General features: G+C 62.2%; 51 protein-coding genes and 2 pseudogenes (1 of these 53 running past the window's edge). 30 read left to right on the forward strand and 23 right to left on the reverse strand.

What is annotated here, in order from left to right:
- From P0D89_RS25210 to P0D89_RS25230, 5 genes are all read left to right on the forward strand, one after another.
- Positions 1–217 (forward strand): ExbD/TolR family protein (locus tag P0D89_RS25210; protein ID WP_408377411.1); only part of this gene is annotated, 217 nt, incomplete at its 5' end.
- Position 218: 1 nt separating this feature from the next.
- A complete protein-coding gene (locus P0D89_RS25215) occupies positions 219–971 on the forward strand; it encodes a TonB family protein (RefSeq protein ID WP_408361996.1) in 753 nt (250 codons plus the stop codon).
- A gap of 96 nt (positions 972–1,067) precedes the next feature.
- Entirely contained in the window at positions 1,068–1,355 is a 288-nt protein-coding gene (locus P0D89_RS25220) for a molybdopterin-dependent oxidoreductase (RefSeq protein WP_408361997.1), read from the forward strand.
- Positions 1,356–1,776: 421 nt separating this feature from the next.
- On the forward strand, positions 1,777–3,042 hold the full coding sequence (locus P0D89_RS25225) for an MFS transporter (protein ID WP_408361998.1): 1,266 nt from the start codon (positions 1,777–1,779) through the stop codon (positions 3,040–3,042).
- Positions 3,039–4,082 carry a YncE family protein gene (locus P0D89_RS25230; RefSeq protein ID WP_408361999.1) on the forward strand — a complete coding sequence of 348 codons (1,044 nt, stop codon included), beginning with the start codon at positions 3,039–3,041 and terminating at the stop codon, positions 4,080–4,082. Before P0D89_RS25225 ends, P0D89_RS25230 begins: the two co-directional genes overlap by 4 nt.
- 945 nt (positions 4,083–5,027) lie before the next feature.
- Here P0D89_RS25230 and P0D89_RS25235 read toward each other — a convergent pair.
- On the reverse strand, positions 5,028–5,285 hold the full coding sequence (locus P0D89_RS25235) for a hypothetical protein (protein ID WP_408362001.1): 258 nt from the start codon (positions 5,283–5,285) through the stop codon (positions 5,028–5,030).
- Between the two features lie 968 nt (positions 5,286–6,253).
- Here P0D89_RS25235 and P0D89_RS25240 point away from each other — a divergent pair.
- From P0D89_RS25240 to P0D89_RS25250, 3 genes are all read left to right on the forward strand, one after another.
- Positions 6,254–6,805, forward strand: coding sequence for a hypothetical protein (locus tag P0D89_RS25240; protein WP_408362055.1), 552 nt, complete (start codon positions 6,254–6,256; stop codon positions 6,803–6,805).
- A 546-nt stretch (positions 6,806–7,351) separates the two neighbouring features.
- Positions 7,352–9,082, forward strand: a complete 1,731-nt coding sequence (locus P0D89_RS25245; RefSeq protein ID WP_408362002.1) for a methyl-accepting chemotaxis protein — start codon at positions 7,352–7,354, stop codon at positions 9,080–9,082.
- A gap of 13 nt (positions 9,083–9,095) precedes the next feature.
- Positions 9,096–9,395 (forward strand): hypothetical protein, encoded by a 300-nt coding sequence (locus tag P0D89_RS25250; protein WP_408362003.1) that lies wholly within the window; start codon positions 9,096–9,098, stop codon positions 9,393–9,395.
- A 599-nt stretch (positions 9,396–9,994) separates the two neighbouring features.
- Here P0D89_RS25250 and P0D89_RS25255 read toward each other — a convergent pair.
- The 7 genes from P0D89_RS25255 to P0D89_RS25285 all read right to left on the reverse strand — a co-directional run bounded on the left by P0D89_RS25255 (position 9,995) and on the right by P0D89_RS25285 (position 17,808).
- Positions 9,995–10,522: a chromate transporter gene (locus P0D89_RS25255; protein WP_408362004.1), complete on the reverse strand. Its 528-nt coding sequence runs from the start codon at positions 10,520–10,522 to the stop codon at positions 9,995–9,997.
- Positions 10,523–10,527: 5 nt separating this feature from the next.
- Complete coding sequence (locus P0D89_RS25260; RefSeq protein ID WP_408362005.1) at positions 10,528–11,139, reverse strand: chromate transporter; 612 nt, start codon at positions 11,137–11,139, stop codon at positions 10,528–10,530.
- A gap of 104 nt (positions 11,140–11,243) precedes the next feature.
- Positions 11,244–12,233 carry an ABC transporter substrate-binding protein gene (locus P0D89_RS25265; RefSeq protein WP_408362006.1) on the reverse strand — a complete coding sequence of 330 codons (990 nt, stop codon included), beginning with the start codon at positions 12,231–12,233 and terminating at the stop codon, positions 11,244–11,246.
- Between the two features lie 77 nt (positions 12,234–12,310).
- On the reverse strand, positions 12,311–13,015 hold the full coding sequence (locus tag P0D89_RS25270; protein WP_408362007.1) for a class II aldolase/adducin family protein: 705 nt from the start codon (positions 13,013–13,015) through the stop codon (positions 12,311–12,313).
- A 60-nt stretch (positions 13,016–13,075) separates the two neighbouring features.
- Positions 13,076–14,179, reverse strand: a complete 1,104-nt coding sequence (locus P0D89_RS25275; RefSeq protein WP_408362008.1) for a Bug family tripartite tricarboxylate transporter substrate binding protein — start codon at positions 14,177–14,179, stop codon at positions 13,076–13,078.
- A 94-nt stretch (positions 14,180–14,273) separates the two neighbouring features.
- On the reverse strand, positions 14,274–16,451 hold the full coding sequence (locus tag P0D89_RS25280; RefSeq protein ID WP_408362009.1) for a tripartite tricarboxylate transporter permease: 2,178 nt from the start codon (positions 16,449–16,451) through the stop codon (positions 14,274–14,276).
- 172 nt (positions 16,452–16,623) lie between these two features.
- Positions 16,624–17,808: a Rieske 2Fe-2S domain-containing protein gene (locus P0D89_RS25285; protein ID WP_408362010.1), complete on the reverse strand. Its 1,185-nt coding sequence runs from the start codon at positions 17,806–17,808 to the stop codon at positions 16,624–16,626.
- A 405-nt stretch (positions 17,809–18,213) separates the two neighbouring features.
- Between P0D89_RS25285 and P0D89_RS25290 the strand changes: the two genes are divergently transcribed.
- From P0D89_RS25290 to P0D89_RS25300, 3 genes are read left to right on the forward strand one after another with little or no spacing between them, the layout of a single operon-like run.
- Positions 18,214–18,789, forward strand: a complete 576-nt coding sequence (locus P0D89_RS25290; RefSeq protein ID WP_408362011.1) for a MarR family winged helix-turn-helix transcriptional regulator — start codon at positions 18,214–18,216, stop codon at positions 18,787–18,789.
- Positions 18,786–19,997, forward strand: coding sequence for a Gfo/Idh/MocA family oxidoreductase (locus tag P0D89_RS25295; protein WP_408362012.1), 1,212 nt, complete (start codon positions 18,786–18,788; stop codon positions 19,995–19,997). Before P0D89_RS25290 ends, P0D89_RS25295 begins: the two co-directional genes overlap by 4 nt.
- 54 nt (positions 19,998–20,051) lie before the next feature.
- Complete coding sequence (locus tag P0D89_RS25300; protein WP_408362013.1) at positions 20,052–21,107, forward strand: PDR/VanB family oxidoreductase; 1,056 nt, start codon at positions 20,052–20,054, stop codon at positions 21,105–21,107.
- A 172-nt stretch (positions 21,108–21,279) separates the two neighbouring features.
- On the opposite strand, the gene P0D89_RS25305 is transcribed toward P0D89_RS25300, so the two are convergent.
- Positions 21,280–22,308, reverse strand: coding sequence for a 2Fe-2S iron-sulfur cluster-binding protein (locus P0D89_RS25305; protein WP_408362014.1), 1,029 nt, complete (start codon positions 22,306–22,308; stop codon positions 21,280–21,282).
- Positions 22,309–22,332: 24 nt separating this feature from the next.
- Entirely contained in the window at positions 22,333–23,145 is an 813-nt protein-coding gene (locus tag P0D89_RS25310) for an IclR family transcriptional regulator (RefSeq protein ID WP_408362016.1), read from the reverse strand.
- 627 nt (positions 23,146–23,772) lie between these two features.
- On the opposite strand from P0D89_RS25310, the gene P0D89_RS25315 reads away from it, so the two are divergent.
- Genes P0D89_RS25315 through P0D89_RS25340 form a run of 6 tightly spaced genes read left to right on the forward strand, consistent with a single transcriptional unit; the run spans position 23,773 to position 29,422 of the window.
- Positions 23,773–24,903, forward strand: a complete 1,131-nt coding sequence (locus tag P0D89_RS25315; protein WP_408362017.1) for a porin — start codon at positions 23,773–23,775, stop codon at positions 24,901–24,903.
- An 11-nt stretch (positions 24,904–24,914) separates the two neighbouring features.
- On the forward strand, positions 24,915–25,970 hold the full coding sequence (locus P0D89_RS25320; protein ID WP_408362018.1) for an ABC transporter substrate-binding protein: 1,056 nt from the start codon (positions 24,915–24,917) through the stop codon (positions 25,968–25,970).
- Positions 25,971–25,985: 15 nt separating this feature from the next.
- Positions 25,986–26,864, forward strand: a complete 879-nt coding sequence (locus tag P0D89_RS25325; protein WP_408362019.1) for an ABC transporter ATP-binding protein — start codon at positions 25,986–25,988, stop codon at positions 26,862–26,864.
- Entirely contained in the window at positions 26,861–27,703 is an 843-nt protein-coding gene (locus tag P0D89_RS25330) for an ABC transporter permease (RefSeq protein ID WP_408362020.1), read from the forward strand. Before P0D89_RS25325 ends, P0D89_RS25330 begins: the two co-directional genes overlap by 4 nt.
- Positions 27,704–27,731: 28 nt before the next feature.
- Entirely contained in the window at positions 27,732–28,430 is a 699-nt protein-coding gene (locus P0D89_RS25335; RefSeq protein WP_408362021.1) for a class II aldolase/adducin family protein, read from the forward strand.
- Positions 28,427–29,422, forward strand: coding sequence for a CobW family GTP-binding protein (locus P0D89_RS25340; protein WP_408362022.1), 996 nt, complete (start codon positions 28,427–28,429; stop codon positions 29,420–29,422). The genes P0D89_RS25335 and P0D89_RS25340 overlap by 4 nt, the downstream gene beginning before the upstream one ends.
- A gap of 64 nt (positions 29,423–29,486) precedes the next feature.
- On the opposite strand, the gene P0D89_RS25345 is transcribed toward P0D89_RS25340, so the two are convergent.
- On the reverse strand, positions 29,487–29,810 hold the full coding sequence (locus P0D89_RS25345) for a non-heme iron oxygenase ferredoxin subunit (protein ID WP_408362023.1): 324 nt from the start codon (positions 29,808–29,810) through the stop codon (positions 29,487–29,489).
- 128 nt (positions 29,811–29,938) lie between these two features.
- Between P0D89_RS25345 and P0D89_RS25350 the strand changes: the two genes are divergently transcribed.
- From P0D89_RS25350 to P0D89_RS25365, 4 genes are all read left to right on the forward strand, one after another.
- On the forward strand, positions 29,939–31,225 hold the full coding sequence (locus tag P0D89_RS25350) for an aromatic ring-hydroxylating dioxygenase subunit alpha (RefSeq protein ID WP_408362024.1): 1,287 nt from the start codon (positions 29,939–29,941) through the stop codon (positions 31,223–31,225).
- 60 nt (positions 31,226–31,285) lie between these two features.
- Positions 31,286–32,434: a zinc-dependent alcohol dehydrogenase gene (locus tag P0D89_RS25355; protein WP_408362025.1), complete on the forward strand. Its 1,149-nt coding sequence runs from the start codon at positions 31,286–31,288 to the stop codon at positions 32,432–32,434.
- The gene (locus P0D89_RS25360) at positions 32,434–32,973 is read left to right on the forward strand and encodes a hypothetical protein (protein ID WP_408377413.1); all 540 of its coding nucleotides are present in this window, start codon (positions 32,434–32,436) and stop codon (positions 32,971–32,973) included. Before P0D89_RS25355 ends, P0D89_RS25360 begins: the two co-directional genes overlap by 1 nt.
- A 127-nt stretch (positions 32,974–33,100) precedes the next feature.
- The gene (locus P0D89_RS25365) at positions 33,101–34,357 is read left to right on the forward strand and encodes an MFS transporter (RefSeq protein ID WP_408362027.1); all 1,257 of its coding nucleotides are present in this window, start codon (positions 33,101–33,103) and stop codon (positions 34,355–34,357) included.
- Positions 34,358–34,478: 121 nt separating this feature from the next.
- Here P0D89_RS25365 and P0D89_RS25370 read toward each other — a convergent pair whose 3' ends face one another.
- Positions 34,479–35,468, reverse strand: a complete 990-nt coding sequence (locus tag P0D89_RS25370; RefSeq protein WP_408362056.1) for a PDR/VanB family oxidoreductase — start codon at positions 35,466–35,468, stop codon at positions 34,479–34,481.
- Between the two features lie 49 nt (positions 35,469–35,517).
- Positions 35,518–36,273 carry an IclR family transcriptional regulator gene (locus tag P0D89_RS25375; RefSeq protein ID WP_408362028.1) on the reverse strand — a complete coding sequence of 252 codons (756 nt, stop codon included), beginning with the start codon at positions 36,271–36,273 and terminating at the stop codon, positions 35,518–35,520.
- 173 nt (positions 36,274–36,446) lie between these two features.
- On the opposite strand from P0D89_RS25375, the gene P0D89_RS25380 reads away from it, so the two are divergent.
- The 3 genes from P0D89_RS25380 to P0D89_RS25390 all read left to right on the forward strand — a co-directional run bounded on the left by P0D89_RS25380 (position 36,447) and on the right by P0D89_RS25390 (position 40,028).
- Complete coding sequence (locus P0D89_RS25380; protein ID WP_408362029.1) at positions 36,447–37,793, forward strand: Rieske 2Fe-2S domain-containing protein; 1,347 nt, start codon at positions 36,447–36,449, stop codon at positions 37,791–37,793.
- An 89-nt stretch (positions 37,794–37,882) separates the two neighbouring features.
- On the forward strand, positions 37,883–38,908 hold the full coding sequence (locus tag P0D89_RS25385; RefSeq protein ID WP_408362030.1) for an aldo/keto reductase: 1,026 nt from the start codon (positions 37,883–37,885) through the stop codon (positions 38,906–38,908).
- Positions 38,909–38,966: 58 nt separating this feature from the next.
- Positions 38,967–40,028 carry an ABC transporter substrate-binding protein gene (locus tag P0D89_RS25390; RefSeq protein WP_408377415.1) on the forward strand — a complete coding sequence of 354 codons (1,062 nt, stop codon included), beginning with the start codon at positions 38,967–38,969 and terminating at the stop codon, positions 40,026–40,028.
- Positions 40,029–40,108: 80 nt separating this feature from the next.
- Here P0D89_RS25390 and P0D89_RS25395 read toward each other — a convergent pair whose 3' ends face one another.
- Positions 40,109–41,224 (reverse strand): ABC transporter ATP-binding protein, encoded by a 1,116-nt coding sequence (locus P0D89_RS25395; RefSeq protein ID WP_408362032.1) that lies wholly within the window; start codon positions 41,222–41,224, stop codon positions 40,109–40,111.
- A 50-nt stretch (positions 41,225–41,274) separates the two neighbouring features.
- The gene (locus P0D89_RS25400; RefSeq protein ID WP_408362033.1) at positions 41,275–43,014 is read right to left on the reverse strand and encodes an ABC transporter permease; all 1,740 of its coding nucleotides are present in this window, start codon (positions 43,012–43,014) and stop codon (positions 41,275–41,277) included.
- A gap of 303 nt (positions 43,015–43,317) precedes the next feature.
- Here P0D89_RS25400 and P0D89_RS25405 point away from each other — a divergent pair, with 303 nt between their 5' ends.
- A complete protein-coding gene (locus P0D89_RS25405; RefSeq protein WP_408362034.1) occupies positions 43,318–44,070 on the forward strand; it encodes an IS6 family transposase in 753 nt (250 codons plus the stop codon).
- Between the two features lie 122 nt (positions 44,071–44,192).
- Here P0D89_RS25405 and P0D89_RS25410 read toward each other — a convergent pair whose 3' ends face one another.
- From P0D89_RS25410 to P0D89_RS25420, 3 genes are all read right to left on the reverse strand, one after another.
- A complete protein-coding gene (locus P0D89_RS25410) occupies positions 44,193–45,704 on the reverse strand; it encodes an aldehyde dehydrogenase (protein WP_408362035.1) in 1,512 nt (503 codons plus the stop codon).
- 20 nt (positions 45,705–45,724) lie between these two features.
- Positions 45,725–47,125 carry an MFS transporter gene (locus tag P0D89_RS25415; protein WP_408362036.1) on the reverse strand — a complete coding sequence of 467 codons (1,401 nt, stop codon included), beginning with the start codon at positions 47,123–47,125 and terminating at the stop codon, positions 45,725–45,727.
- A gap of 146 nt (positions 47,126–47,271) precedes the next feature.
- On the reverse strand, positions 47,272–48,003 hold the full coding sequence (locus P0D89_RS25420) for an enoyl-CoA hydratase/isomerase family protein (protein WP_408362037.1): 732 nt from the start codon (positions 48,001–48,003) through the stop codon (positions 47,272–47,274).
- Positions 48,004–48,059: 56 nt separating this feature from the next.
- Between P0D89_RS25420 and P0D89_RS25425 the strand changes: the two genes are divergently transcribed.
- Together P0D89_RS25425 and P0D89_RS25430 are read left to right on the forward strand one after the other, a co-directional pair.
- Complete coding sequence (locus P0D89_RS25425; protein WP_408362038.1) at positions 48,060–48,842, forward strand: GntR family transcriptional regulator; 783 nt, start codon at positions 48,060–48,062, stop codon at positions 48,840–48,842.
- A gap of 15 nt (positions 48,843–48,857) precedes the next feature.
- Positions 48,858–49,409, forward strand: coding sequence for a DinB family protein (locus P0D89_RS25430; protein WP_408362039.1), 552 nt, complete (start codon positions 48,858–48,860; stop codon positions 49,407–49,409).
- A gap of 51 nt (positions 49,410–49,460) precedes the next feature.
- Here the strand turns inward: P0D89_RS25430 and actP are convergent.
- The 3 genes and pseudogenes from actP to P0D89_RS25445 form a co-directional block, all read right to left on the reverse strand.
- Positions 49,461–49,793, reverse strand: a pseudogene (actP, locus tag P0D89_RS25435) (cation acetate symporter); the annotation flags it as partial.
- A gap of 180 nt (positions 49,794–49,973) precedes the next feature.
- Entirely contained in the window at positions 49,974–50,270 is a 297-nt protein-coding gene (locus P0D89_RS25440) for a hypothetical protein (RefSeq protein WP_408362040.1), read from the reverse strand.
- A 181-nt stretch (positions 50,271–50,451) separates the two neighbouring features.
- Positions 50,452–51,855: an FAD-dependent oxidoreductase gene (locus tag P0D89_RS25445; RefSeq protein WP_408377417.1), complete on the reverse strand. Its 1,404-nt coding sequence runs from the start codon at positions 51,853–51,855 to the stop codon at positions 50,452–50,454.
- A gap of 96 nt (positions 51,856–51,951) precedes the next feature.
- On the opposite strand from P0D89_RS25445, the gene P0D89_RS25450 reads away from it, so the two are divergent.
- Entirely contained in the window at positions 51,952–53,502 is a 1,551-nt protein-coding gene (locus P0D89_RS25450; RefSeq protein ID WP_408362042.1) for a bifunctional AfsR/SARP family transcriptional regulator/alpha/beta hydrolase, read from the forward strand.
- Between the two features lie 201 nt (positions 53,503–53,703).
- Here P0D89_RS25450 and P0D89_RS25455 read toward each other — a convergent pair whose 3' ends face one another.
- A complete protein-coding gene (locus P0D89_RS25455) occupies positions 53,704–55,533 on the reverse strand; it encodes an ABC transporter transmembrane domain-containing protein (RefSeq protein WP_408362043.1) in 1,830 nt (609 codons plus the stop codon).
- 248 nt (positions 55,534–55,781) lie between these two features.
- Here P0D89_RS25455 and P0D89_RS25460 point away from each other — a divergent pair, with 248 nt between their 5' ends.
- A complete protein-coding gene (locus P0D89_RS25460) occupies positions 55,782–55,973 on the forward strand; it encodes a hypothetical protein (RefSeq protein WP_408362044.1) in 192 nt (63 codons plus the stop codon).
- A 215-nt stretch (positions 55,974–56,188) separates the two neighbouring features.
- Positions 56,189–56,510, forward strand: a pseudogene (locus tag P0D89_RS25465) (transposase); the annotation flags it as partial.
- Between the two features lie 398 nt (positions 56,511–56,908).
- Here the strand turns inward: P0D89_RS25465 and P0D89_RS25475 are convergent.
- On the reverse strand, positions 56,909–57,671 hold the 3' portion of the coding sequence (locus tag P0D89_RS25475) for a glycosyltransferase (RefSeq protein WP_408362045.1). It continues 449 nt past the right edge of the window; 763 of the gene's 1,212 nt are visible here — the last part of the coding sequence; the start codon falls outside the window, past its right edge; its stop codon occupies positions 56,909–56,911.

A 57,671-nucleotide genomic window follows, 5' to 3' on the forward strand; every position in this document is an offset into this window, starting at 1 on the left:
CGCGCCCCACGGCAGCGTGTCGGTCGACGGCCGCACGCTCAGCACGGCAGATCTGACCGCGCTGCTCGCGAAGCGCCCCGATCCGGCGCATACGGTGGTGACCATCGCGGGCGCGAAGGACGCGCAGTTGCAGAAGCTCATGAACGTGATGGATGCGTGCCGCGCGGCCGGCGTTACGCAGGTGTCGCTGGCCGCGCAACCGGAAAAGGTGGACTGACATGTCGTCGATGCCGACCGTCGCGCAGCATGCGCCGCATCCCGGCACGCGCAAGCCGCTCTATATGTCAGCCACGCTCGCGCTGGCCGTCGAGGCGCTCCTGCTCGCGGGCGTCGGCGCGTGGCTGATTCATCCGCGCATCTCTGCGCCGAGGCGGCCCGAGCCGATGACGATCACGCTGGCGCCGCCGGCCGCCCAGGCGCCGAAGCCCGCACCCGTCCCCGCGCGCGAAGTGTCGAAGCCGGTGCCGAAACCGGCCGTGCAGCTGCGTCGCGCTCCAGCGGTGCATCAGGCGCGCGTCGCGCACGCGGCGCCGCCGAAGCCGCAGCCGGTCACGCCACCGCCCACGTCGATTCCGGCGCCGAATACCGCGCCCGCACAGAGCGCCGCGGCGGCCGAACCCGCCCCCGCCCCGGCTCCCGCACCGCGTCCCGCGTCAGCGCCCGTCCCCGCTCCGGCCCTCCCCGACGCGAGTTTTGAGGCCGCGCTGCGCGCCGCGATCGAAGCGGCGCTGCGCTATCCAGAATCGGCCCGCATGGAAGGGATAACCGGACGGACTCTCGTCGGGTTCGTCTATCGCGACGGCGTAGTGTCCGACATACACGTCGTGACGTCCGGCGGCATGGGCCTGCTCGACCATGCCGCGCTCGCGGCCGTGCGCGACGCCGTGTGCCCGCCTCCGCCGCATGGGCTCGAGGGCAAGAACCTGCCCGAGCAGCTATGGGTCGATTTCACGCTCGACAGTAAGGGATGAAGACCATTGTTAGTCCATTGAACCAATGAGATTGCGTCGTTCGTCCACTGTGCATGACCGTCGGAGGATCACAACGTCCGCTTCGAAATCACATCCATGAGAAGAAATCGTAGGGCATTGCGCTTAGAGCGCAGTCTCCAGCGTGACCATGCTCGCGGTCCTGATGTCCTGCTGGCGTACGCGATGAACGCCGAGCCGCTGCCCATTCAGCTCGGCTACCCCGTGCGCATCGTCGTCCCGGGCTGGTGTGCCGTGGCATCGGTCATATGGCTGACTGCAATCGAACACATCGACCGGCCATTTGCCGGGCGTTACGAGGCCAACAAGTATTGGTATGAACGGGAACGCGCTGGCCAGACCGTCGGCGAGCCGGTCACCCTGTAGCGGTGCGGGCTTCGATCACCGAGCCTGCGCGAGATCAGGAGGTCCGGCGTGGTGAACTGCATCTGCAATCGTCTCATGGCCGACGCAAGGCGGACGGTCGCAATTCGTGTTCGAGCGGCTCTCTTGGGTCGGGAGTGCGAGTTCGCCGATAAATGCTAGTGCCAGAGTTCTCACAGGAGACAAAAAGCAACCCGCGGCCGCAGCTGAGCCATAGGGGATCGAAGATGTCTTTGCAAGTACGTGTGTCGCTGCATCGACCACGACCTTTGAAAGTAATGCGTTCGATATCCAAGAACTTGGTGCTGGAAACAACTGGCCTTCGCGATGTCCATTGGGTTGTCACGTTCCTTTGCGAACGGTCACGAACCATTGCGTTATGGCATGCTCCTCTGTAACGCACTCTTTACATGGTGCAAGTACGATGCCCATACCGAGATGCACGGCCTGGCGAGCAGTCAGGGCACGGTTGTCTACATTGCTCCTCCCCGAAGGCGTCGACCAGGGCGCCTCGATCCTGCTTGTTGCACGTGGTCTGCGCGGCATCTGCGATGGTTTTATCGCGGTGCTGTTACCCGGCTATCTGCTGGCGCTCGGCTTTGGGCAACTGGCTGTCGGGCTCATCAGCACGACCACGTTGTTCGGGTCGGCCATCGCGACGGTCCTGGTGGGTCTCGCAGGCAATTGCATTGCACAACGGGGCCTGTTGCTCTTCGCGGGGGCGCTGATGACGGCCACAGGCCTTGCTTTCGCAGGCCTGTCTTCGCTGTGGCCGCTACTCGTCGTCGCGTTCATCGGCACGCTGAACCCGAGTTCCGGCGATGTCAGCCTGTTTCTTCCGCTCGAGCATGCAAGGCTCGCCGAATCCGCAACGGGTGACGCACGAACCGCCCTGTTTGCACGATATAGCCTTGTCGGCGGGTTGTCTGCCGCAGTCGGCGCCCTCGCGGCCGGCCTGCCCGACTCGATCAGCGCCCACTCGGGTGCTTCGCCAACCACCGCGATACGCCTGATGTTCATCGTCTACGCGACGGTAGGATTCGTTATCTTGCTTCTTTACCGGCGTCTGCCGGCACGCGAGCTCAGCACCGACACGCCGCGTGTACCGCTTGGACCCTCACGCGGAATCATCATCCGCCTTGCGCTGCTCTTTAGCGTTGACGCCTTCGCGGGTGGGCTTCTCGTCAACTCGCTGCTAACCCTGTGGTTGATCCAGCGGTTCGGACTTTCGCTTGGTGCAGCCGGCCAGTTCTTTTTCTGGGCGGGGCTGCTCAGCGCCGGCTCTCAACTGGCTGCGGCTCCGTTGTCGCGCCGGATCGGCCTCCTCAACACGATGGTGTTCACGCATATCCCCTCGAGCGTATGCCTGATTGCCGCAGCGTTTTCGCCTTCCCTTATGCTGAGCCTCGCGCTGCTCCTCGCACGCAGTGCTCTTTCCCAGATGGACGTGCCCACGCGCAGCGCCTACGTGATGTCCGTCGTCACGCCCGGGGAGCGTCCCGCGGCGGCGAGCTTTACCGCGGTTCCGCGAAGCCTGGCAGCAGCGCTCGCACCCACCCTTTCAGGAGTATTGCTGGGCCTTGGGTGGCTCAGTGCTCCGCTAGTCGCGTGCGGTGCGCTGAAGATTGCCTACGATCTTTCGCTGCTCGCCGCATTTCGTCACATCAGGCCCGACGGAGATTCATCATGAAAGAGCGTATCGACACGAACCGTCGCTGGGCTGCGATGTTGCTCGTCATTCTTTTGATGGTCGAAATTGCGGCACTGGTCGTCCATCACAGCGCGACCGCTGCTGGCGCTCCACTCACGGTCGAACTACCGTTGACGCACGTCGCCGACATCCCGTTGCCGGGTCGCACCACCCGGCTCGATTACGAAAGCTACGACCCTGACCGGCATCTGCTGTTCATCGCACACCTCGGCGACAGCGAAGTAATCGTCTTCGACACGCAAAACTCACGTGTTGTCGCCCGCATTGGAAATATCGCCGCCGTTCATGGCGTCCTGGTGGTACCGGCACAGTCCCGCGTGTACGCGTCGGCGACCGGCACGAACGAAGTTGTTGCCATCGACGAGGCCACCCTGAAAATCACCGCACGTATGCAGGGTGGCGTTTATCCCGACGGAATGGCATATGCACCGGACACCCGTAAACTCTATGTATCGGACGAGACAGGTGGGACTGAAACTGTGATCGATACCCGGTCCAATCGCCGCACCAACTCGATCCCGTTGGGCGGCGAAGTCGGCAACACCCAGTACGACCCAGTGTCCCGTCATATCTTCGTCAATGTCCAGTCACGACGACAACTCGTCGAAATCGATCCATCAACCGACGCAATCGTCGCCCGGATCGATCTGCCGGGCGCACAAGGCAACCACGGCCTCTATATCGTTCCGCAACTACACCTCGCGTTTGTCGCGTGCGAAGGCAACGACAGACTGCTGACGCTGAACCTGCTCACCAGGCAGGTCGTCCAGTCATTCGACGTTGGCGGTGACCCCGATGTGCTCGCATTCGATCCCGGTGCGGGCACGCTTTATATCGCTGGCGAAGCAGGCATCGTGTCGATGTTTGCCGTGGGATCCTCAACCGTGACGAAAATCGGCGAAAGTCGCATCGGGCCCAACGCGCATGTGGTTGGTGTCGATCCATCAACGCATCGCACCTATTTCCCGCTGAAGAACGTCGACGGACGTCCGGTGCTGCGCGTCATGGCGCCCCGGTAGGTTTTGCTGTCGCTGCGAAACGATGACGGACATAGGAGGTTGGACACGAAAGCGCTCTCAACGCTGGCGGGACTGCTGGCTGCGACCTCAGCCCTCGCTGCTGCCCCGACGTAATCGATCGAATGCTGATCGACAGCACAGGATCACGTTATATGTGTCCGACCGATAGGGGATGCCCGACGCGAAATCTTGCGAAGGCGACTGCGAGAGCAACGTAGCATCGTCGCTCGCGACACCTGATGACAAGCCTTCTGTTGCTCCGACCATGCTGCCGGCGCCGCATGGTGGATCGCAATAGGACTTCAAGGGAAATCCCCTGTATCTCAGGTCGGATTTCGACGGGCCGTTTCCTCGCACACTTCGGCCACTGGGTGCGACGAGGCGACCGTCCCTTCGTGGCCGTTAGCACCAGTTCGACGCGCGTCCCGTGGACTGAACGTTGGAATCAGATCGACATCACAGTTGCCGAGAGCCGCATTGACAGTTGTCAGCGAGATGCCGGCTATCGGCCGTGAGGCGTATCGGCCATGAGGCGGGATGCTCCCGCCGCCCGGATCTGCACGACAGCTACAAAGCCCTGCGGAGCCGTCGATGTGACGCCCCCAGAGGCTTTCCACACTGGTTCGAGGTCCACGGAGACCTCGAACCATTCGCAGGCGTAGAGTTTTTCATCGCGGCGCTCGATTGCCCGCATCCTGGCGGCGCCATTCGGACCCGGGCAGTCGCCTGGCATCTATCTGGGACACTCCAAAAGCAATAGCGACTCTGCGCGCCTCCGCGGCGCAAGGGAAGCGCCCCAGCACTTCCGTTGCGCGCTCGGTGCCGTCAGGTTTTCGCACTATCAGCATGGCTGCGTACATGCCCTCGTCGTATGCAGCAAGCGGGGTAAGCACCAAGCCCATATAGGCTACTTCGGCGATTTCCATCGACGCCTCTCTTCCCGCCTCAGTTTCCCTTGTACACCGTGGCATTGAGGCGTGCGAGCGAACCGTCCTTTTCTGCCTGAACCAGTTGGCCATAGACCTGCTCGCGTGTCAGCCCGTGCGCTTGCTGAATCGCCGGGTCGGAGGACAGGTTCTGCGTTTCCGACACTTGCGGCTGCGATGCATTGGGGTCCTGTTGAGCAGCATGTGCTGCCGAACAGAACAGCGATGCTGCGAGTGTCAATGCGACAGGGGCGGCAGAAAAGAAGAGCTTGCTCATGGTGAAACCTCCAGTTGATGTAGGCCCCGAAAACGGGGCGTTGAGCGCCGAGCTGAAGTGCTGCGACGTCGATGGAGGTAAGCGTAAACCCGTACTATTAAAAAATAGTTTCAATAATTATGAACAATTATTTACTGTCGCGATGGCAATCGGGCGTCAATGGCCGGATAAGGAGGCTATCCAAGGGCCGGCCGCGATTCCTGTGTCAACCCGCAGTCGTGCTCGAGCCTGAAGTGCAGGGACGGAATGTTCGACCGGAAGGCACCGTCGGTCAGAATGTCCATTGAAATCCGAGCCGCCATGCACCGCGCGGGAAAACAAGGGTGGCTCGCCCGATGAATCGAAGGCCGCAGTCGCTTTGCCAAATGGCGACTCGTCGCTCATCAGGAGACGTTCGCCATGCAACTGCTAAGGACAGTTTGTGGCCCCTCAACTGCCCTTCGACGTGGCGCGAGCGCTACGGCAGCTTCCGAACGATGCTGTTGAAAAAGTCGCTGCGCGGCGTTTCCAATCCGCTGGCGAAAAAATCGACCTCTCCGATCGGCCTACAAACCGCTCACGAACATCGGTTAAGGATAAGAAGACCCCTGAAAACCTCGCGAGAAAGTCGGTCAGCGACTTTTTCAACAGCATCGAACTGGAAGGGCCATTAGAGGAGCCGTCTCGGGCGGCAGGTTCTCTTGGTTTGTTCGACGCCTGCCCATGTCCGCGGACTTGGGGGCGCGCGACGGCGCGTGCGGGCAGGCGTTGGATAAACCTCAAGAACTGCAGTCTGTGAGGCCCCTTGCACGCGCGTTTCAACCGACAGTTGCTATCTAATTGGCTCGATCAGTCGGAGGCTTGTGGCAAAGGCACACGTTTGCCGGACCTGGATGCGGCAGAAAACGGGCGAGGTCAATTGTCAACAATGGCGCGCCTGGAAGTTATATGGTTAACAGGCATCAGACATGGAAAGTACGGAGTCTGACATGACATCGCGTCGAGCGATTAGGAACAGCTTCACGCTGCAGCGTGCGCGTAGCAAAACCTCCGCCGCGCTCAGCTGTGCGGCGGTCCTGGTGTTGGGCGCCTGTGCGCAGCCGTGGCAGGGCTTCGAGGCCGGCGAACCGGAAAGCGATGTTATCGCCAGACTCGGCCAGCCGCGCGAGGTCTACGACCTGCCTGGCGGCGGGAAGCGTCTGATGTGGCCGACGCAGCCGATGGGTGAAGTCACCACGGCTGCGGACATCGATGCGATGGGCAAGGTGATCAGCGTCCGGCAAGTACTTCAGCCGAGCGAGTTCTATCGGGCGGAGGTCGACAAGTGGACGAAGAACGACGTGCTCGTCAATTTCGGCCGCCCGGAGGAAACCTCTTATTTTCCCTTGATGAAGCGTGAAGTATGGAGCTATCGCTATCTGGAAGACCATGTGTGGTATCAGTTGTTCAATTTCTATTTCGATGACACTGGCGTCCTCCGCTCGACCCAGAAGAGCCCCGACCCGCTCCATGAGCAAAACGGCAATGATCACCTGCCCTGACGGTGTTGAAAAGTAAAGAGGAGGAACGTGTCTGCGAACGGGGACGCCGACTTCGCGCTGCACGCTTGTTTGTATGATGACGCTGCATAACGATTCACAATTCAACTGGCCGCCCTCTCCCCGACCCTGATGACCGGACACGACCCGTTCCGGCCCCTCAGTTAGTTTCTGCGAATGTCACCACCGCAGTTGCAAAGCGGCCGTTCTTGCGCATTCCCCCAGCCGTCCACCCTCGCGGGGGAGCCCCTTTTTGAACGTTGGCGATACCGACTGATGCTCTTGCGTTAGTCGCCACGCTGGCACGGCAGCGTCAACGGGGGTGAAGCCGAAAATGTCAGGCCGCCTTCGTCGGACCTGCGCAGCATTTAGTTCAGAACAAACCTTACATTGCTGCCGTTGCCATGCCTACGGAAATAGGTGGCAACGGAAGTGAATCTATGTCGCTAAAGAACGGCAAGCACGGGTCGTTATACGCGTTAGGAATTTGCATTCATAACGCAATATCCAAGTTGTCCGTGGTATCTCTAATATCGAGGGAAATTTGCCGTGCCGTTTCTGAAAAATCTTAGGGTGTTGGCTCAACTGATGCTCGGTTTCTCTGTCGTGACCGTCCTTATGATCGGGCTGGGAGGGTTCAGCCTTTTCGAGATCAGTGCTGAAAACGATCACGTCTCACAACTGCGCGACAACTGGTTACCTTCCGTACGCAGCAGCCTGCAGATGCAGGCCGGCCTGCGCGACATCCGCCTTGCCGAATACCGCCTTGCCACTGCACAGACCCCCGCTGAAATCCAGGACGCCGAGTCGCAAAGCCAGGCCCGCATTGCGACCTATGATCACGCGGTCGCCGAATACGAGAAACTCATCTCGGAGCCGGAGGAAAAGGTGGCGTTCGCGGACATCCAGACGCTGATGCCGCAATACATGCAGATCGATCAACAGATCCATGCCCTGGCGAAAGAGAGCAAGGGGGCGGACGCCATGTCGCTGTTGAAAGGTCGGGCGACCACGCTTCGCTCCGCAATTGAAAAGGACATCACCACCATCGTTGACGTAAATGTGGCGGGATCGGTCCGCGAAGGCACGGCGGCAGGCCAGGCGTATTCGCATGCTGTTGCCCTTGTGATCGGACTGATCGTCGCTGCATCGTTAATTGCGCTGTCGTTGGCGTTGCTCATCGCGCGCGGCCTCGCAAGGCAGCTTGGCGGTGAGCCACGCGACGCTGCGACACTCGCCAGCGACATCGCAGCCGGGAACCTGCGCACGGCGGTCCAGTTGAAGGCGGGCGATCGCAGCAGCCTGCTGTTCTCGCTGGGCGTCATGAAGGACCAGTTGACGACGATCGTACGGGGTATTCAGACCTCAAGCGAGTCGATCTCGGTCGCTGCCGGCGAAATTGCCCAAGGCAACACCGATCTGTCCCAGCGCACCGAAGAGCAGGCGGCGTCGCTGGAGGAAACCGCCTCTAGCATGGAAGAGCTGACCAGCACCGTCCGTCATAACGCGGACAACGCACGGCAGGCAACCGCGCTGGCCAGCACGGCGTCGGAAATCGCACAGCGTGGCGGCGACGTGGTCCGACGTGTGGTGGAGACAATGCACGGGATCTCCGGCAGCTCGGCCAAAATGTCAGAGATCATCGCCGTTATCGAGGGCATCGCATTCCAGACGAATATTCTTGCGCTTAACGCAGCGGTCGAGGCGGCTCGCGCCGGTGAACAGGGGCGGGGGTTTGCCGTCGTGGCCGGCGAGGTCCGCACGCTCGCCCAACGCAGTGCAAGCGCAGCCAAGGAAATCAAGGACTTGATCGGCGAGTCGGGGAATCGGGTGGACGAAGGATCAAAGCTCGTTGAGGAAGCAGGCAGCACGATCAGCGAGGTCGTCCAGTCAGTGAAGCGTGTTGCCGACATTGTGGGCGAGATCTCCTCGGCCTCGGAAGAGCAGCGCACCGGCATCGAGCAGGTCAATCAGGCCGTCACCCAGATGGACCAGGTGACCCAGCAGAACGCCGCCCTCGTGGAAGAAGCCGCGGCAGCGGCGCAGTCGATGGCCCAGCAGGCGCAGGGGTTGCTTGAGGCCGTGGCTGTCTTCACGATTGCCGATAGGGGGCCATCGGGGTCACAGACAGTTGCGTCGCGGAGCGAACCGCGTCGGCCGGCACCGACAGTTCGCACGCCCCCTCGTGCAACGTCGGCGGAGAGGGCGCCAGTCACTACCGCAAACAGGGAAACCGTCATCGCGGCCGATACCGGCGCTTCGGACTGGCAGACATTCTGAGCGGGTCTGACAATTGAACAATACTGACGATGTGCTGGGCCAGGTAGTCGAACTCATGGCGGCCAACACGAACAAAGTGGGTGTTCCTGGCGAGCAGGCGATGGTGTTGGGCAAGTTTCTGGAGGCCGTCCTGCCTCACCTCACGACGTTGCAGCGCATCGAGGGGGTGACCCGGTCATTCCGACGGGGCATTGAAGAGGCCCTGTCGTGGATGCACGATGTGGCCTTGCCCGTGGAATATCACTCGGCACTACTTGAACTCGCCAATACCGTCGCCCCCCAACACGCTGATCGGCGTTACCCCTCCTTCTGACGCGACCGCACGATGACCCGTTCTTAAGTGCGAGCGCCGCAAGGCTGAGACCACGACTATTTATGGCTCATGTCGGCCTGTGAGCTGACGCTCACGAATCCGATTCGAGTGACTCTAACTGGCCGAACTCAGCTCGATGTCGCTTTACCTCTTCATGGGTTGCACAAGTGATTTGATTCAATGGCAAACAGGTCGGACCGTCGGTGACAAAACCTGCGCAGCTCTAGGGCTCTCGAAGCCGTGGATATAGGAAGGAGTCACCGGGCGAGATCCATTGGGGCCACGCACATGGGTGCCACAGAAAGGCCGAATGTATATATGCAATCCAGCACCTGTAAGCTGTAGATCGGATCATTTGGCAAACGGGACGAGGCCATCTATAAAGCTGCAACCCATCCTGTCGCAGTCATAGCACGCGAAAAAACCGTCGCAAACGGGAGGCGTTCATATAAGGACAGGTGAAATGTGCCCGCTGAACCCATCCATCCGGCGCCAATCAATTCTGCGACCTGGCAACATAAGCAGTGCTTTGCATAGCGATCGCAGTTCCTCCGCACTCCTTACCGCGACAAAACCAGATAGAGTCTGCTGATTCAAGCTCAATTGACCACTTCAGCCAATCCTAGCGCCGCACCCACTACCACGAGCCAAATCGGATTGAAGCGGGTTCGATAAGCGATTGCCGCCGTGGCGATTGTGAGTACGATTCGGCCAGCTTCGATGTCGATTTCCCGGGCGAACACGTACGCGGCGCAAGCGAGCAGTCCGACCGTGACCGGTGCCAGCCCCCGGCGGATCGCAGTGATGAGCGCAGAATCGTTGCGCCGCTCGACCCAGTGGCTGACGTGGTACGCAACGAGCGCGGATGGAACAATTTTGGCAAGCGTCGTCACCAGCGCGCCGGCAAGCCCGGCCGCCTGAAAGCCGATCAACGCGACTGCCATGCCATTCGGCCCGGGCGCTGCCTGCGTGATCGAAAAAAACGTCACGAACTGTTCGTCGGTCACCCAGTGCCGGGTATCGACTGCATAGCGCTGGATATCAGCTAGCGTCGCATTCATCCCGCCGACTGCGAGCAGCGACCATAGCGCACTGTGAACCAGAAGATCTGCGAGCGTCGACCACATGGCGCTTACTCCTTGCGGGCAGCGGACCGGCCCTGATCCGCCGCGCGCCACATCAGCCACGTGCCGAGAGGACCAAGAACGGCAAGCACCAGCAATAGCGGCAGCTTCAGCACGCCGATTGCGATGAACGTCGCTGCCACCAGCGCGGCATTTCGCAAGTCGCGCGGCAAACTCGTGATCAGCTTGAGCACGGTAGAGATCACGAGTCCGGTGGCAACAGGCATCAAGCCCGCGAGAAGATGCGCGGTCACCGGCGCGTGTCCCCAGCGCGCGTAAGCGTAGCCGAGGCCGATGGTGATGATCGTCGGTGCGAGATACAGTCCGCCGACCGCCACCACCGCCCCTATCGCGCCGCAATTCTGCCGCCCGAGTATCGTTGCAATGTTCGACACATTCGGTCCAGGAAGCAGTTGCGCGAGCGGCAGCAACTCGGCGAACTCGCGGTCCGTGAGCCACCGGTGCCTTTCAACCAGCATGCGCCGCGCCCACGGCAACACGCCACCAAAACCAGTCAGCCCGATCAGGAAAAATGCACTGAACAGGTCGTTAAGGTTCGGCCGGCTGACGCATGGAGCAGCCGCCGGGCTATCGACATGGTCAAGAACAGGTAATGTCATCAGCGCGTCCGCTCGCGGTTATTGATTGGCTCGTCGCTGAAATGATAGCAACGACGCGGCTCGGAACAAAAGATGTGATAGGTCCGAGCAGCGTGTCCCGACCGTCAGATCTTCGCTGTTTCGTAGCTTGCCGGATGGAAGATTTCGTCGACCGACAATAGTCGCTTCGACAGTCCCTGCGAATGGTGATGACGCAGGAACGTCTCGAGCGTGCTGCGGTTTGCAGCCACACCGTAAGGCCAATGGTCGTTGCCGAGCAGTTCGCGGGCAGCCTTCAGCTGCTCTTCGACGAACGGCAGCGTGACTTTCGTAGCCGACGTATCGGACAGCTTGTCGAGTGCAATCTGCTTCGACTGCTCGAACGCTTTCAGCACGGCGGCAGGCAGCCACGGGTGTTCCTGCGCGAGCGTCTTGCGAATGCCGACCACGTGCATGATCGGAAACACCTGCGTGCGGCGGTAGTAATCTTTTGCCGCCTCGGTCGGGTCGCGAAACAACCAGCCGACGTTCGGATTCTTGCCCGCGCACGACGGTGGGCGCGGTGCCATGAAGGCGTCGATGTCACCGCGATCGAGCATCGCCGAAATCGTGTCGTCTTCGGGAGCCGCTTCGAGCCGGACGTCGGACGGCAGTTGCAGTTTGATTTTCTCGGGCCGGCCTGGTTCGTCGATGCCGCCGCGCACCCAGGTCACGTCTTCCGGTTTCACGCCGAAATCGTCTTCGAGAATCGCGCGCGCCCATACGTTCGCAGTCAGCTGGTATTCAGGCAAGCCGATACGCTTGCCCTTCAGATCTTCCGGCCGTTTGATGCGATCGGTGCGCACATAGATCGACGTATGCCGGAACGCGCGCGACAGAAACACCGGCACGGCGATATAAGGACACGTCCCTTCGGAGTACTTCACGGTATAGCTGGAGAACGACAACTCACTGATGTCGAACTCTTCGTTGCGAAACGCGCGAAAGAACATTTCTTCCGGCGACAACGTCATGAACACGGGATCGACGCCGTCCATCTGGACTTGCCCAGAGATCAGCGGTCGCGTGCGGTCGTAGTCGCCGGTGGCAATGGAGAGATTGAGTTTTCCGTTCATGATTGATTTGCTAACGAGTAAATAGTGCGGTTCGGCACAGCAGGTAACGGTGCCGCGCCGGAAGTCAGAAGCGCCGTTCAGTGCGCCGGCGCGCGGTGCACCTTGCGGCGCAGGAATTCGAAATTGACGGCGAATTGTTCGGGGCGCGTCACGGTCTCATGCAGGCGCTTGACGTCTTCGTCCGAAAAGCCCTCGCCCATGCCGCCGGCGGCTTGCGTCAACAACTGGATCTGGCAGGCGTTTTCGAGCAGCAAAGCGAGCACAACCGATTCCTCGATCGAGCGGCCCGTCACCGCCACACCGTGATTGCGCATCAGGACGGCCTTGCATTGACCGAGCGCACGCGCGACACCGGAGCCCATCTCCTGCGTGCGGATAAGATTCATCGTGTCGGTGTAGTAAGGCACACCGTCGGCGAAATGGCAGCTCGGCTGACTGATCATCCTGAGCGGTTGACCGGTGGCGGACAAAGCAACCGCATGCGTGGGGTGCGAATGGATCACGCTCATCACGTCCGGGCGCGACCTGAAAATCTCCGAATGAATGAACACCTCGCTGTGACGACGCCCCGCTCCGCCCACTTTCTCGCCGTCGAGATTGCACACCACGATGTTCTCCGGCGTGATTTCGTCGAAACCGTGGCTATGCGGCTTCATGAAGAAGTGCTCCGGGTCGCCCGGCACGCGAATCGATACGTGGCCGCGCGTCAGGTCGCCCTGTCCTTCCGCTTCGAGAATGCGGCCCGCGTCGATCAGTCTATGTTTGGCTTCGTCTGCGTTCATGGTGTAGTTTTGCGCCTTTCAAGGATGATGACGGCCTCGTCGCCGAAGGCCGCCGGATGGTCAGAACCGGCCGCCCACAGCAGCCTTGGCTTTCGACAACAGCGGCGGCGGCGTTTTGTACAGTTCGTCCAGCAACTGGTCGATGCGCTCGGGCGGCACGGGCCGCACTTCGAGACCGAGACTCTTCGCTTCGGCGAGGAACGCCGGATCTTTCATGGTTTGCGCGAACGCGCTGCGCAATGCGGCAGCACGTTCAGGCGGCAGGCCCGGCGGCGCCGCGAACGGCCGCGCAAATGCCTGACTCGCGACGATCACCTTCAGCACCTGGCGGGTCTCGTCGTTCGGAGCGAGATCGATCAGCAACGGTACGTCAGGCAGATCCGGATGCTTGTCGAGCGCCACCTGCACGAGGATGTTGATCTTCTTGTCCTTGATCCAGTCGGGGTGGCGCACCTGGATCGTGCTCCACGACGTCCCGCATTCGCCGTCGATCTCGCCGCGCTCCATCGCGAGCGCGACCTCGTTGCTGCCCGGATAGCCGGTAACGAGCTTGATCTTCGCGTTGAACAGCGTTTTGATCGTCGAGGCCATCACGTCGGGATCGGAGCCCGCGCCCTGCCCGCCCATCCGCGACGGCATGTTGACGAGATCCTGAAACGTCTTGATCTTCGAGGTCTTCCACGTCAGACACAGGCTCACGTCGCTATTGATACTGCCGAGCCACGTCAGCTTGCGCGCATCGAAATTCGCATCGCCGAGCAACGGCTCCTCCGGCATCGTGCGGCCGAACGTGCCGAACGTGGAACCATCCTTGGGCGCCACGCTGTACAGATAGTTGATCGCCTTCAGGCTGCCGGCGCCGGGCATGCTCTGCGGCGTAATCGTCGGCTTTCCGGGCAGATAGTTGCCGATGTACTTGGCGAGCAGCCGCGCGTACATGTCATAGCCGCCGCCGACCGAATAGCCGATCGTCATGTTGACCGAGCGGCCGCTATAAAAGCTCTGCACGGTCTCCGCAGCGTAGCCGCTCGCCGGCAGGTAGCAGACGGCGGACAAGCATGCGAAAGCGGCCGCAGCCGCGCGTCGCCAGATGGCGCGCGGCCGGCGCGAAAGTGCGTCGCGTTGCGGCGGCGATCGGAAAGACTGCGGCAGAAGATTTTTCATGATTTGTCTCCGTCTATATCGCCCGGCATTGCCGCGAATCGCAGCGCCGGCATTGTGGTGTGACCCGGCGTGACGACCGGAAGCGCCGGCCCGTTCATACCAGGCCTCCCAGCGCTCGCAGTTGCGGCACGAAATCGCCCAGCAATGACGGCGGCCACGGCGTCGCGAAGATCAGGTCGAACACGAGCCATAGCGCGATCGCCATCGCGACCGACAGCAACAGCGCATGACGCCAGCGCTCGCCGAACTCGAAGCGCGCGAGCAGCAGCATCATCAACAGCAGAGCGGGCAGCAGGCCGATCAGATACGCGAGACCCAACGCGCCGCCGATGGCGGCGAAAAACCGCAAGCCACGCGCGCGCACCGTAGAGATCGGCGGTGCCGGGCCCGCGAACGCTTCGTCGTCGAGTGCCGGCTCGAGTGTGAGTGAATGGGCCGATGCGGCTGGCATGGCCGTGCCCAGCCGATGCAACGCGGATTCGGCCCGCGGCGCGGCCGGCGACTGGCGCGGCGGCGGTGTGTGAGCTTGCGTGGCGGGTACCGTCACGGGCACGACGGCCGGCATGAACTCGCCCGCCGGCACGTCGCGCTCGCCGACCTGGCCGAGCAGCACGAGACAGGAGAAGAACAATGCGGCACACGCTGCGGTCATCGGCATCAGCTTCGCGCCGAAGGCCCAGTCGGATGCGCTCCAGATCGCCGCGACCACCGCGACGATCAGCGCGATCGTGAAGAGCGAATGATGGTCGAGCCGCCTGATCCTGAAGCGCATTCCCGACACAAATTGCCGCTGCTTCACCGCACGCCGCAGTCCCTTGAGCGTCGGCCCGAGCACGACCCACAGCGCCGCGCACAGCACGGCGATCACGATCGGCCGCGTGAACAGCCTGATGCCGTAGATCTCGCTCGAAATAAAGTAGTAGCGCTCGAAGATGCTGCCGAGCACGAGCCCAAGAATTAGCGGCGGACGCGGCCAGTTCAGGCGCTTCATCACCCAGCCGACGAAGCCGAACAACGCCATCGAGCACAGGTCGCCCCAGCTCTGGCTGGCGTTGAAGGCGCCTAGAAAGATGATGCCGAGCACGAGCGGAATCAGCACGCCGACTCGAACTGTCGCGAGACGCGAGAACAGCCCGCTGCCGAACAGGCAGAGCACCGCGCCCATGATGTGCGAGATCGTCAGCGTCCAGATGATCGCGTAGGTTACATCCAGATGTTTGGTCAGCATCTCCGGACCCGGCGTGAATCCATGCATGATGAACGCGCTCAGCAGCAGCGCCATCGACGCGCCGGCCGGCATGCCGAATGCAATGGTCGGGATCAGATGGCCGCCTTCCTTGGCGTTGTTCGAACTCTCCGAGGCGATCACGCCGCGAATGTCGCCCTTGCCGAAGTTCTCGGTGTGCTTCTCGGTGCGGATCGCATGACCGTAGGCCATCCAGTCGATGACCGCCGAGCCGAGGCCCGGCACTGCGCCCAGCAGCGCGCCGAGACCGCTGCAACGTAGCACCAGCCACCAGTTGCGTCCGGCGTCGCGCACGCCGTCCCACTGACTGCTCGCCTTGCCGTGCACCGCGCCGTCGGCGCGCGAGATACTGCTGCGTTCGATCGCCATCTCGGCAAGCTCGGGCAGCGCGAAAACGCCGAGCGTGACCGGCACCAGCGGCAAGTGATCCCACAGATAAAGCGAACCGAACGTCCAGCGCAGCGTGCCGGTCTGCGGGTCGGAGCCGATCAGCGACAGCATCAGTCCGAACGACGCAACCGCCAGTCCCTTGATCGGCGCCTTGCCGCTCAACACCGCGACCATCGATAAACCGAAGATGCACAACGCGAGCAGTTCTGCCGACCCGATATAGAGCACGACGACGCGCAGAACGGGGATCGTCACGGCCAGCAGCAGCGCGCCGAAGATGCCGCCCGCCAGCGACGATGCATAGCCCGCGCCGAATGCGCGCCGCGCCTCGCCGCGTCTGGCGAGCGGATGTCCGTCGAGCACGGTCGCGGCGGCCCCCACCGTCCCCGGCACGCCGAACAGCACGGCGGGAATGAAGTCGGAGACGGTCGTCACCGCGGCCATGCCGAGCAGCAGCGCGAATGCCGTGTAGCCGTCGAGGTGATAGGTGAACGGAATCAGCAAAGCCAGCCCGACAATCCCGCCAAGCCCCGGCACCACACCCAGCGCGAGTCCGAGGACAACACCACCGAGCATGATCGCGAGGCGCAGCGGATCGAGGATGATCATCAGTGCATGAAACGCGGCTGCTTCCATCAGAACACCCTGCTGTCAGTCAGACTCCGCGCCAACACGCCACGTTTCATATCCACGGGGTTGTCTCCGGTTCGCGTCCGCTTGTGTCATCGGACTGTATTGGGGGACTGCATCGACGCGGCGGGCCGTCCGATAGCCACGAAGGACGGCTCGCCGCGCGCGGGCTAGCCGGCTATTCGTAAATCGCTACGAGGTCCTGAGCGATCGGCGAATATTTCGCGTGCGTACGCAGCATGAAACTCGCGAACCCATCGCTGTTGTGATGCTTCTTGCGTTCGTTCGGCAAGTCGATGCGCTCGTTGCGCGATGCGTCACGTACGATGCCCATCGGGTCTTCACCCTGCTCGACTTTCTTCATCTCGCGACGCAGCACCCGCCGGTAGATCGCAATGCCCTGGTCGGTGGCGCCGAGGTTCTCACGCGTGCGATCCGCGACCTTGCCTTGCGTAATCCACGCCATCATGTCCTGACCGTCGACGTTATCAACGATGAATTCGCCGTGCTCGTCGATGAACGGCACGTCGTATACGTGAACGCGCTCGGTCAGATGCTTCGGCACGTCGGCGTCTTTTGGCGGGATGTACGCGTTGTACCAGAGGTGCAGCGTCTGCTCGTCGTCGACGGGTACGCGGATCTGGAATGAGTAGTAGCGCGAAGCTTCGTCGCCGTTGCCGACGGCCAGCATGTTCGGGAACACGATCGGATGACCGATGCGCCAGTCGTCCGAATCTTCAGAATGGCCGGCCAGCAGCCGATGCTTCGTGATGCCGAACTCGAACTCGTTGAAGGCGATCTTTTCATGCTTCGCGCTGATCGCGACTCTGATGCCTTCCTGCTCCTTCTGGAACTCGTAGTGGTGACCATGCAGCCACTCGGTGTGAATCGGATCGAGCGAGTTCTCCATGATCTGCAGCCAGTTGATCGGCAGCAGCGCGCGGCCCATCATCCGGATCGCGCCCGGCGCGATGAAGCCGTCGAAACGCGGCAGCAGCGGCCGCGGCTCAGGACCCATGTACGCGAACAGCAGACCGCCTAGTTCCTCGACCGGATACGCGTCGGTGGCGACCTTGTCGCGAAACGCGCAGTTGTCCGGCTCGTTCGGCTGGCTCACACACTTGCCCTGCGCATTGAACTCCCAGCCGTGATACGGACAACGAATGCCCTCTTCGGTCGGAATGCCGTGTGCGAACGACGCGCGCCGATGCGGACACTGCTCGGCGATCAGGCCGAGTTGTCCCTGACGGTTTCTGAACAGCACGAGATCTTCGCCGAGCAGGCGCACCCGTTTGGTCCAACGGTTCCCGAGTTCGGAGACGGCGCCGATGGGTTGCCAGTAGCGGCGCATCAGGTTGCCCATTGGCGTTCCCGGTCCAACTCGCGTTAAGGTTTCGTTCTGTTCAGCCGTCAGCATGGTTTTGCGTCCCCAGGTTTCTCAATGACGTCGGTTGATGGTTCGACGGCGCGCCGCGGTCTGGCTGTGATCGTCGATGAAGCAGCCCGCCTGACGCATCCGCTTTCCGAATCATCTTATACTTAGCCATCTAAGCTTCAATGATGGAAAACACTGATGCGCCGTGGCGAGCTTTCGATGAATGACATGGAAACCAATAGCAGTAAGGATTACAACTCGTGCAACGAGTGCCTTTCACGGGTCGTTCCGCGGTTTGGACCGATCTCGTCAACGCGACGTCGTTGACAACGTAAGCTTAGTTAGCTAATTTAAAAAGCGCATGTGCACACATGCCACGACAAAGGTGAATGCATGACCAAGAGTGAAAAGATTCCGCGCGACGCGCTGCCTGGCACCCTCCAGCATTGGCGTGAGGCGTTGCCGGAAGAACGGATGGCGCACCTCGTCAAGGACACCGCGCGTGGCTTCTCGCGTTCGCTGCAGGCGCGGCTGCGCGAGCATGCGGTGCAATACGGCCACTGGACTTTTCTGCGCATCCTCTGGCAAACCGACGGACTCACGCAACGCCAGTTGAGCGAGCAGGCAGGCGTGGCGGAGCCCACCACTTTTTCGGCGCTCAAGGCCATGGAAGCACTCGGATATGTGACGCGCCAGAAGATGCCGGACAACCGCAAGCAGGTCCGCATCTTTCTGACGCCCAAAGGCACGAGCCTGCGCGCGCTGCTGGTGCCCGCCGCCGTCGAGGTCAACCGCATCGCGCTCTCGGGCATCTCGCCGGAGGACATCGCCGCGACGCGCCGCACCTTGCTGGTGATGATGGAAAACCTCGCAGCCGATCCTTTCTTTGCCGCCCGCGGGATCGCCGACGCACTGAATGGCGGCAGCGATCCCAATGCCGGCGACGCCGCCGCGAGTGACTCGCCATGACCGACACGAACGCTGATGCTGGACGCCCGGTGCGTATCGCGATCGTCGGGTTCGGCACGGCCGGCCGCGCGTTCGTGCCCGCGATCGCCGCGCACGCCGGCTTCGAACTCGCGGCGATCGTCGATCCCGCGCCTGCCGTACGACGTGCCGCCGTCGACGAATTCGGCATCACTGCGTTCGACTCGCTCGAAGCACTGCTCGAGCAAGCTCACGTCGACGCGATCTACGTCGCGTCGCCGACCACTCTGCATCGCGAACATGTGCTGCTTGCCTGCGCGGCTCGCAAGCACGTGCTCGTCGAAAAACCGATGGCCGCGAATCTCGCCGACGCACAGGCGATGGTCGACGCGGCCGAATGCGCGGGCGTCGTGCTGCTGGTCGGTCATTCGCATAGCTACGATCTGCCGATTCACGCGATGCGCGAACTGATCGACGCTGGCGAGCTGGGCCGCGTGCGGATGGTCAACACCTGGTGTTTTACGGACTGGCTGTACCGGCCGCGCCGCGCCGATGAACTGGATGCGAGCCAGGGCGGCGGCGTCACGCTGCGGCAGGGATCGCATCAATTCGACATCATCCGGCTGCTGTGCGGCGGCGCCGCGCGCAGCGTGCGCGCGAAGACGTTCGACTGGGACCCGCAGCGCAGCGCGATCGGCGCCCATACGGTGTTCATCGATTTCGAAGACGGCGCCGCGGCCACCGCAATCTATAACGGTTACGGCCGCTTTTCCAGCACCGAACTGTGCGAAGGCGTCGGCGAATGGGGGTTCAAGAGCCCGGGACGCCCCGCGGCCGATCGCGCCGCTAGTGCAGCCGCGGGCAGACAGGCGCTGACGCCCGAACAGGAACTGCTCGCGAAACAGGCGCGCGCAAAGCACGCAATTCCAGGCGCCGCGCCGTGGCAGCCGTTCTTCGGCCTCACGATCGTCAGCTGCGAGCACGGTGAAATCCGCCAGTCGCCACAAGGCCTGATCGTCTACACCGATGCGGGCCGCACTGACTTGCCGTTGCCGGTGGACGGCTCGCCCCGCTCGCGTGTCATTGCCGAATTTCATGACGCGATCAGCGGACGCCACGCGGCGTTGCATGACGGCGCATGGGGTCTCGCCAATCTCGAAGTGTGCGAGGCCGCGATTGCGTCGTCGGAAAGCGGCCGCGATGTCGAACTCAACCACCAGGTCTCGCTGAAGCAATACGTCAGCTCCTGACCGTGTACGTGCCGGATTTTTCCAAAGGCGGCAGCACCGACTGCCCGATTGACGATGACCGCTACCCTGATGCAACCCCTCTTCGTCGACCAGCCCGCAACGTTCGACGCTGGTACACCCATGCAGACGCTCGCTCGCAATGATGCTGCGAGCCTGCTCTCGCTCGATGTCACGGCGCGGGCCGAGATCGCGCAGGACATTGTCCTGTTCGAACTGCGCGCACCGGATCGCGCGCCTCTGCCGCCGTTCACGTCCGGCGCGCATGTGCGCGTGCGCACGCCGACAGGCAACGAGCGCCGCTATTCGCTGTGCAATGCGCCGGGCGAGCGGGACCGCTATGTGATCGCGGTGAAGCTCGATGCCGGCGGCCGCGGCGGTTCGGCCAGCATGGTGCGCGACGTGCAGGCAGGCATGCGGCTCGACGTAGCGCCGCCTGAAAACTATTTTCCTTTGACGGAAAACGCGTCGCGTTACCTGCTGATCGCGGGCGGCATCGGCATCACGCCATTGCGCGCCATGATCGCCGAACTCGAGGCGCGCAACGCCGACTACCAACTGCTCTACTGCACGCGCACGCCGGCATCCACGGCGTTTCTCGATGAACTGGCGACGCCCGCGCGGGCGGCGCGCGTCACCGTGCACCACGACTACGGTGAACGCGAGCGCTCGGTTGCGCTGGCGCCGTTCCTCGCGACACGCGACGGCAATACCCATCTCTATTGCTGCGGACCGCGTCCGTTGATGCAAGCGGTGCGTGAGGCGGCGTCGCACTGGCCATCGTCCGCCGTGCATTTCGAGGATTTCGGCACCAGCGATTTCACCCACACGGGCGGCGCGGCCCAAAGTGAAAAAGCATTCACCGTACGGCTCGCACGCAGCGGTGGCTGCGTCGACGTGCAGCCGGGGCAAACGATTCTCGACGCCTTGCGCGCGCACGGGGTCGAGACACCGAGTTCGTGCGAAGCCGGCACCTGTGGCTCGTGCCGGACGCGCCTCATCGCCGGCGACGTGGAACATCGGGACTTCGTGCTCGACGAAGACGAGTACGACAGCGCGATCATGATCTGCGTGTCGCGTGGACGCTCCGACGAGATCGTGCTGGATATCTGACGTTGCATATCGGCGCGCGGTGCGCATGCGCCGCGCTCGCCGTTCATGCTGCCCGATGCGCGAATGCGCGCGGCCAGGCATTGCCGCAACGCCAGCGGCAGCAGCAGGCGACACGCAGCGCGGTGTGCGCGTCGGGTCGTCAAGATTGGCCATGAGATCGACCGCGAGGCGATCAATAGAACTGATCGAAGTGAACCTGTTCGAACGGGACTTTGCGGGCCAGCAGTGTGCGCTGGATCGCCGCGCCCATCGCGGGCGGCCCGGCGAAATAGATTTCCATGTCGCGCAGACGATCGCCGAACAGCGAGTCCGCGAGCTCGTGCACGTAGCCCACGTGGCCGGTCCACGGCTCGCAGGCGTCTTGCGGCGTGACGTCGGAGATCGCGGCTTCGAAGTGCAGGCGCTCGTCGAAGCCCGGCAGTTGCGCGAGCATGTCGCGGCCGCACACATCGCGCGCGGTTCTGCCGCCGTACAGGAAGTGCAGTTTGATATTCGCGAGTGAAGGGTCGGCCGCGACGCCACGCGCAATCGAGATCATCGGCGCGAGACCCGAGCCGCCCGCGACGCAGAGCACGTCGCGCGGCACATCGCGACGCAGATAGGCCATGCCGTACGGTCCGTCGATCTCGACCTGGGCGCCGGCTTGCAGCATGTCGAACAACACTGCGCTGCCCTGCCCACTCGGCACGCGACGAATCTGGAAATGGAGGATGCGCGGCGTGTCGGCGATATTGCTCATCGAGTAGGCGCGCACGCCTGCCACGCCGGGCAGCTTGAGCAGCGCGTACTGGCCGGGCTCGAACGACAGGTCGGCGGAGAGCTCGAAACAGAACTCGCCGATGTCGTGGGTGATGGGACGGCGTGCGGTCAGGGTGCCGAGCACACGGCGCGGCGCGTGAACCGGCGCGTAATGCGACGCCGGGCGCAGCTTGATCGTGCAATCGCCGCGAGGCGCGCACTGGCAGCCGAGATAGCGGTTGCGTGCGCGGTCTTTGTCGGTCCATGCGGGTGCCTGCTGCCATTTGACGTCGACTGTGCCTTCGAGCAGTTCGAACTTGCAGTTGCCGCATGCGCCGACGTTGCATTCATAGGGAAACGCGATGCCTGACCGTAACGCGGAGCGCAGCAGCGTGTCGTCCTGGTCGCAGTCGAACGAGAGGTCGGAACCCGCGAGAGTGATGCGATGCGCAACGTCGGACATACAGTTCCTTTCATCAGATTAGCGTCATATCGGCGGCCGGTATCCCAACGTGGACGAGATACCTTCAGCCGCATTCAACAGGTGCGGCACGCATGCGCGCAGCGCCTTCTTGCTCAACCGCTGCGACGGACCACCCACGCCCACCGCCGCGACCACACTGCCGGTCAGATCGCGCACGGGCGCCGCAATACCGCGCATGCCGATCTCAGACTCCTCGTCGTCGATCGAATAGTTTTCGCGGCGCACTTTTTCAAGCATCTTCAGAAACACCTGGGTGTCGGTGTTCGTGTTCGGCGTGCGCGCGACGAGCCCGGCCTTCAACACCCGGGCGACCACGTCGGGCGTACGGAACGCGAGCAGTACCTGCCCTTCGGCGGTACAGAACGCCGGCTTGCGCACGCCGATGTACGAACGCATCCGGATCGCCTGGTCGCTTTCCAGATTGAACAGATAAACGATGCTGGTGTCGTCGAGCACGGCGAGATGAACCGTTTCGCCCGTGTGTTCGCGCAGCACGTGAAGAAACGGCACCGCCTGCTTGGACACGTCGATGCGGCGCCTGACCAGCGCACCCAGTGTGAACAACTGAATGCCGAGCCGATAGCGGCCGTTCTCCTCGTTCTGCTCGAGCAGTCCTTCGGAGACCAGCGTGGTGGCGAGGCGGTGAACCGTGCTTTTCGCAAGGCCCATGCGCTTCGCCAGATTGCTGATACCGATCTCTGGTTCCTGCTCGGAAAACACCTTCAACACACGGATCGCAGCTGCAACCGACGACAGCCGCCCGTCTCCTGCCTCACCTTTTCCTTCAGACATTGTTTGCGTTTCGAGATTTTCCATGAATATATCTCAGTCTTTAAATTTGGAACAACGTTCTATATAGAGGAACAATTGGCTGTATTCAAGGCAGTATGCGCTGGTGCTCCGGCGCCACTGGGCATCCCCTTCCGCAACCGGCATCCGACATGATATCCGCCTCGTGGGGCCCGACGCGATCAGGTTTTCCCGGCTATTGCGGTCCTCGGTCGGAAACTGCGTCCGGCAGCGCCGAATTCCGTTTTATCCGCCACTGCGTTCCATATATGGCGGCGGCGTTCCATCTAGCGTAACAACTCGTACGGTATGAGTACATACCCTGAATGGCTTTTTCTTGACTTAGGTTCCTAAACAAAGCCACACTCCTTACATCGATTCAGCGTGGACCGATGTTCCATATAAAAGAACGAAACGCAAATCTCGCCACAGGTTTTGTTTCAGTTTCATCGAATCACGGTCACACGCCTGGGTATTGCGCGGACCGGTATCACAAGGGGGGCGCGGCGCAACCGATATGCGAACGGATTGAATGCGTGGATGCCTAGCCATGCATTTAGTTATGCATATCGATCTGTAGAAACCCGCCGCTGCGCTACCCGAACCAACCCGGCATCCGACCGGGACTCAATCAATTGCCGGGATGGAGACGACATGAAAAAGACGCTTGCGCTGCTCACCTTGCCTGTGATGGTGGGCGTCGCACACGCCCAAAGTTCCGTGACGCTGTACGGCATCGTCGATGCCGGACTGGTCTATATCAACAATCAATCGGGGCACTCCAACATCGAATCGGTGACGGGGCAGACCAACGGCAGCCGGTTCGGCTTCCGCGGCACCGAGGATCTGGGCGGCGGAATGAAAGCGTTATTTGTGCTGGAGAATGGCTTCGATCCTTCGAACGGCAAGCTGTTGCAAGGCGGCCGCCTGTTCGGACGGCAATCGTACGTAGGCTTGCAAAGCCCGTATGGCACGCTGACGCTCGGCCGCCAATACGATCCGATGACCGCCTACATCGGCGAAATCGCCGCGACGTCGATATGGGCGTGGCTCGGGACCCACCCCGGCGACTTTGACAATCTGAATTCGAATTTTCGTGTCGATAACGCCGTGAAATACACTTCGCCCGATATGGCGGGGTTGCAGATCAGCGGAATTTTCGCACCGGGCGGCGTGGCCGGCGATTTTGCCAGCAGGCGGATCTACACGCTCGGCGCCAACTACCAGCACGGTCCGTTCACGGTGGCGGTGGCCTACGACCATCTGAACAATCCGGCCACTTCCGCCTATGACGGAACCGCCGAACCCGGCTCGCCGGGCTTTACGTCACCAGGTAAAAGCCCGGTATTCAGCGGCTACCTGTCCGCCAATACGCTGGAGATCCTCGGCGTCGGGCTCGCGTACAAGATCGGGCAGGCGAAAATCGGCCTCGTCTATACGAATACCCGCTACCACAACATCCTCCACACGCCGAGCACGCCGAACAGCGGTTCCGCGACGTTCAACAGCTATGAAGCGAACGCGCGTTACTACTTCACGCCGGCGTTTCTGGTGGGCGCCTCTTTCAGTTACACGCAAGCGGAAACGGCGAAGTACGAACAGGTGAACTTCGGCCCCGACTATTTCCTCTCCAAGAGCACGGACATCCTCGCGGTCGGCGTGTGGCAACACGCTTCGGGCATCGACTCGACAGGAAAGCCCGCGGTGGCGGCAATCGGCTCGCTCGGCCAATCCACTACCCCCAACCAGGTCGCCGTGAAGTTCTCGATGCGGCATCGCTTCTAAGGAGAACACGAGTGAAAAGTCTGGGTGTCTTGCGCGTTGCCACAGTCATGGGTGCCGTCATGGCCGCACTGCTGGGCTCGGCCGCCGCTCGCGCGGCCGGCCCGACGGTGGTCCACGTCGGCATTGCCAATGCAAGCAGCGATGTGGCCTTCTTTATCGCGGACAAGAACGGTTACTTCCGCCAGGAAGGTATCGACGCGCGGTTCGTGCCATTCGACTCCGGCGCGAAAATGGTCGCGCCGCTTGGTGCCGGCCAGCTCGACGTGGCCGGCGGTTCGCCGTCCGCCGGACTGTATAACGCCGTGTCGCGCGGCATCGGCATCAAGATCGTCGCGGACAAAGGTTCGACGCCGCCCGGCTACGGCTACCAGCCGCTGCTGGTGCGCAAGGACCTGGTGACAAGCGGGCGCTATAAAACGCTTGCCGACCTGAAGGGGCTGAAGATCGCCGGCAGCGCGACAGGAAGCGCGTCCACGTCGACGATGAATGAAGCGCTGAAAAAAGCCGGCCTGAAATCCAGCGACGTCGAGCGGATCTATCTCGGCTTTCCGCAGCACGTCATGGCACTGGAGAACAAGGCCGTGGATGCCGCGCTGACGACCGAGCCCTCCGCCACCGAAGCGGTTCGCAGTGGCGCGGCGGTGCGCGTGATGGGCGACGACCAGATCTATCCGAACCATCAACTGGCCGTGGTGCTGTATGCGAGCACGTTCATCCACGATCACCCGGACACGGCGAAAGCCTTCATGCGCGCGTATTTGCACGCGGTACGCGATTACAACGACGCGCTGGCCAACGGCAAGATCGCGGGCCCGAACGCGGACGATGTAATCGCGATACTCACCCAGTACACGCCGATCAAGGACCCCTCCGTCTATCGGACGATTGTTCCTCAGGGCACGAATCCGGATGGCAAGCTCAACATCGCCAGCCTCGAAAACGATCTCGCGTTTTTCAAAAGAGAGGGTGTGGTCAAAGGCAACGTGACGGTTGCGGAGGTGGTCGACACCTCGTTCGTGGATGCCGCCGATGCCGCACTTGGCCCTTATAAGCCACACTCCAAATAGCTCAGGATTACCGATATGGCTACACCGCTAGTTTCGTCGCCGTCGCCCGGCACGTCCCTTCCTCCGTCGATGCAACCTGGGTCGACGCACGACGACGCGCCCGCCAAGATCCGCCTGCGTCATCTGACCAAGTCGTTCCAGACGCCTGGCGGCACCGTGACCGCGCTCGACGACGTCTCGCTCGATATTCCGACGGGCTGCTTCTTCATGATCGTCGGCCCGAGCGGCTGCGGCAAGACGACCCTGTTGCGCATCCTTGCGAATCTCGAAACGCCGACTTCCGGCAGCGTCGAGATCTCCACGCCCGCCGAGTTTCGGCCCGGCAACTCGATGGTGTTTCAAGGCGATTCGCTGTTCCCGTGGATGACCGTCTATGACAACGCGGCCTACGGTCTCGCGCTGCGGCATGTGCCCAGGGGCGAGATCCGCGATACGGTCGGCCACTATCTGAGCCGTACCGGCCTGACGCGCTTTGCCAAGGCGTATCCGCATCAACTGTCGGGTGGCATGCGGCAGCGCGTATCGATCGTGCGGGCGTTCGCGAACGATCCCGACATCCTGTTGATGGACGAACCATTCTCCGCGCTCGACGAACAGAACAAGCTGCTGCTTCAGGAAGAACTGCTGCGCATCTGGGAAGAGACGCGCAAGACCGTGCTGTTCATCACGCACAGCGTCGACGAGGCCGTCACGCTCGGCGACCGGATCATGGTGATGACCGCACAGCCGGGATGCGCGAAGCAGATCGTCGACGTGCCGTTCGAACGTCCACGCTCAGTGCTCGAATTGCGTGCGCGGCCTGAATACGGCGAATTCGTTTATTCCATCTGGGGCCAGTTGCGCGACGAAGTCGAGCGTGCGCGGGCTCGCGATCTGGGCGGGAAATCATCATGAAGTCCGCGTTAAAAACACCACAAAAACTGCAGTCGAAAGCGGCCGGTCCGGCCGCCCGCGCCAAGCGCCCGCCGTTCGTATCGGGCAGGCAGCGCGACCGCCTGATCAGCATCGCGTCGCCGGTCGTCCTGCTGCTTCTGTGGCAAATCGCGGCGCAAACCGGCTTGATCGACGAGCGCTTCTTCCCCGCGCCGACGAAAATCTCCGCGACCTTCATCGCGCTGATCGACGACGGCTCGCTATGGATCAATACGTGGGCGACCTTGCAGCGGCTCTTCTGGGGCTGTCTGATCGGCGGCATTCCGGCGTTGCTGCTCGGCGTCGCGACAGGGTTGTCGCGCCCGCTGCGCGCGGTGTTCGAACCGCTCATCGCGGCCACTTATCCGGTGCCGAAGAGCGCCATTTTTCCGCTGCTGCTGTTGATCTGCGGACTCGGCGAAGCGTCGAAGATCGCGATGGTCGCGATTGGCGTCTTCTATCCGGTGTTGATCAATACCGCGACCGGGGTCCTCGAAATCAACAAGATCTATCTTGACGTGGGCCGCAATTTCCGCGCGGGCCGCTGGCAAGTTTTCCGCACCATCGCGTTGCCGGGCGCCGTGCCGCACATCATGAGCGGCATCAAGCTCGGTCTCGGCCTTGGTTTGATGCTGATCGCCATTGCCGAGATGATTGGCTCGAAAAGCGGGCTGGGCTACATGATCTGGAACGCGTGGGAACTGCTCTCGGTGGAATCGATGTATGTCGGCCTGCTCGTCATCGCTTTCCTGGGGTACGGTATTTCGCTTCTGTTGACCGAACTGGAACGCAAGCTGATTCCCTGGAAGACAACCCGCTGACCCTTGCCCTCTTCCCCACGATACCGTTATGGACAACTATCAGACCGAAAAACAGCAGCTGGTCGACGCGATACTGATGCTCGAACGGGCCGAAGTGATCGACTTCAACGGCCACTTCAGCTGGCGCATTCCTGGCCGCGACCACATGCTGATCAACTCGGGCAAATCGGTGCGCAGCGCGTTAAGCGCAAGCGACATCGTCACGATCAATTTCGACGGGAATCTGATCGAAGGCGACGCGGTGCCGCCGATGGAATTTCCGATCCACGCGGAGATCTACCGGCGTCGTGCGGACGTCAACTCGGTGGTCCATTCGCATCCGCTCTGGTCGACGCTCTTCAGCATGACAGGGCGCGCCGTCGAGCCCGTGATCATGCAGGCGGCCGTGCTCGGCGAAATTCGCCAGTTCGGCAAGACGGCGTCGATCAACCGCAAGCCGCTTGCCGAAGAAATGGCCGACGCACTGGGTCCGCATCGGGTCATCATGCTGAAGTCGCACGGCGCGGTGGTCGCCGCCGAGGGCATTCTCGAAGCCTTCGTGCTCGCGTTCTATCTGGAAGAGAACGCGCAGCGGCAGTATCTGGCAAGCCGGCTCGGCGAGCCGATGGTGCTGTCGGCCGAACAGGTCGAGACGATCAGCCGTAATCTGTGGAAGCCGAACCTGTTGCGCAAGGTATGGGACTATCACGCGGCCAAGCTGCATCGCGAGCGGCCCGCGAGTTCATGATCGCGCGCATTCCTATCTATCTGCTGACGGGTTTCCTCGGCAGCGGCAAGACCACGTTGCTCAAGCGTTGGCTGCAACAACCGCTGTTGCAGAACGCGGCGCTGATCGTCAACGAGATCGGCGCGGTCGGCCTCGATCACACAACGCTCGGCTACGCGAGCGAAGCATCTACGCTGCTCGCCGATGCATGCGTATGCTGCACCGGCTTGCCCGGTTTGCATGAGGCGCTTGAAAACCTGTTCTGGGCGCGTCTGCATCGCAGCATGCCGCGCTTTGACGCGGTGGTGATCGAGACTACCGGACTCGCCGATCCGGCCGCGCTGGTCGCGTCGCTGAAAACACAGCCGTTTGTCAGCGAACGCTATTGCCTTGCCGGCATCGTAACGACGCTTGGCGCGCCCACTGCGCAGGAGACGATGGCGCAATTCGCCGAAGCACGCGCGCAACTCGACGCGGCTGGTGCGATCGTAGTGACGAAGACGGATCTGGTCGTGCGTGAGGACCTCGACGCGCTGCTCGAAAGATTGCAGCGCTCGAACCCGGCGGCTCGCGTGCTGCTGTCCGCGCACGGCAGTCTCGGCGCGCATGAAGCGTGGCACGCGGCACAAGCCGCCGCCAGCCCGACGCTTCCCCCCAGCCCTTCTTCTGAAAAGCGCCGTCCCGCGTGGCGCGCGGCCGAACCACACGGCATCCGTCCACGGTTGGCGCAGCGAGGCCGTGCGGTGCATGGCGCCGCCACACGTTTCGAAGCCCTTGAAGAAGCCCCCAACGTCGATACGGCCCGTCGCTTTGTCGACGCATTGGTCACGCGCCATCGGACCCGCTTGCTGCGAATGAAGGGAATGATACGCCTCGCCGATGGCACGACACTCGTCGTGCAATTCACACTCGGCGACCGCGCGGCGCAATTGGACACGGGACTGGACCCGACGCAATCGACCGCCGCGAGCATACCTGGTGGCGTCACGCTGATCCTGCGCGTTAGCCAGTAAAAGAAATTACTTCAAGCCGCGGCACTGAACGGGCCCAGCACGTTCAGCGCCCGACGCGCGACATTCAATCCTCGACGGCGATCGTCACTTCATCCCCTTCCACCGAGGTCGGGTAAGTCTTCAACGGAAGCATGCAAGGCGGCGTCACGACTTCTCCCGTGCGAATGTTGAACGCGCCGTTGTGGAAATCGCATTCGACCGTATCGCCTTCGATACAGCCTTCGGACAATGAACCGGGACCGTGCGTGCACGTATCGTCCGTCACGAAGTACTCGCCCTCGAGATTGAACACCGCAAGCGTCAGGCCGTTCTTTTCGATCCTGATTGCCTGCCCTTGCGCGACATCTTCTTTACGGCACAACGCTATGCGCGAACACGTCTTCTGCATCTCCATTCTCCATTCTCTGTTTGACAGCCGGTGAGGCGAATGATAACTTTGTTCACGTGGAAAGAACAGCGTTCCTTTATACGGAACACAAACATTTAGAGCAATTTGCGGAAACGAAGAGGCAACCCATGTTGAAGAAACAGGACAACGATCTGCTGACCCAAACGAGCCCCGGCACGCCGATGGGTGAACTGTTCCGGCGCTTCTGGCTGCCGGCATTGCTGTCGGAGGAAGTCGCGCAGCCAGGGGGCGAGCCGGTGCGTTTGCAACTGCTGTCCGAGCGCATGCTTGCGTTTCGCGATTCCGAAGGCAAGCTCGGCCTGATCGACGAGTTTTGCGCGCATCGCGGCGTGTCGTTGTGGTTCGGCCGCAATGAGGAGGGCGGCATCCGTTGTCCGTATCACGGCTGGAAGTACGACGTGAACGGGCAATGCGTCGACGTGCCGTCGGAACCGGAGGCAAGCGGCTACTGCAAGAAGATCAAGCTGAAGTCGTATCCGCTCGTCGAGCAAGGGGGTGTCGTCTGGGTCTACATGGGGCCGCCCGAACATCAGCCGCCGCTGCCCGCGTATGAGTTCTCGACCGTGCCCACGAGCCAGTCGTTCATGACCAAGCGTCTGCAGGAATGCAACTGGCTCCAGGCGCTCGAAGGCGGCGTCGATTCAAGCCATGTGTCGTTCCTGCATCGCGGCGCGCTCAATTCGGATCCTCTTTTCAAGGGTGCGCGCGGCAACCAGTACAACCTGAGCGATTTCAGCCCGGTGTTCGAAGTGGTCGACGCAGCGGGCGGCCTGTACATCGGTGCGCGCCGCAATGCCGAAGACGACAAGTACTACTGGCGTATCACGCCGTGGGTGATGCCCTGTTTCACGATGGTGCCGCCGCGCGGAGACCACCCGGTTCACGGCCACTTCTGGGTGCCCATCGACGACGAGCACTGTTGGGCCTGGAGTTTCGACTACCACCCGACGCGCGATCTGACCGCCGCCGAAGTGGACGCGATGAAGGACGGCAAGGGCATTCACGTGCGCTATGTGCCGGGCACCTATCTGCCGTTGCAGAACAAGGGGAACAACTACCTGATGGATCGGGCCGCGCAGAAAGCGGGCACGACGTATAGCGGCGTCGAAGGCATCGGCATGCAGGACGCGTCGCTCCAGGAAAGCATGGGGCCGATCCAGGATCGCACCCGGGAGAATCTCGTGTCGACCGACAACGGCATCATCATGGTGCGTCACCGCTTGATGAAGGCCGCGCGAGCGCTTACAGAAAAGGGCGTTCCTCCGCCGGGCCTCGATCCGCAATCGCAACAGGTTCGCTCGGTGGCCATCGTGCTACAGCGCGATCTGCCCTTCAGCGAAGGCGCAAAAGATGCGTTGCACGCTGAAGCGGGCAAGGCCCACACTACGATCTAGCGAGGACATGCGTGCCGCCTTCCGAGGTGCCGCGCGCGATAGGGTATGAACCGAAACGGTATGAACCATCTGCAATCGCAAGGTCCCGGCTCTTCGACTCCGCCTGCGAGCTTCAGCGCGGCGGTGGCCGTCGAGCCCGGGCGCACTGAAATCCGCCACTTCGAGCGCCCGGCCATCACAGCGGCGACGGGTTTGCTGCGCGTCGCCATCACCGGCGTGTGCGGCAGCGACGGTCCGTACTATCAGCAATTGCCGCAAAGTCGCGGGCCGCTGATTCTCGGGCACGAATCCGTCGGCCATATCGAGGAAGCCGGAGAGCTCGCGCGCAAACGCTGGGGCCTGAAAGAAGGCGACTATGTTGCGCTAGAGGAATACATTCCTTGCGGCCACTGCGAGTACTGTCTGAGCAATGAATTCCGACTGTGCGATGCAACGGACTGGCGGCTGGGCGGCATGCGCTACGGTGCAACCGGCTTGCGCACCGAGCCCGGTTTCTGGGGCGGCTTTAGCCAGTATCAGTTTCTCGAACTGAACACGGTGTTTCATCCAGTGCCGTCGAGCGTGTCGCCCAGGCACGCGGCGCTCGCGCTGCCGCTTGGCAACGGGATTGAATGGGCCTATCTGCAGGGCGGAGCTGGGCCCGGGCAGACGGTCGTGATTCAGGGGCCCGGGCAGCAAGGGCTGTCGTGCGTGGTCGCGGCACGTGAGGCGGGTGCGGCGCAAATCATCATCACAGGGCTTTCCACGCCTTCCGATCAGCGCCGCCTCGAACTGGCCCGACAGCTGGGTGCGGATCACACGATCACCGTCGATACCGAAGACGTGCTCGAACGGGTCGCCGACCTGACCGGCGGCGCAATGGCCGATCTGACCATCGACTGCGCGTCGGGCGGCACCGCCACCGTCACGACGGCGATTCAACTGGCGCGCAAGCGCGGCACCGTGATTCTCGGTGGCCAGAAACGCAAACCGATCCCCGAGTTCAACAGCGACATGATCATCGCGCGCTTTCTGACGGTAAAAGGCATGCGAGGCCACAGCTATCAGTCGGTCGAACTCGCGCTGCAACTGATTGCCGCCGATCGCCATCAAGTCACGCGGATGAGCACGCATACGTTCGGCCTCGCTGAAACGGACCTTGCATTGCGTACGCTTCGCGGCGAAGGTGTCGAGGACGCGATCCACATGACGATCGACCCATGGATGTAATGCACCCTCGCCTAACTCCGTCCGTGCCTGCCGCGGCGCAAGCACCCGAAACGCGGTTCCGCATCGGCGCGCCGAATTCGCAAGCGCGCCTTGTGCGAGTCGTCGCGCTGGACCGGCACGACGATGAAACGCGCGCCGCCGCATGCGCACGCTCGAACGTGCAGTTCTCCAGCGTCAGCGACCTGGCCGAGCTGCTCGACATGGGCGACGTGCAGCGCAGCGGCTGGTCCCGCGAGATGTTTGCGGGGTCGGGCCGGATTGCAACCTGGCTGGGCGCGCCGGATCTCGCGATCATCGTCGGACGCGACAGCGACGATGCCACCGTCGCCGCACTAGCCGCACAGACCTGGCGCAGACTCGGCGTGACCGTATCGGCGGTGATCCGTCCGGCGGCCGCGCATCCAGCCGTAATGGACAATGTAACCACGGTGCGCCGATCGCCTACCGCCGATCTGTTGCGCCCCTGGTGCACGATGCTGGTTCTCGCCAGCAGCAGTGCATATCTGGGAGACTTGCTCGACGCGCTAGGCGCGTCCTGAACATCGGCATCACATAGCACATGTACGTGCGGCGGCGGCAATCGGCGGCCGCTTGCGCACCAACCCCGCACCGCGACACAACTGCCGGCAAGACGCAGGCGCGGATATACGATGTGGAGAGAGACAGTTGAAGCAGGATATCAATCGATGGTGGACCGTCGTCGGCGGCGCGCTGTGCCTGTCGGTCGGCGCGGGCGTCATTTCGGCGTTCATGTTCGGCACGTTCATCAAGGCGATCGCCGCACAGAATGGCTGGAGCCGTGCGCAGGTGTCGCTCGGCCTGACGGTCTTCGAGTTCGCAATGGGCCCCGGCACGATCGTGCTCGGTTCGCTGATCGACCGGTTCGGCGTTAGGCGGCCCACGCTGTTGTTCCTGGCGATGTTCGCGCTGTCGATCGCGCTGGTCGGCGTAATCCCGGTGTCGTTACCGCTCTTTTGCCTGGTGTTCGTGATGGTCGGCTTTTTCGCCCCGGGCAGCAACGCGCTGCCGTACGCGAAAGTCGTGTGCGCGCGCTTTGACCATCGGCGCGGGCTCGCGCTCGGGCTGACGGTGGGCGGCACCGCACTCGGCGCGATGCTGATGCCGCAATACGCAGGCTATCTGCTGCGTCATTTCGGCTGGCGCACCGGTTATCTCGGCGTCGCCGCGTTGATGGCGGCCGTATCGATTCCGGCGCTCTATTTCCTCGTCAAAATGCCGCCTGGCCTCGACGCCAGATTGCTACGCCATACTCACCAACCGGCGGACAAGCTGCCGTCTCTGTGGAGCATCTTCAAGCACGACCGCACATTCCGTCTGCTGGGCATCTCGATCTTCTGCATGTCGGGCGTGTTGCTCGCGTTGCTGTCGCAACTCGTGCCGATGATGACCGACCGTGGCGAAACGGTGCGTGCGGCTGCGAGCATGCTGTCGATCGCGGGTCTCACGTCCGCTGTCGGCCGGCTGTTTGCGGGCTACCTGATGGATCGCGTTCACGCCCCCTACGTCGCGGCGATGTCGTTCACGCTGACGTTGTGCGGCGTCGTGATCTTCGCTGCGGGAGCGACCGGGCCGTTGGCGATGGCGTCGGCTGCGCTGATCGGCGTGAGCATCGGCGCGGAAGCGGACATCATCACGTTCATCGTCAGCCGCTATTTCGACCTGCGGCTGTTCGGCCGCGTCTGCGGCGGCATGTGGGCCTGCTGGGGCTGGGGCGCGGGCATCATGATCTTCGCATCGGGCCTGTGCTACGACCTGCTGCATTCGTATCACGTCGCGCTGTGGGTGTTCGCCGGCCTTGTGCTGCTCTCCGTCATCTCGATCTGCCGGCTGGGTCCTTATGTGTATCCCGAGCAGCGCAGCCCGCGCGACACGGCGGCCGGCGCGCGCGAAATAGCAGCATAGCGGCATAGCGGCGGCACACGCGAAGTCCCGCATCATCATCATCGCAGGCTGATTCGTTTTAGTGCCGCGAACCCGTTGAAGCCTGCCTGTCTGAAGGCAGGCTTCATCTCATCGTGGGTAGTCAGAAGTCGATCACGAGCCGATCCGACTTCGAACCGGAACAGCAGATCAGCATCGTGTCGCCGGCCTGCTTCTCGCGATCCGACAGTATGCTGTCACGGTGATCGGGCGTACCCGACATCACCTTCACCTGGCAAGCACCGCAGATTCCCTCTTCGCACGAATACGGCGCAGCGACGCCGCCTTCGCGCAGCACCTGCAGGATCGTCTTGCCTTCGGGGATCGGGAACGTCTGTCCGGTACGATGCAGTTCGACCACATAACCACCTTCGCACGCCGCCGCGGCCTTGGGCATGAAGTATTCGGCGTGCACCTGCGCCGGGTCAAGCGAAGCCGTTGCGGCCTCGTACGCGTTCAGCATCGGTAGCGGACCGCAGCAATAGTAGTGAGCGCGTTGCGGCGCACGCGCGACGATCGAGGCGATGTCGAGCGGACGTCCACCGCACTCCGCGTCGACGTGCAGATGCGCTTGCGGCATCGACGCCAGTTGATCGAGAAACGCCGCCTCGCGCCGTTCACGGCACGCATAGTGCAATTCGAAGGAGCGGCCGACTTTATGCAAGCGCTGCGCCATCGCCCAGACCGGCGTGATGCCGATACCGCCCGCCACCAGCACCGTATGCTCCGCCGTTTCGAGCAACGGAAAATTGTTGCGGGGCCCCCCCACGCTCAACGTCTGTCCCACACGCAGGCGGTCGTGAATGAACGCAGAGCCGCCCCGGCTCGCGCGGTCCCGTTTGATACCGATCACGTAAGAGCATGGATCGCCGTCCGCCGTTACCAGAGAGTATTGGCGCATGATGCCGTTCGGCAGATGCACGTCGATGTGCGCACCTGGCTCGGCAGCGGGAAGCATGCCGTTATCGAGCCTGCGCATCTCGTACAGGTTGATATCGTCTGCCGCATAGCGGATCGATGTCAGGCGCATGCTGATCGCGCCCTGTGCACCGGTGGCGGCGTCGGCTGTGTGAGCGGGTTTTGTTACGGTCATATCCATTGCAAGCCTCGGATTGCTTCGAAGAAACGTGGCGCGCAAGGCATCACGCGTCGTACTTCTGGTTGATGATGCGCAGCGGCGGCAGACGTGGACGCAACTCGTTGGCCGTGTCGATCAGCAGCTTGCGGAACGATTTGATCTGATCCGGCGTGAAGCGCGTGAGCAGGCCCGACACGGTCAAAGCGCCAAGCAGTTCGTTGCTCTCGTTGGTCAGGCCAACAGCGATGGCCGCCAGATCGGGATCGCGCTCGCCCTTCGAGACGACCCAGTTGCGCGTACGGATCGCCACGAAGGCTTCTTCGTTCGCGAACTCGGGGTCGTACGCGCACAGAATCTTGCCCGCGGCGCCGCCCTTGAGCGGATGACGCGAACCTTCGTCCAGATGGTGCCGTGCCGAGCGCGGTGAATTCACGCGATACAGGCAGATCCGCTCGGTGCCGTCACGCACGTAGAACGAAGCGGTTTCTCGCGTGAACGTCGAGAGTTTTTGCAGCGCCGGCCGCACCAGCGATTCGACGCTCACGGGCGCCGCGCTCAACGCGCCGAGCCGGCGCAATTCCGAGCCGAGCCGATATTTGCCGGCCGCATCGCGCTCCAGGAACTTCATGTACACGAGCGACGAGGTGAGTCGCAGAATCGTGCTCTTGTAAAACGACGAGCGCTGCGCGAGCACCGCCAGCGATAACGCCTCGCCCGGCTGCCTGAAACATTGCAGCAGCGACAGCGACCGTTCGACCGCTTCGACGCGCGTGCGCCCGCCGTCGTCGCCACTTTTGGATACTGCGAGTTCTGTCTCCATTCATCACCTCCATCAGCCATCTATTGCCGCATTTATACGCCGCGTCTGATGTTCTGTCGAACAGAATTTGTACCGCTTGACGGACCACCAGGCGAAACCTATTCTGGACCTGCCAATGCGGTGCGGCAGATTCCCGCCAGCACCGTGACCGCCCCCCAATACCTGGAGACGACATGCTGACCGCAGCAATGAACGAGCGCCTGACCCGCGTGGGTCCGGGCACGCCCGGCGGCGAACTGATGCGCCGCTACTGGATTCCCATCGCACCCTATTCGCAACTCGACGGCAACCCGGTCCGCAAGGTACGCGTGCTAGGCGAAGACCTGGTGTTGTACAAGGACAAGAGCGGCACGCTCGGCCTCGTCGGCGACCGTTGCCTGCATCGCAATGTCGATCTGCAGTTCGGCATTCCGGACGAGTGCGGCTTGCGCTGTCCGTATCACGGCTGGCTCTTCAATGAAGGCGGAAAGTGTGTCGAGCGGCCGATGGAAGCAACGCCGCGCGGGGAGATCAAGCAGAAGCTGAAGGCCTATCCGGTGCAGGAACTCGGCGGCCTTGTGTTCGCCTACATGGGCCCGGCGCCGGCGCCCGCACTGCCCCGCTGGGACCTGTTCGTGTGGCCGAACGCGATCCGCCAGATCGGCATCATGCACATCAACTGCAACTGGCTGCAGTGCCATGAGAACACGGGCGATCCGACCCACAGCGCGTGGGCGCACGGACACATGTTCCAGTACGTGCTCGAACAGCAAGGGCGTTATGAGGAAGCCGCCGCACGCGCCGAACACACGCTGCATACGCGCCTGAAAACCGGCATCGGCATCAAGGAGTTGTACGCGAGCGAGACCACAACCGGAATCTCGAAGGGCGTACGCTATTCGAAAGACCTGGGCGCCGATTCCGACTACTCCCGCGAACATTCGACCGTCATCTTCCCGTTCTTCACACAGACCGGCAAAACCGGTGCGCCGCGCAGCGAATACCAGATTCGCGTGCCGGTCGACGACACGCACACGTACCACATCTGCTACCAGGTTTATGCGGCGCCGCCCGGTGTCGATGCGCCCAAACAGGATTCCGTGCCGTGGTACGAACCGCCGCGCTTCGACGAACACGGCAAACCCATTCTCGACTACGTGCTCGCGCAGGATGCGCTGGTCTGGGACGCGCAAGGCGCGATCACCGATCGCAGCGCCGAATTGCTCGGCCGCACCGACATTCCGATCGTGCTACTGCGCCGTCAACTCGACGAGCAGATCCGCCGCGTCGAAGAAGGCCTTGAGCCGATCAACTTCTATCGCGAATCGCCGGACATCATCTACGGTTCAGGCGCCGCGCCCGATTACAGCCAGCCGCTGCTCAAGCACAATTTCCGCAAGCTGTATCACCGCGGCTTTTTCAACGACGATGCGGATCGCTACGGCCCGGCGCTCGAGCTTGTGAAGGACCTGCATCGGCGCATCGAAGAGTTCGAGACAGCGGGACGCGAAACGGAAGGCGCCGACGCGAACGCCAGCTGAGCCGGAATGATCCCATTCTCTTAACGCGCAGCGCGCGATGACCTCATCGCGCTTGCTGCTCGCCGTTTACCGCGGGTGAGGAACGAGCGATGCACTACAGAAAGATCGGCTTGAGCGGTCTCGAGGTTTCGGAGATCGGCTTCGGCTGCGGCGGCAATGCGGGGTTGATGGTGCGCGGTACGTTCGACGAACAGCGGGCGATCGTCGAACGCGCGCTGGAGCTCGGCATCAACTATTTCGACAACGCGCCGGACTATGGCAACGGCGCCGCGGAAGAAAATCTCGGCGCCGTGCTGAAAGCCATCGGCGCACGGCCGCTGATCAACTCGAAGGTCGAGGTCCGCGTGACCGATCTCGACGATATTGCCGGGCACGTCGTGCGCTCGACCGAAGCGAGCCTGCGGCGCCTCGGCATTGAATGTCTCGACATACTGCAAATTCATAACGGACCGCGCGCCGGTCCAACCGCGCTCGAAGGACTCGGCTACAAGACGCTGAGCATCGACGACTTCCTGCGTCCGAACGGCGCGCTCGACGGCTTGCAGCGAATCCTGCGCGACGGTAAAGCCCGGCATATCGGCTTTATCTGCCGCGGCAACGACGCCTCCGAAGTCAACGCGCTGCTAAATACCGGGCTATTCAGCATGATCAACGTGTCCTATACGCTGCTCAATCCCACTGCCGGCATGCGTTGCCCGCCCGGCTTGCTGGTGGACCGGGACGGTGGCGACGTGATCGGCGCCGCCGCGCAACGCGGCTGCGGCGCCGCGATTTTCAGCGCGCTCGCGGGCGGCTTCCTGACCGACGAAAGCGTGTCGGGTTCGCAGCGTCATCCGCTTGCACGCGGTGTCGATCCGAACTCGGCGGCGACCTTCGACGCGCGCCACAAGGCGGCGCAACTGCGGTTCCTCGCACAGGAATCGGGTTTGACGCTCGCGCAGGCCGCGTATCGATTCGTCCTCTCGCATCCCGGCGTCACGACCGTGCTCGGCGGCTTTTCCGCGCGCAATCAGTTGGAAGAACTGTGCCGCGTGTCTGGCGCAGCACCACTCGACGCCGGCACATTCGGCCGGCTCGACGCCGTGTGGCGCGGCAACTTCGACGTCGCGGCTTAGCGACGGCCTGGCGATAGGCGGTAGCACCGCCTACTATAAAAACATCATTGGAGACATCATGACTACCCGACGCTCGGTCGTGAAGCTGTGCGCGCTATGGCCTCTCGCCAGTTCCGTGAATTTCGCGCTGGCCGCGGACAACATCTCGCCGAACATGGCGCTCGCCCAGTACACCGGTACGGATCGCACGGAACGCATCTTGCGCGCGGCGAAAGCCGAGGGCGAGCTGACGTTCTACACATCGATCGCACAATCGGACATTGCTCCGCTGATCGATCCGTTCGAAAACCGCTACGGCATCAAGGTGAACGTATGGCGCGCCGGCGATGAACAGGTCGTGCAGCGCTGCGTCGCCGAAGCGCAAGGCCGGCGTTATATCGTCGACGCGGTGCATACCGGGTCTTCGTTTCTCGACGCGCTCCGCAGAGAGAAATTGCTGCAACCGGTCGCCTCTCCCGCTCTCGATCAATTGATGCCGGAGACGATTCCAGCGCATCGCCAATGGGCAGCGACGATGTTGTCGGTGTGGGTGCAGGCGTACAACACGAGTCTGATTCAGAAAAGCGAACTGCCCACGACCTTCAACGATCTGCTCGCGCCTCACTGGAAGGGCAAGCTCGGCATCGAAGCGAAGAGCGCCGATTGGTTTGCGACCGTGGCGACGCAGATGGGGCGCGACAACGGCATCGAATTTTTCAGGACGCTCGTCGACAGGAACGGCGTGTCCGCCCGCGTCGGCAATTCGTTGCTCACCAATCTCGTGGCCGCAGGCGAAGTACCGCTCGGACTCGAGGTCTACAACTACATGCCGGCCCAGGCGAAACGCAAGGGCGCGCCGATCGACTGGTTCCTGATGGAGCCGGCCGCCGCGCGAGCAAACGGCATCGCCGTGACGAACCGCGCGCCGCATCCCGCGGCCGCGCTATTGCTGTACGACTATCTGCTGTCGGTCGACGCGCAGCGAATCCTGGCGTCATTGGACTATGTGCCGACCAACCGGACCGTGGCGTCCCCGCTGCAAGGCACGAAGATGACGCTAGTGGACCCCGCCTTGTCGCTGAAAGAAAAGATGGCGTGGACCAAGACCTTCAATCAGATCTTCCTGCACGCATCGACTTGATCGGCCAGCGGTAAAAACGCTCGCCATGTCCGCCCAGTCGGCGGTCATGGCGAGCGTTGTCGCATCTGAGCGCGTGACGGTCAGGTGCGCTCGCTGCGCAGCGCAATACAGCTCGCCGGATCGACCGAAAACCAGATCGGTTGACCGACCGGCGTCTTATGCGACGGATGCACACGGGCCAGCACGATCTGCCCGTTGACGCTGATCTGAAAGTCCAGCGTTTCGCCAAGAAACACTTTCGCGTGCACCGTTCCCTCGAAAACGTTGCGCTGCCCTTGCGCCGCTTCACGCGTTTCGTGCACCAGCACATTCTCCGGCCGCAGGGAAATCACAACCTCCTCGCCGTCGCGGCATTCGACCGCGTTGGCGACCGCCATCGTGCCAATAGCCGAATCGATTACGATGTTGCCGCCATCGGCTTCGCCATGCCGCACTGTGCCGTCGATGAAATTCGTCGAGCCGACAAAGTCCGCGACGAAGCGGCTATTCGGCAGATCGTAAATGTCGCGCGGAGCCGCCTTCTGTACGATCTGACCTTCCTTCATGACCGCGATTTCATGCGACAGCGCCAGCGCTTCTTCCTGGTCGTGAGTTACGTAGATCGTCGTGATGCGCAGTTCACGTTGCATCCGCTTGAGCTCGAAACGCATCTTGTCGCGCAGCTTCGCATCGAGATTCGACAGCGGTTCGTCGAGCAGCAGCAACTTGGGCTCCATCACGAGCGCACGCGCCAGCGCGAGCCGTTGTTGCTGACCGCCCGACATCCGGGTCGCGTCGCGATCGGCGACATGGTCGAGACCGACCGCGGTCAGCACACGCATCACCTTCTCTTCGATCTCGCGCTTCGTATATTTCTTCGCGCCGACTTCCAGCGGAAAACTGGCGTTGCGAAACACCGTCATATGCGGCCAGATCGCGTACGACTGAAACACCATGCCGAATTGCCTGCGATTGGGCGGCACAAAGGTGTCCGTGTCCGACGCATACATCGTAATGCCGTTCACCGAGATCGAGCCGCTAACCGGCTTTTCGAGTCCCGCGATCGAGCGCAATGTCGTGGTCTTGCCGCAGCCGCTCGGGCCGAGCAAGGTGAAGAGCTTGCCAGCAGGTACCTCGAACGATACGTCGCGCGTCGCGCGCACCCGCACGTTGTTGCCGTCCACGTATTCGGTATTCAGGGCTTGTACACTCAGCACGTCTTTCTCCGGAAAAATCGTTCCTGCGTGATGCAAAAAGATGAAGCACGTCAGCGATGATTCGCTTTCACACCAAATTTCCCACCGACGTACTGCGCAAGCGACACGAGCGCCAGCAGCGCGATCACGAGCATCACGCTTAGCGCCGACAGTTCGACATATTGGCCGTTCTGCCACAGTTCCCAGATCACGATCGAGACCGTCTCGGAGCCCGGGCTATACAACAGCACCGAACTCGACAACTCGCGAATCGATACGATCATCACGTAGATCCAACCCGCCAGCAGCCCTGGCTTGAGCAGCGGCAGGACGATCCGGTAGAAGGTCGTGGTCCACGTCGCGCAACTCATCGCGGCGGACTCTTCTAGCTCCTTGTGAATCTGCGTCATCGACGTCGACGTGTAGCGCATGCCATATGGCATGAAGCGGGTGATATAAGCGAGCAGCAGAATCCACAGCGTTCCATAGATCCCGATGTCGACCTTCAGCGACACGATCATGAACGACAGCCCGAGTACGAGCCCCGGAAACACCAGCGGCAGCGAGGCCAGATGATTGAGGAATGCCCGGCCCGGCAGCTTCGTCTTGATCACGATCCAGCTCACCACCGCGCTGAGCAGCATCACGGCGGTCGCGCAGCCGGCCGACAGCACGAGGCTATTGACCACAGCGCCGCGCAGCACGGACAAATGGAGAATGTATCGGTACGCGTCGAATGACAGATGATGCAGCGCGTCGAGCGACGGCGAACGGTAGTACTTTTGCAGCGACGACCACAGCAGCACGACGAACGGCAACGCGACGAGCAACAGGAAATACACGACAAAGATGCCGACCGTGGCAATGCGCCAGCGGCCGATATCGACGACACGTGGACGGAAGCCCTTGCCGGTCATCGTCGCAAAGCGTTCGTTGCGACCGGTGACGCGCGCCTGAAGATAAAGACACGCCGAGGTAATAACCACCAGCAGCATCGAATACGCCGAAGCGAGGCCGATCTGGCTCGGATACTGCTCGATCGCTTCATAGATCGACGACGTGAAGACTTGCAGCTTGACTGGCAGTCCGATCAAGGCGGGCACCTCGAACGATTCGAGCGCCCGCACGAACAGGATCAGAATCGTCGACGCAACCGCCGGCAACGCGAGCCTCAATGTGATGCGCCACATGGTCCGCCCGATTCCCGCGCCGCACATCAACGACGATTCCTCGAGCGACGGGTCCATGCCACGAAACGCGGCGGACATCAGCAGGAAAGCCATCGTCGAATAGTGCAGGCCATCGACCCAGATCATGCCGCCGATGCTGTAGATGTTGAATAGCGGCTTGCTGATTCCGAACAGCGATGCGAACGCGACGTTCAGCACACCGATCTTCGGGCTGGCGAGAAAGATCCACGAAATGGTGAACAGGATGCTCGGAATGATCAGAGGAACGATCGTGATCGCATAGAAGAGCTTGCGAAATGGCGTGTTCGTGCGTTCGATGATCCAGGCGAGCACGGTGCCGATCACGAACGAAACGAGCGCGGCGCCGAACGCAAAACGCAGCGACGTCAGCAACGTATGCAGCGTTCGCCAACTGCCGAACGCCGTGACGTAGTTGCCGAGTGTGGCAACCGCCGGCGAATCGGCGACTTGCGGCGTAAAGAAGCTCTGCCAGAACAGAAACGTCAGCGGTATCAGCGCAAGCAACGCAACGACGACAATGGCGCCGCCGATAATGAACCATTTGCCGGAAACCCGGCGACGTCGCACGGCGCCTGCTGCCACATCGGTTGTCAATTCCACGCATGTCCCCTTTCTGGTTGGACACCTGGGACAGTCGCCAACGGCGCGTCCCGACGCTCATCAATTTATACTTAGATACCTAAACATAACAACTAGCGAAAACACCGATACGTCACTGGCATACCGTTTTTGATGGCATGCCAGGTGGGCCATTTTCTATCGTGGGCTAACAAAATCGGGTGATTCGGCATTCAGAAGCGATGTCGTAATGAAAGCTTGACAGTGACCTGGCTCGGCGTCGACGATTGGCCGGCATCGTCACGTTGTTGGCTGGCTGAGGGAGATAGGGCGAAAATCTCGGGCATGAAACGAACGACTTTGCCACAGCGCACGCCGTCAACCGGCACCATTTGCTATGCCGGCTACCGGTTCCCGCCCGATGTGATCAGCTACGCGGTGTGGCTGCACTACCGTTTTCCGCTGAGCCTGCGCATGGTCGAGGAGTTGCTGGCCGCCCGTGGCATCGATCTGACCTACGAGACGGTGCGGCGCTGGTCGATGAATTTTGGGCTGGGCATTGCCCGGCGTAACCGGTCCACGGCCCTGGCGCGAGGCGACAAGTGGCACCTCGATGAAGTGGTCGTCACGATCAACGGGAAGAAGCACTGGCTGTGGCGTTCGGTGGACCAGCATGGCGCGGTGCTCGACGTGCTAGTGCAAAGCCGGCGCGACCTGCACGCAGCCAGGCGCCTGCTGCGCAAACTGCTCAGGAAGCACGGCCGTGCGCCGCGTGTACTTGTCACCGACAAGCGCAAGAGCTACGCGGCCGCGAACCGGGATCTGGGGATCAACGTCGAACACCGTCAGCACAAGGGGCTGAACAACAGGGCGGAAAACTCGCACCAGCCAATGCGAGTGCGCGAGAAGGTGATGCGCCGCTTCAAATCGGCGCATCACCTGCAACGTTTCGCTTCGGTCCACCACCAGGTCGCCAATCTCTTCATGCATTGCCGTTACCACACCGACGCAGGGCAACGGCGGACGCTACGAACCGAAGCTTTCGAGGCCTGGGAAAGCGTGACGTGCGCTCCAATGCTGGAGCGCCTTGCAGCTTAAATTAGGTTTCCTTACGTCATTCATGTTCGGCCATTCGTCGACCGATAATTTGACAGTTCCGGCCGCCGAAAAACCGGTCGCGGCCGTGAGCGATGTCAGCCTCTTGCGTCACTCCAGAAGAATCAGTTGAGACGTTTCAGTTCGCCATCGTCCGCATACCAGTCGACGGTTTTGCCGCTCGTATTGATCGTCACCGCGCGCGGCTCGCTGAACTGATCGAACGATTCGACGCCCGTCTCGCGCCCCACGCCGCTGTTCTTGAAACCGCCCCAAGGCGACGCCGGGTCGAGCCGGTGGTGATCGTTGACCCACACCATGCCGAATTCGAGCTTGCTCGCCACGCGATGCGCGCGCGCGACGTCCTGCGTCCACACGGAAGCGGCGAGACCGAACTGGGTGTCGTTGGCGATGCGGATCGCGTCCGCCTCGTCGTCGAACGGCATCACGACGGTGACCGGCCCGAACACTTCATCCTGACCGATCTCCGAACGCGGATCGACGTCATACAGCACCGTCGGCTCGATGAAAAAGCCCTGCTTCAGGTTGGACGGTACGCCGCCGCCCGTCAGCACCTTCGCGCCCGCTGCCTTCGCACGCTCCAGCATCGCCAGCATGCGCTGGCGCGAGCGGTCGGAAATCACCGGACCGAGTTGTGTCTTCACATCGGCGGGATCGCCTACGCGAATGGCCGCCGCTTTCGCGCGGAAGCGTTCGAGAAACTCCGCATAGATCGACTTCTGCACCAGAATCCGCGCGCCGCACACGCAGGTCTGTCCCGCGCCGATGAAGGCCGCGAACGCCGCGCCGTTCACCGCGCGCTCCATGTCGAAATCGTCGAACAGCATCACCGCGCCCTTGCCGCCGAGTTCGAGCGTCGTCAACGCGAAGGTGCGCGCCGCGGCTTCACCAATCGAGCGGCCGACTTCCGTGCCGCCCGTGAACACGACCTTGCGGATCAGCGGATGCCGCGCGAGCGCCGCGCCCGCTTCGCGCCCTTCGCCGTTCACGACGTTCACGACGCCCTTCGGCACGCCTGCTTCATCCAGCAGACGCACGAGGCGCACGGTGGTCAGCGGGGTCTGCTCGGACGCCTTGATGACGACGCTATTGCCCGTCGCGAGCGCGGGCGCAAGACTCTTCGACAGAATCATCAGCGGATGATTGAACGACGTCATCAACGCGACGACGCCGAGCGGCACGCGCTGCGTGTAGCACAGGTACGGCCCTTCGATCGGAATCACGTCGCTGCGGCGCGTCAGCGCAAGCGCCGCGAAGTATCGGTAGAACTGCGGCAGACGCGAAATCTGCGCGCGTGTCTCCGAGATCGGCCGGCCGTTATTCAACGTTTCGAGTTTATAAAACTGTTCGAGGTCCGCTTCAAACAGATCGGCGAAACGATTCAGCACGCGCGCGCGTTGCTGGATCGGCATGTCGCGCCACGCGCCGCTTTCGAACGCGCTATGGCCCGCGTGCACCGCGCGGGCCACATCCTGTTCCGACGCGGCCGCGAGCGTGCCAATCACTTCACCCGTCGCCGGATTGACGATGTCGAGCGTGCGGCCGGTGTCGGCGTCCGTCCATGCGCCGTCGATGAAAAGCTGTGCATCGAGATGTGTTTGGTTCACTGTGTCCATAGAGATCAATTCCAGGTGGTTCACTTGAGAGGCGATGCATGCGCATCTGTGCGCACCCCATCGCGTGTCTGTGGGTCGGCGGGTTGCAGGTCTTCGAGACGCCGGCCGGTCGGCTCGACGCCGAGCCACGCGACGACGACGATCTGAATGGCGAGCAGGCCGATCATCAGTGCCAGTACACCGACAATGCCGTGCTGCGCGTACAGCGCGATGACGATAAACGGCGTCACGATCGTCGCGCCGCGACCCAGCGTGTTGCAGATGCCCGATGCGCGCAGCCGGACTTCGGTCGGGAAGAGTTCGGGTACGTAGATCGCGAACAGCAGCGCGACCAGCACGTAGATCGGAATGGTCAGCAACAGGCCGACGAGGGGCAGCAGCAGCGGATTCGAGACGAACGGATAGATCGCGCCGAACACGATAGCCGCGAGTGACGCGCCGATGATGGTCGGCTTGCGGCCCCACGAGTCCGCTGTCAATGCGCCGATTGCAGAGCCGATTGGCGCGCCGAGGGACATGACGAGCGCGAACCCGAACGACTTCGCGATGCTGAAGCCCTGATGCACGAAAAAGGTCGGCAGCCAGGTAACGAAGCCGTACAGCAGCGTATTGATGACGACGAGCGTCACGCAGCCGACGATCATCCGTTGCAGCATCGTGCCGCTGAACAGTGAGCCGAACGACAGCAAAGCCGCGGCCTGACCCGGCGTCTTCGCAACGGCAGGCTGCGGCAGCGGTTGACCGCCGCGCGCGTGCGTGACTTCGTCTTCGATGCGTCGCAGGATCGCGTCTGCCTCTGCGTGACGGCCAACCGAGTCGAGCCAGCGCGGCGACTCGGGCAGCGACTTGCGCGCATACCAGACGCCCAGCGCGCCGAAGCCGCCCAGAACAAACATCGCGCGCCAGCCGAACGCCGGAATCAGCGCCAGGCCGATCAGCCCGGCGACCGGCAACCCGGACACGACGAACACAGCCATCAGTCCTTGTAGCTTGCCACGCTTTTGCGGCGGCACGAATTCGGTCAGTGTCGAATAGCCGACGACGTTTTCCGCGCCGAGCCCAAGGCCCATCACGAAGCGGCACGCAATCAGCACGCTCATGTTCGGTGCGAGCGCCGCGCCGAGCGAGGCGAGTCCGAACACCGCAAGATTCGCCTGATACGTGAAGCGGCGGCCGAAGCGGTCGCCGAGAAAGCCAGTGCCGAGCGAACCGAGCATCATGCCTAGAAAGGTCAGCGACACGAAAACCGCGTTCTGGCCGAGTGTGGAGAAGCCGGTTTTCAGCGTTGCACCGAGCACAGTCGACGCGACGTAGATGTCGAAGCCGTCGAAGAACATGCCGATGCCAATCAACCACATGATGCGCCGATGAAATCCCGACATCGGCAAACGGTCGAGCCGTGGGCCTGCGTTGACGTTCATGTCTGTCTCCTGTCGACCGGAACTGGCGCTTTAGCGCTTACTCCGGTCCATGCAAGATGGTTGCCGCCGGCGTGCTACGCAAACGAGCCGTCCCGCGATAAGTTCGCGCTCGCCGTGTATGGACTTCGATGGGGGTGAGCTTGCGCTCAGCGGCCCTGCATCAGGCGCAGGCTCGCGACGGTCAGCATGTCGGTCGCGCTTCGGAAGTTCTGTTCGATCGTGCTTTCCTCCGCCGCCTGGAAGAATGCCTTGCACTGGCGCGCGCCCGCGTCGTCGAGCGCGAGGATGCGATCGGTGAGCGCGTCGGCATCGCTGCGCAGCGCAGCGGGCTCGCAGACCTTCGTGATCAACCCCGCCTGCAACGCGGCGGCGGGCGTCAACGTGTCGCCCAACAGGACCATTGGAAACAGCGCCTTCGGCAAAGCATAGCGGCCCACATACGCCATGATCGCGGCAGGCGGCAAGCCCTTGCGCATCTCGGGAAACGCGAGCGTCGCGCGCGACGAGACAAGTGTGAAGTCGCACAGAATCGCAAGTCCGAAGCCGAAGCCGTGCGCATCGCCCTGCACTTCCGCGATCGAAATCATCGACGTGCCGCGCACGAGGCGCTTCAGTTCGATCAGCCGCGCGACTTCCGAACGGATCGACACCGCATCGCGCGCGGCGCGTTCGCGCCCCGTGCAGAAAGCGTTGCCGCTCGCACGGATGCGCAGCACGCGCGCGGTCGGCTCGGCCACTTCGCTGCGCAACGTGGCTGTCATCGCGTCGAACATCGGGCCGGAAACCTCGTTACCCGCGTCCGGTCGATTTAGCGTAAAGGTCAGCACGTCGCCCGCTCGCTCGATCAAAACCGGCTGCGGCAATGGACTGCGATCCATGACATCTCCTGTTGTATAATCTGTATACAGCGTATTCACATGATCACGAGGTGTCAATGCCTTCCAGCAAAACTGCGGTCAAGACCGTCGAAGCCGCCGCGCCGAAGCGCGTGAAAGATGCTCATGCAGGCGCACATTCGCTAGACAAGATCGCGAGCAAGTATCACTCGCGCATGCGCACGGTCCATGCATCGAGCGACTCATTGAGCGAAGGCGTGGTGGTGCCCGCGTTGCGCGAGGCGATCGTCGAGGGCGTGCTCGCGCCGGGCAGCCACCTTTCAGAAGTGCAGGTCGCGAAGCAGTTGAACGTAAGCCGCACACCGATGCGCGAGGCGTTCGCGCAGCTGGAACGCGAGGGACTGGTGGCGGTCCTGCCGCGCGTCGGCGCGTACGTACGCGCCGTGACGCTACGTGACGTCGAGGAGATTTATACGGTGCGCGCGGCGCTCGAATGTCTTGCCGTGCAACTCGCGTCGGAGCGCATCACGGCGCTCGGCACAGCGCAACTCGACGACGTGATCGAAGCGATGCAAGTGAGCGTCAATGCCGACAATCCGGCGAGTTACGTCGATGCGCTAGACCGCTTCTACACAATCGTCATGACGATCGCCGACAACCGCACACTGCAGGACAGTCACGCAGGATTGATAGGGCCTGTGCGGCGCCTGCGACGCATTGCGATGGCGCGCGGCGGCCGAATGCAGGCGTCGTTCAGTCAGGCGGTCAAAATTCGCGATGCCATTGTGAACCGCTCGCCGAACGTGCAGGACCTGATGCGCGAACAGTTGGCCGGCGCGTGTCGCGCGGCGGTGGACGTGTTGAACGACGCGAGTGAATAATCGAGGAAACGAGTCATGCTCAATACGCAAGCCGCCCGCATTCTTTCCCGCTATAAAAGCTGGGCCGACACTGTGCTTTTCGACGCCACTGGTGCCTTGCCGCCCGATGAAGTCGTCAAAACCCGGCAGACGTTGTTCAAAACGATGATCGGTACGCTGAATCATAACTATGTGGTCGATCTGATCTGGAAGGCACATCTCGAACGCAAGGAACACGGCTTCACGACCCGCAACGTGGTCGTGCACGCCGACCTGGACGACCTGCGTCGCGCGCAACAGGACGTGAATGCATGGTTCGAACGTTGGGCTGATACACAAAGCGACGCGTCGCTGGCTGAAGAGCTGTCGTTCGCGTTCATATCCGGCGAGCGTTCGACGATGTCGCGCGGCGCGATGTTCATGCATCTCGTGAATCACGCTTCGTATCATCGCGGGTGGGTCTGCGAAATGTTCTTCGACGTTCCCGCCAGACCGCCTGCTACCGACTTGCCTGTCTTTCTCGCGGCCCACCCGGAGTCCAGTTTCTCGCGGGCTTCGCACGATTCGCACAATCAGGCGAAAGTGTAGTACGAAGTCCAGCCGCGAATGCATGCCTCGCGGCTTTCCACGCGGATCGGCTTAATGATCGACTGCCTTCATCGACAGGACACCCGTCTGCCCATAAAACTCTTGCAGCGCAAACGCTTCCCGCTCCCGCTGCGCACGGGCGCCGCGATCCAGCATCGAGACGGCCCAGATGCCAGCGAACGCGAGCGGTACAGAAACCAGCGCAGGGTTGTCGAGCAACACCAACGCATGTGCCTGATGCAGCACGTCGACCCAAACCGCTTTCGAGAACAGCGTCAGCAGCACTGAAGCGATCAGCCCGACACTGCCACCCATCACGGCGCCACGGGTCGTCATGCCACGCCAGAAAATCGACAACACCAGCACCGGGAAATTCGCACTGGCCGGTGCCGAAGTGTAAGAGACATTCGAGCGGCCGCGCCTTCCATCAATCGAATGACTGGAGATGGCCGACCTCTGCCTGATGCAGTCGGTCCTGGTCGACCCAATATAGCCGGTCGACCGCCGTCCGCTCGAACGCCGGGTTGAGCGTTATGCTGCTCTACACACGAACCCTGGACGGCGTCATGCTCGAACGTTTTCCACTAGCGCGGCAATCTGCACGAACTCGACACCAGGGCGTACACCGTAGAGACCGGTTACTCGATCGAGAAGCTCATCGGTGAAGAACGCTTTGGCGGCGTCCTCTGACTCCCAAACGTAGAAGTTCGTGGCCTCGCGCTTTCCGGAATTGAGCGTGAAAGCCTTCGAGCGTAGTCCTGGCATTCCCTCAAACTTTCCACGTGCGGTCTCAGCGATCTTCTGCACGGCTAGCTCATCGAAATTGTCTCCATAACGAAACGTCACGAATACACCGATCATGTCCCACTCCTTTCGAGGCAATCGAGGGGACGTCCCACATCAGGCTTCACCTGCTGTTGGACGCTCCTCATGTTAAACGCTGGGCGTCACACGCGACTACGCGGTACTGTCGCTCGGGACCCAGGCTGCATTCGCAGCCCCGAGTGGGTGCAGCCCTACGTCAGGGCTTTCCCAAGCCAGGTCAGCTCAATTTTCGCGTTGTGTGGCGAGTTGATTCGATCGCAGACGAGGAAACCGATAACGCGGACCTCCAATTGCCCCGCCAGACCCGCCAGACGATCGCAGGGCTGAGCAGCGACCGCGGAGAGATCATCAGGTTTACAACCTTCAGAAAGGCAGTCGCCAGTGTGGTGTCGCGCGTCGCGGCAAGATGAAGCTTGCCGATGTACCAGTTGATGAAACGCCGCATCGGCGGGCGCGCGCCCTTAACTTGCGGATGGCGAAGGTCGTTGCCAACCGCGATGTCCCATGGAATGTCGACGATCTTTGCGGCCGCCCTGAAGAATCGCCGCGCGAGATCGTTCGAGCCCGCGCGCAGGCACTGTTGCAGCGTCAGCGCCTCCAGCGCCGCGACCGTCATGCCCTGGCCGTATACCGGGTTGAAACTGCAGATTGCGTCACCGAAAACCAGGTAGTTCTCGGGGAAGCGTGCGAGCTTCTCATACCGCCGGCGCAGGTTGGAGGCATAGCGATAGCGCCTGTAGCCAGATAGCGGCTCCGCTCTTGCGACAACGTCGTGAATCTCCATGGTCGGCAGCGTCGCCAGATACGCGAGAAAGCCTTGATCGTTGTCGGGTGCATCGTCGCCAAGAAAACCGCCGGCACTGATGATCCAGCTGTCGCCCTCCTGCGCGAGCATGGCACCGTTCCGCCAGTTCGGCGCACTGGCGGCGACAACTATGCCGAGCTTACCGTCCAGATCAGTCGGCCGACGACGATAGGTCCGGGTCATGTAACCTATGCCGATCTCGACCTTCTCGTTGGCGGGCGGTTGGTAGCTGAGCTCTTCAAGCCACGCCACGCTGGACGAGCCGCGGCCAGTTGCATCAACGACAAGGTCCGCGTCGACGGTCTCTTCCAGCTTGCCCTCAACAAGTGTGCGCACACCGGTCACGCTTGTGCGAGTGGGGTCGCTGGCAAGACCGAGCACATTGCAATTCCCTATGGCGTGCACGTTTGGCAACCCCAGGAGCCGTCGGCGCAGATGCCCTTCGAGCACGGGACGACTCGCAAGCAGGCCGATCAGGTCGCTCTTGCCATTGGCAAGCGTAACGTTGTGACCTATCCACGTCACGTCGTTGGCGGCATCGCCGAGCAGCCCGCCGCTTTGCGCGACAACCTCGCGGTTATATCCTGGGAAGAATTCCTCGAGTACCGCGCTGCCGCGCGAAAGAAGCCCATGGGTGTGGTGACCCTGCGGGACGCCCTTGCGCGGGGTGTCTGCTGCCGGAAACGCATCGCGTTCGAGCACGGTGACGGTGGTATAGAAATCCGATAGTGCACGCGCGGCCAACAGCCCACCCATGCTCGCGCCGATCACGATCGCATGCTCGCCTAGGTTCTTCATGGCAATCCTCCAGTTCAATCCGTCGCAATGGGTCCAGCGACGATTGCATTGCATGGTAGGATCGCCTCGTCCCCTGAGCGTCCCCTGGACGCCGTCATTGAGGGTCCCATCACGATGGCTCTGTTCAGCGTGCGGACGCTTGGATTTCCGGAGATCCGTCGGGACGGTAGGCTATGCCCGTTGGCCTTGCGCAAAGGCCTGGCCCTGCTGATCTACCTGGCCGAAGCGAAGGGCCCAGTCGGGCGCGACGTCGTCGCTACCATGTTGTGGCCGGAAAGCTGCGAAGACGTCGTACGGGCAAGGCTGCGGCGCCTGTTGCATCGCCTCCAGCTTACGCTTGGCGCCGACGTTCTTACAACTGACCGGTCGTCGGTTCGATGGTCATCAGCGACCGAACTGCTGCTGGATTCTCAGTTGTTTGAGCAGGCCTGCGACCGTGGCGAGTTCGAGTGGGCCTGCCGCCATTATCCCGGCGACTTTCTCCAGGGTTTTTCGCCCGGCGAATGCCCGCAGTTCGACGAGTGGGCTTTCTTTCGCCGTGAGGCCTTGCGAGGCAGAGCAATCCAGGCGCTCGAGCGGGTGGTGAACGACAGGAATGCGGCCGGCGACTACGCAGCCGCGGCCGCGCACGCCGGCCGTCTCGTTGAGTTCGATCCGCTCAGCGAAGTGTACGGCCGGCACCTCATCCGCAATCTGCTGCTCGCCGGAGATCGGGGCACGGCTGAACGCCACCTTGAGGCCCTGACGCAGCGCCTTCGCGACGAACTCGATGTGGCGCCCGAAACCGAGACCCGCGCGCTGCTGAACGCCGGCGCAACGTTGCCGATCGAGAATCCCCCGGCGACGCGCTACGTCAGCGGTGGCGACGTGCACCTCGCGTTCCAGACCTACGGCGCCGGGCGCATTGATGTTCTGGTGTTACCGGGTTTCGTGTCCCACGTCGAACGGGTTTGGGAGGAGCCCCGGTGCCGGGCGTTCCTGTCCTCCCTCGCCGAGATGGGCCGTCTCATCCTGCTCGATCGTCGTGGCGTCGGGCTTTCCGACCGGGTCGGGTTCAATCCCAGCGTCGACGCGACCGCGCAGGACATCGGCACCGTGCTTGACGGCGCTGGCAGCCGCCGGGTCGTGCTGTTCGGCGCGTCCGAGGGCGGACCGGCATGCATCAAATTCACCGCTGATCACCCCGATCGTGTCGCCGGCCTCATTCTGTTCGGCTCGCTGGCGAAGGGAAGCGCGGCACCTGACTATCCGCACGCGCTGCAGGCTAGCCAGTATGACGTGTGGCTGCAGCGGCTCGTCGCAGTCTGGGGCGGGCCTGCCGGCATCGAGACGTTCGCGCCGAGCCTGTCGGGCGATCCTCAGGCGAGAGCCTGGTGGGCAGGCTTGCTCCGGGCCGCGTCGAGCCCGGGAGCCATCAAGGGGGTGCTCGAGGCGTTGCGCGATATGGATGTGCGGCATCTTTTGGGCCGAGTTACCGTTCCGACACTGGTGCTCCACCGTCACGGCGACCGCGCCGTTCGCGTCGGCGCCGGCCGGCATCTCGCCAGCCACATTGCGCAAGCGCGATTCGTCGAGCTCGACGGCGCCGATCACTGGGTCTTCGCGGGCGATCAACAACCCGTCCTGGCCAGCATCAAACAGTTTGCCAGCAGTCTTGCGGCGTGACCGCGACCGAGAGATGCAAGCCAAGATCGCCGCTCGGCGAAGTGCGATTCACAGGAAATCTACTATGCAGTCCCGCTGAATCGCTAGACACTGGAGCATTGATGTGCAATTGCTGGGCCAGACCCGTGACACGCACGGTCATTGTCAGGGACGGCCCGCGCTCGGGCACTAGCACGGTTGCCCATCCAGGCTTTGCGCCCTTCACGCCGACCCAACAGGATCGCTCACGGCGCCGCGCTGCGCCGTCTGCCCCGATTGCTCGCCAAACTGCAACGCAGCAAGCTGGGCATAGAGCGGGGAGCTCAAAAGGAGTTCGGCGTGACGACCTTGCGCGACGATTCGCCCCTGTTCCAGCACGACAATGCGATCGGCCTGCTGGACGGTCGCGAGGCGGTGTGCGATGACCAGTGTGGTGCGGTTCTGCGAAGCATTGTCCAACGCCTTTTGCACCAGCCGTTCGCTGGCGGCATCGAGCGCGCTGGTGGCTTCGTCCAACAGCAGGATGGGTGGATTCTTCAGGATCGCGCGAGCGATCGCAATGCGCTGTCGCTGTCCGCCAGACAGTCGCACGCCTCGCTCGCCGAGAAACGTGTCATAGCCTTGCGGCAGTTCTTCAATAAAGCCGGCCGCAGCGGCCATGTCGGCAGCCCGCTTCACTTGCGCGAGTGTAGCGTCGGGAGCGCCATAGCGGATGTTGTCGAGCACGCTCCCAGAAAAGATCACCGATTCCTGCAGCACCACGCCGATCTCCTTGCGCAATTCGACGAGTGGCACGTCACGCGTCGGGACGCCGTTGATCAGAATGCAGCCGGATTGCGGATCGTAAAAGCGCAGCAGCAGTTGGAACAGCGTAGTCTTGCCCGCGCCGGACGGGCCTACCAATGCGACATGTTCGCCCGGGCGGACATCGAGCGAGAGAGCTGAAAGCGCAGCGATGCCTGGGCGCGACGGATACGAGAAGTTGACGTTGTCCAAGCGGATGCCCTCGCCTCGCACAGGCAGCGCGACCGTGGTCTCGGCCTCCACCACCGGCGAGCGCGCCGCCAGCAATTGCAGCAAACGTTCGGTGGCGCCGGCCGCGCGCTGCAGATCGCCCCACACCTCCGCGACCGCTCCCACGGCGCCGGCCGTGAACACTGCGTAGAGGATGAACTGGGACAATTGGCCGGCCGTCATCCGCCCGGCCAGCACCGCCTGGGCCCCGAGCCACAGCACGAATACGATGGCGCTGAACACTAGCACGATCACCACGGCGGTCAGCCAGGCGCGAGCGCGAATGCGCGTGAGCGCAGTATCGAAGGCTGTTTCCACCGCGCCGGCAAACCGATGCGCCTCGAAAGGCTCCTGAGCATACGACTGTACGGTCGGCATGGCATTGAGCACCTCGCCCGCCAACGCGCTCGTGTTCGCGATCTTGTCCTGGCTTGCGCGCGAGAGCCGCCGCACGCGCCGGCCGAAGATCACGATAGGCGCGACCACTATGACCAGCGTCGCGATGATGTAGCCGGACAGCACCGGGCTCGTCACGGCCAGCATCGCCACGCCACCGGTCAACAGGAAGAAGTTGCGCAATCCCAGCGACAGGCTGGTCCCGACCACCGTCTGGATCAACGTGGTGTCGGTGGTGAGCCGTGACAGCACCTCACCTGTCTGTGTGGTCTCGAAGAACTGCGGGCTCATCCCCAGTACGTGATCGTAGACTGCACGCCGCAAGTCGGCCGTGACCCGCTCGCCCAGCCATGACACGAGGTAAAAGCGCAACGCCGTGGCGCCGGCCAGCACGAGCGAAACGACTAAGAGCGCGAGGAAATAACGATCGATGTGCACCCGGTCGCCCCCGGCGAAGCCACGATCGATCAGGTATTTGAAGGCCACCGGCAACACCAGTGTGGCGCCCGCCGACGTCAACAGCGCAACGAAGGCAAGCGCCCAGCGCCCGGCATAGGGGCGCAGGAAGGGCACCAACGCAAACAGAGGGCCGATACGAGGTGAAGGACGCGAAAACGGCGAAGACGTAACAGCGTCTGACATGTGGATTCCCAAAGCGGATCGAATATCCTCTCGATTGTGCCAGTCCTACGAATTCGAAGGCGGTTCACGTAAATGCCCGATGCGGGTCCATAAGTGCTTGCAGGTGTGCTTCCAGGTCCGCCACGCATCGTCCTGAGTACTTGCCAGCCTATCCGGATACACACCAGTCGGCAGACTGCTTCACGTGCTTGCCGCGACAGTCCATCTGGACCAAGATCGAGTCGACTCATCCAGTCCAGGCCATTTCCATGACTGACCACTCCGATCCTGACAAAGTGAACGGCCCCAGTGGCTTGACGTTGCGTCAGATCCACGAGCAGGTACAGAAGAGCGTCGAACGCGACCGCGAAGAACAGGCAGTGCCCAACACCATTGCTCCGCAGCGCAGCAGGTGGCAAGGTTGGGTGCGCTACGTGTGGAGTCGCAGCGGGCGTCGGTAGGCGGCGAGCTTACCCCGCTGGTTCCTCTGCGTGGTCGAGGGCCGTAGCACGATCGCGTCTTTTGCTTCCAGCTTGCGCCCGTTTAGGGCCGAGACTCCGGGCGACCCGAGGACAGAGATCGACCTAGCAGGCTGTTGAATTTGGAACCCATGTAAATGGGGTTTGAGGGATAGGCGTTATGGATATCGTGTTCATGAGATTGGGCGATGCGTGCGATGTGCGGGATTGATGAGATGCAGGAACGCCTGTTCACGACGGTTAAGCTGGAGGAATCCGTCCCGGCGGATCACCCGTTGCGGCCGATCCGGCTGCTGGTGGTGAATGGAGCATTGAAACGACTCAACGGGTTGTTCAACGTGATCTATGCGGATCACTGGTCGGGCCTCGATTGCACCCGAGAAGCTGCTGCGTGCGCTGCTGTTGCAGGTGTTAGACCCGGTGCGCAGCGAGCGCATGCTGATGGAGCAGATGCGCTACAACCTGCTGTTTCGCTGGTTCGTCGGGCTGGCGATCGAGGACGCCGTGTGGGACCACTCGGGGTATCGAGGAGCATTTCGGCTGGGGCAAGACCATCGGCCGGATCCGGCAGACGGTCTATCGCGGTATCAGACGAGTCGACCAGCACTTCAAGCTGACGATGGTCGCAAGCAATCTGACCCGCATGGCGCGAATGCCACGTATGGCGCTGCAAGGACCGACGCGATGAGCGCGTCCGCGTGGCGACGACGCAGCGCGGGCGCTGCAAGCACGCACATTGCCTGCAAAACCACCCGACGACCCCGCAATTCAGCAGCAGATCGCATGCGCAAACCTCGTGAACACTGCTTCGGTCATCATGACGGGGCGCTTTTCAACAGCCTGCCAGGCATTGCAATGGATACGATCCGACGGCTGACGGATATTGACAAGGTCCTGGCGGACCCGCGACGCCATCCCTATGAGTGATCTGTAGCCGCCTGATCGTGTTGCAGCGCTCCGCGCATCATCGCCGTGCGCCCAACTATTTCCACGTAGCTCTTAGCGACCCTCTCGATATGGAATCGGTTGTTGAAACACGCCAACGCGTTGGATCGCATCTCCGCTTTGGCAGCCACTGGCGTGGACGCCCATTTCCTCAAGAGGCGGCTTACTCCCGATTGGTTGTCGCTGTCTGCGAACCCGGCATGATCCGAGACGACCTCCTCCCAGATCGCCACCCTTTCCGTGAGAAGTACTGGAACCCCGCACGCAAGCGCCTCGGCGACCGAGACACCAAAGTTCTCCTGATGCGACGGCAAAACAAATACATCTGCTGATCGCATCAACGACCATTTCGCCTCTCCGGCAACCATGCCGGGCCAAGAAATCCCGGAGGCAATACCTAGCTCTTCAGCTCGCATCTTCAGCGTTCCAGCGAGAGCGTTATCGTCGGGGCCAGCAATGACCATCCGATAGTTCTCGCGCTCACTTCCGAGATCGAAGTAAGCGCGGATGAGCAAGTCGCAACCCTTCTTCTCGTGGATCCGTCCGACAAAAAGAATGATCTTTTTCGGCTCCCCGCCTTCATCCGCCGACATCAGATTTTCTTGTCCGTCATCCCCAGGCTGGGCATGATAGGTGGGCGGCGGGGCAGTCCCGTATACCATCACGGCTTCCCTGGACTTGTAGAATGGGAACGCCGATTGAGCCAATACCCTTTCGCTTTCCGAAGTGAAGATG

Origin of the sequence: Paraburkholderia sp. RL18-085-BIA-A (genome assembly GCF_046027075.1) — a bacterium.
Taxonomy (GTDB): domain Bacteria; phylum Pseudomonadota; class Gammaproteobacteria; order Burkholderiales; family Burkholderiaceae; genus Paraburkholderia.

Bases quoted from the DNA above. Each gene is read 5' to 3' on its own strand.
- P0D89_RS25380 (WP_408362029.1), top strand. From the start codon at position 36,447: ATGCTGACCGCAGCAATGAACGAGCGCCTGACCCGCGTGGGTCCGGGC.
- P0D89_RS25385 (WP_408362030.1), top strand. From the start codon at position 37,883: ATGCACTACAGAAAGATCGGCTTGAGCGGTCTCGAGGTTTCGGAGATC.
- P0D89_RS25340 (WP_408362022.1), top strand. From the start codon at position 28,427: ATGATCGCGCGCATTCCTATCTATCTGCTGACGGGTTTCCTCGGCAGC.
- P0D89_RS25450 (WP_408362042.1), top strand. From the start codon at position 51,952: ATGGCTCTGTTCAGCGTGCGGACGCTTGGATTTCCGGAGATCCGTCGG.
- P0D89_RS25325 (WP_408362019.1), top strand. From the start codon at position 25,986: ATGGCTACACCGCTAGTTTCGTCGCCGTCGCCCGGCACGTCCCTTCCT.
- P0D89_RS25285 (WP_408362010.1), bottom strand. From the start codon at position 17,808: ATGGGCAACCTGATGCGCCGCTACTGGCAACCCATCGGCGCCGTCTCC.
- P0D89_RS25405 (WP_408362034.1), top strand. From the start codon at position 43,318: ATGAAACGAACGACTTTGCCACAGCGCACGCCGTCAACCGGCACCATT.
- P0D89_RS25290 (WP_408362011.1), top strand. From the start codon at position 18,214: ATGACCAAGAGTGAAAAGATTCCGCGCGACGCGCTGCCTGGCACCCTC.
- P0D89_RS25215 (WP_408361996.1), top strand. From the start codon at position 219: ATGTCGTCGATGCCGACCGTCGCGCAGCATGCGCCGCATCCCGGCACG.
- P0D89_RS25310 (WP_408362016.1), bottom strand. From the start codon at position 23,145: ATGGAAAATCTCGAAACGCAAACAATGTCTGAAGGAAAAGGTGAGGCA.
- P0D89_RS25270 (WP_408362007.1), bottom strand. From the start codon at position 13,015: ATGAACGCAGACGAAGCCAAACATAGACTGATCGACGCGGGCCGCATT.
- P0D89_RS25265 (WP_408362006.1), bottom strand. From the start codon at position 12,233: ATGAACGGAAAACTCAATCTCTCCATTGCCACCGGCGACTACGACCGC.
- P0D89_RS25275 (WP_408362008.1), bottom strand. From the start codon at position 14,179: ATGAAAAATCTTCTGCCGCAGTCTTTCCGATCGCCGCCGCAACGCGAC.
- P0D89_RS25295 (WP_408362012.1), top strand. From the start codon at position 18,786: ATGACCGACACGAACGCTGATGCTGGACGCCCGGTGCGTATCGCGATC.
- P0D89_RS25235 (WP_408362001.1), bottom strand. From the start codon at position 5,285: ATGAGCAAGCTCTTCTTTTCTGCCGCCCCTGTCGCATTGACACTCGCA.
- P0D89_RS25225 (WP_408361998.1), top strand. From the start codon at position 1,777: ATGCCCATACCGAGATGCACGGCCTGGCGAGCAGTCAGGGCACGGTTG.
- P0D89_RS25455 (WP_408362043.1), bottom strand. From the start codon at position 55,533: ATGTCAGACGCTGTTACGTCTTCGCCGTTTTCGCGTCCTTCACCTCGT.
- P0D89_RS25350 (WP_408362024.1), top strand. From the start codon at position 29,939: ATGTTGAAGAAACAGGACAACGATCTGCTGACCCAAACGAGCCCCGGC.
- P0D89_RS25240 (WP_408362055.1), top strand. From the start codon at position 6,254: ATGACATCGCGTCGAGCGATTAGGAACAGCTTCACGCTGCAGCGTGCG.
- P0D89_RS25335 (WP_408362021.1), top strand. From the start codon at position 27,732: ATGGACAACTATCAGACCGAAAAACAGCAGCTGGTCGACGCGATACTG.
- P0D89_RS25440 (WP_408362040.1), bottom strand. From the start codon at position 50,270: ATGATCGGTGTATTCGTGACGTTTCGTTATGGAGACAATTTCGATGAG.
- P0D89_RS25300 (WP_408362013.1), top strand. From the start codon at position 20,052: ATGACCGCTACCCTGATGCAACCCCTCTTCGTCGACCAGCCCGCAACG.
- P0D89_RS25260 (WP_408362005.1), bottom strand. From the start codon at position 11,139: ATGACATTACCTGTTCTTGACCATGTCGATAGCCCGGCGGCTGCTCCA.
- P0D89_RS25360 (WP_408377413.1), top strand. From the start codon at position 32,434: ATGCACCCTCGCCTAACTCCGTCCGTGCCTGCCGCGGCGCAAGCACCC.
- P0D89_RS25345 (WP_408362023.1), bottom strand. From the start codon at position 29,810: ATGCAGAAGACGTGTTCGCGCATAGCGTTGTGCCGTAAAGAAGATGTC.
- P0D89_RS25420 (WP_408362037.1), bottom strand. From the start codon at position 48,003: ATGGATCGCAGTCCATTGCCGCAGCCGGTTTTGATCGAGCGAGCGGGC.
- P0D89_RS25415 (WP_408362036.1), bottom strand. From the start codon at position 47,125: ATGAACGTCAACGCAGGCCCACGGCTCGACCGTTTGCCGATGTCGGGA.
- P0D89_RS25430 (WP_408362039.1), top strand. From the start codon at position 48,858: ATGCTCAATACGCAAGCCGCCCGCATTCTTTCCCGCTATAAAAGCTGG.
- P0D89_RS25315 (WP_408362017.1), top strand. From the start codon at position 23,773: ATGAAAAAGACGCTTGCGCTGCTCACCTTGCCTGTGATGGTGGGCGTC.
- P0D89_RS25370 (WP_408362056.1), bottom strand. From the start codon at position 35,468: ATGACCGTAACAAAACCCGCTCACACAGCCGACGCCGCCACCGGTGCA.
- P0D89_RS25390 (WP_408377415.1), top strand. From the start codon at position 38,967: ATGACTACCCGACGCTCGGTCGTGAAGCTGTGCGCGCTATGGCCTCTC.
- P0D89_RS25410 (WP_408362035.1), bottom strand. From the start codon at position 45,704: ATGGACACAGTGAACCAAACACATCTCGATGCACAGCTTTTCATCGAC.
- P0D89_RS25220 (WP_408361997.1), top strand. From the start codon at position 1,068: ATGAGAAGAAATCGTAGGGCATTGCGCTTAGAGCGCAGTCTCCAGCGT.
- P0D89_RS25460 (WP_408362044.1), top strand. From the start codon at position 55,782: ATGACTGACCACTCCGATCCTGACAAAGTGAACGGCCCCAGTGGCTTG.
- P0D89_RS25330 (WP_408362020.1), top strand. From the start codon at position 26,861: ATGAAGTCCGCGTTAAAAACACCACAAAAACTGCAGTCGAAAGCGGCC.
- P0D89_RS25355 (WP_408362025.1), top strand. From the start codon at position 31,286: ATGAACCATCTGCAATCGCAAGGTCCCGGCTCTTCGACTCCGCCTGCG.
- P0D89_RS25280 (WP_408362009.1), bottom strand. From the start codon at position 16,451: ATGGAAGCAGCCGCGTTTCATGCACTGATGATCATCCTCGATCCGCTG.
- P0D89_RS25305 (WP_408362014.1), bottom strand. From the start codon at position 22,308: ATGTCCGACGTTGCGCATCGCATCACTCTCGCGGGTTCCGACCTCTCG.
- P0D89_RS25375 (WP_408362028.1), bottom strand. From the start codon at position 36,273: ATGGAGACAGAACTCGCAGTATCCAAAAGTGGCGACGACGGCGGGCGC.
- P0D89_RS25425 (WP_408362038.1), top strand. From the start codon at position 48,060: ATGCCTTCCAGCAAAACTGCGGTCAAGACCGTCGAAGCCGCCGCGCCG.
- P0D89_RS25255 (WP_408362004.1), bottom strand. From the start codon at position 10,522: ATGTGGTCGACGCTCGCAGATCTTCTGGTTCACAGTGCGCTATGGTCG.
- P0D89_RS25230 (WP_408361999.1), top strand. From the start codon at position 3,039: ATGAAAGAGCGTATCGACACGAACCGTCGCTGGGCTGCGATGTTGCTC.